Source organism: Caballeronia sp. LZ032 (assembly GCF_031451315.1).
Taxonomy (GTDB): domain Bacteria; phylum Pseudomonadota; class Gammaproteobacteria; order Burkholderiales; family Burkholderiaceae; genus Caballeronia.
The window spans coordinates 1208062-1265732 of the sequence record NZ_JARUXP010000001.1 but is presented as its reverse complement, the minus strand read 5'-3'; the positions used below and the strand labels follow the sequence as shown (position 1 = coordinate 1265732).

At 60.9% G+C, this 57671-nt stretch carries 53 protein-coding genes and 1 pseudogene (1 of these 54 running past the window's edge); 12 read left to right on the top strand and 42 right to left on the bottom strand.

Features of this window, described 5'->3' with window-relative positions; genetic code table 11:
- The 9 genes from QCE69_RS05880 to QCE69_RS05840 all read right to left on the bottom strand — a co-directional run.
- Positions 1-1558: the 5' portion of an AAA family ATPase gene (locus QCE69_RS05880; RefSeq protein ID WP_309929874.1), read on the bottom strand. The gene continues 1100 nt to the left of window position 1, outside the view; the window shows 1558 of its 2658 coding nt (coding positions 1-1558); it begins with the start codon at positions 1556-1558; the stop codon falls past the left edge of the window.
- A 201-nt stretch (positions 1559-1759) separates the two neighbouring features.
- Positions 1760-2674, bottom strand: coding sequence for a DUF4238 domain-containing protein (locus QCE69_RS05875; protein ID WP_309929872.1), 915 nt, complete (start codon positions 2672-2674; stop codon positions 1760-1762).
- A gap of 308 nt (positions 2675-2982) precedes the next feature.
- Complete coding sequence (locus QCE69_RS05870; RefSeq protein ID WP_309929870.1) at positions 2983-3822, bottom strand: hypothetical protein; 840 nt, start codon at positions 3820-3822, stop codon at positions 2983-2985.
- Entirely contained in the window at positions 3819-5321 is a 1503-nt protein-coding gene (locus tag QCE69_RS05865) for an AAA family ATPase (protein ID WP_201656066.1), read from the bottom strand. The genes QCE69_RS05870 and QCE69_RS05865 overlap by 4 nt, the downstream gene beginning before the upstream one ends.
- Before the next feature lie 368 nt (positions 5322-5689).
- The gene (locus tag QCE69_RS05860) at positions 5690-7696 is read right to left on the bottom strand and encodes a hypothetical protein (RefSeq protein ID WP_309931569.1); all 2007 of its coding nucleotides are present in this window, start codon (positions 7694-7696) and stop codon (positions 5690-5692) included.
- Between the two features lie 38 nt (positions 7697-7734).
- Complete coding sequence (locus QCE69_RS05855; RefSeq protein WP_309929866.1) at positions 7735-9690, bottom strand: large ATP-binding protein; 1956 nt, start codon at positions 9688-9690, stop codon at positions 7735-7737.
- An 11-nt stretch (positions 9691-9701) separates the two neighbouring features.
- Entirely contained in the window at positions 9702-10334 is a 633-nt protein-coding gene (locus tag QCE69_RS05850; protein WP_201661422.1) for a hypothetical protein, read from the bottom strand.
- 3 nt (positions 10335-10337) lie between these two features.
- Positions 10338-11243 carry an AbiJ-NTD4 domain-containing protein gene (locus QCE69_RS05845; protein WP_201661420.1) on the bottom strand — a complete coding sequence of 302 codons (906 nt, stop codon included), beginning with the start codon at positions 11241-11243 and terminating at the stop codon, positions 10338-10340.
- A gap of 278 nt (positions 11244-11521) precedes the next feature.
- Positions 11522-12499 (bottom strand): hypothetical protein, encoded by a 978-nt coding sequence (locus tag QCE69_RS05840; RefSeq protein WP_233472157.1) that lies wholly within the window; start codon positions 12497-12499, stop codon positions 11522-11524.
- A 1145-nt stretch (positions 12500-13644) separates the two neighbouring features.
- Here QCE69_RS05840 and QCE69_RS05835 point away from each other — a divergent pair.
- The 3 genes from QCE69_RS05835 to QCE69_RS05825 all read left to right on the top strand — a co-directional run bounded on the left by QCE69_RS05835 (position 13645) and on the right by QCE69_RS05825 (position 17223).
- On the top strand, positions 13645-14478 hold the full coding sequence (locus QCE69_RS05835) for a DUF932 domain-containing protein (protein ID WP_309929863.1): 834 nt from the start codon (positions 13645-13647) through the stop codon (positions 14476-14478).
- 131 nt (positions 14479-14609) lie between these two features.
- Entirely contained in the window at positions 14610-16892 is a 2283-nt protein-coding gene (locus QCE69_RS05830; protein ID WP_309929861.1) for a ParB N-terminal domain-containing protein, read from the top strand.
- 85 nt (positions 16893-16977) lie between these two features.
- A complete protein-coding gene (locus QCE69_RS05825; protein ID WP_201661410.1) occupies positions 16978-17223 on the top strand; it encodes a hypothetical protein in 246 nt (81 codons plus the stop codon).
- Here QCE69_RS05825 and QCE69_RS05820 read toward each other — a convergent pair.
- From QCE69_RS05820 to QCE69_RS05810, 3 genes are read right to left on the bottom strand one after another with little or no spacing between them, the layout of a single operon-like run.
- Positions 17124-17897, bottom strand: coding sequence for a hypothetical protein (locus tag QCE69_RS05820; protein ID WP_201661407.1), 774 nt, complete (start codon positions 17895-17897; stop codon positions 17124-17126). The genes QCE69_RS05825 and QCE69_RS05820 overlap by 100 nt on opposite strands.
- Positions 17890-18582 (bottom strand): P-loop NTPase, encoded by a 693-nt coding sequence (locus QCE69_RS05815; protein ID WP_201661404.1) that lies wholly within the window; start codon positions 18580-18582, stop codon positions 17890-17892. Before QCE69_RS05815 ends, QCE69_RS05820 begins: the two co-directional genes overlap by 8 nt.
- 9 nt (positions 18583-18591) lie before the next feature.
- Positions 18592-19053, bottom strand: coding sequence for a hypothetical protein (locus QCE69_RS05810; protein ID WP_201661402.1), 462 nt, complete (start codon positions 19051-19053; stop codon positions 18592-18594).
- Between the two features lie 11 nt (positions 19054-19064).
- On the opposite strand from QCE69_RS05810, the gene QCE69_RS05805 reads away from it, so the two are divergent.
- From QCE69_RS05805 to QCE69_RS05795, 3 genes are all read left to right on the top strand, one after another.
- The gene (locus QCE69_RS05805; protein WP_309929859.1) at positions 19065-19448 is read left to right on the top strand and encodes a hypothetical protein; all 384 of its coding nucleotides are present in this window, start codon (positions 19065-19067) and stop codon (positions 19446-19448) included.
- Between the two features lie 78 nt (positions 19449-19526).
- Entirely contained in the window at positions 19527-20222 is a 696-nt protein-coding gene (locus QCE69_RS39490; protein WP_377791973.1) for a hypothetical protein, read from the top strand.
- Between the two features lie 290 nt (positions 20223-20512).
- Positions 20513-21457, top strand: coding sequence for a cupin domain-containing protein (locus QCE69_RS05795; protein ID WP_309931567.1), 945 nt, complete (start codon positions 20513-20515; stop codon positions 21455-21457).
- Here QCE69_RS05795 and QCE69_RS05790 read toward each other — a convergent pair.
- Together QCE69_RS05790 and QCE69_RS05785 are read right to left on the bottom strand one after the other, a co-directional pair.
- Positions 21454-22413 (bottom strand): LysR family transcriptional regulator, encoded by a 960-nt coding sequence (locus QCE69_RS05790; RefSeq protein ID WP_201661396.1) that lies wholly within the window; start codon positions 22411-22413, stop codon positions 21454-21456. The two genes, QCE69_RS05795 and QCE69_RS05790, sit on opposite strands and share 4 nt — an antisense overlap.
- A 328-nt stretch (positions 22414-22741) precedes the next feature.
- Positions 22742-23065 (bottom strand): helix-turn-helix domain-containing protein, encoded by a 324-nt coding sequence (locus tag QCE69_RS05785; RefSeq protein WP_201661394.1) that lies wholly within the window; start codon positions 23063-23065, stop codon positions 22742-22744.
- 210 nt (positions 23066-23275) lie between these two features.
- Here QCE69_RS05785 and QCE69_RS05780 point away from each other — a divergent pair, with 210 nt between their 5' ends.
- Positions 23276-23767 carry a hypothetical protein gene (locus QCE69_RS05780; RefSeq protein WP_309929855.1) on the top strand — a complete coding sequence of 164 codons (492 nt, stop codon included), beginning with the start codon at positions 23276-23278 and terminating at the stop codon, positions 23765-23767.
- A gap of 145 nt (positions 23768-23912) precedes the next feature.
- On the top strand, positions 23913-24341 hold the full coding sequence (locus QCE69_RS05775; RefSeq protein WP_201661389.1) for a hypothetical protein: 429 nt from the start codon (positions 23913-23915) through the stop codon (positions 24339-24341).
- 215 nt (positions 24342-24556) lie between these two features.
- On the opposite strand, the gene QCE69_RS05770 is transcribed toward QCE69_RS05775, so the two are convergent.
- The 21 genes from QCE69_RS05770 to QCE69_RS05670 form a co-directional block, all read right to left on the bottom strand.
- Entirely contained in the window at positions 24557-25570 is a 1014-nt protein-coding gene (locus QCE69_RS05770; RefSeq protein WP_309929853.1) for a relaxase/mobilization nuclease domain-containing protein, read from the bottom strand.
- A 1-nt stretch (position 25571) separates the two neighbouring features.
- Entirely contained in the window at positions 25572-26108 is a 537-nt protein-coding gene (locus QCE69_RS05765; protein ID WP_309929851.1) for a plasmid stabilization protein, read from the bottom strand.
- 8 nt (positions 26109-26116) lie between these two features.
- Complete coding sequence (locus tag QCE69_RS05760) at positions 26117-27640, bottom strand: LPD7 domain-containing protein (protein ID WP_309929849.1); 1524 nt, start codon at positions 27638-27640, stop codon at positions 26117-26119.
- Between the two features lie 50 nt (positions 27641-27690).
- Entirely contained in the window at positions 27691-29556 is a 1866-nt protein-coding gene (locus QCE69_RS05755; protein WP_309929848.1) for a PriCT-2 domain-containing protein, read from the bottom strand.
- Entirely contained in the window at positions 29553-31289 is a 1737-nt protein-coding gene (locus QCE69_RS05750) for a type IV secretory system conjugative DNA transfer family protein (RefSeq protein WP_309929845.1), read from the bottom strand. Before QCE69_RS05750 ends, QCE69_RS05755 begins: the two co-directional genes overlap by 4 nt.
- Entirely contained in the window at positions 31286-31687 is a 402-nt protein-coding gene (locus QCE69_RS05745; RefSeq protein ID WP_201661380.1) for a hypothetical protein, read from the bottom strand. Before QCE69_RS05745 ends, QCE69_RS05750 begins: the two co-directional genes overlap by 4 nt.
- A gap of 7 nt (positions 31688-31694) precedes the next feature.
- Positions 31695-32813, bottom strand: a complete 1119-nt coding sequence (virB11, locus tag QCE69_RS05740) for a P-type DNA transfer ATPase VirB11 (RefSeq protein WP_309929843.1) — start codon at positions 32811-32813, stop codon at positions 31695-31697.
- On the bottom strand, positions 32810-34054 hold the full coding sequence (gene virB10, locus QCE69_RS05735) for a type IV secretion system protein VirB10 (RefSeq protein WP_309929842.1): 1245 nt from the start codon (positions 34052-34054) through the stop codon (positions 32810-32812). Before virB10 ends, virB11 begins: the two co-directional genes overlap by 4 nt.
- On the bottom strand, positions 34047-34877 hold the full coding sequence (locus tag QCE69_RS05730; RefSeq protein WP_201661371.1) for a TrbG/VirB9 family P-type conjugative transfer protein: 831 nt from the start codon (positions 34875-34877) through the stop codon (positions 34047-34049). The genes virB10 and QCE69_RS05730 overlap by 8 nt, the downstream gene beginning before the upstream one ends.
- Entirely contained in the window at positions 34874-35578 is a 705-nt protein-coding gene (locus QCE69_RS05725; RefSeq protein ID WP_309929841.1) for a type IV secretion system protein, read from the bottom strand. Before QCE69_RS05725 ends, QCE69_RS05730 begins: the two co-directional genes overlap by 4 nt.
- Before the next feature lie 183 nt (positions 35579-35761).
- A complete protein-coding gene (gene virB5 / locus QCE69_RS05720) occupies positions 35762-36457 on the bottom strand; it encodes a P-type DNA transfer protein VirB5 (protein ID WP_309929840.1) in 696 nt (231 codons plus the stop codon).
- A gap of 14 nt (positions 36458-36471) precedes the next feature.
- The gene (locus tag QCE69_RS05715) at positions 36472-37632 is read right to left on the bottom strand and encodes a type IV secretion system protein (protein WP_309929839.1); all 1161 of its coding nucleotides are present in this window, start codon (positions 37630-37632) and stop codon (positions 36472-36474) included.
- Positions 37629-40115 (bottom strand): VirB4 family type IV secretion/conjugal transfer ATPase, encoded by a 2487-nt coding sequence (locus tag QCE69_RS05710; protein ID WP_309929837.1) that lies wholly within the window; start codon positions 40113-40115, stop codon positions 37629-37631. Before QCE69_RS05710 ends, QCE69_RS05715 begins: the two co-directional genes overlap by 4 nt.
- Positions 40105-40461, bottom strand: a complete 357-nt coding sequence (locus QCE69_RS05705; protein WP_201661356.1) for a type IV secretion system protein VirB3 — start codon at positions 40459-40461, stop codon at positions 40105-40107. Before QCE69_RS05705 ends, QCE69_RS05710 begins: the two co-directional genes overlap by 11 nt.
- Positions 40462-40476: 15 nt before the next feature.
- Positions 40477-40746 (bottom strand): TrbC/VirB2 family protein, encoded by a 270-nt coding sequence (locus QCE69_RS05700; RefSeq protein WP_409021196.1) that lies wholly within the window; start codon positions 40744-40746, stop codon positions 40477-40479.
- 118 nt (positions 40747-40864) lie between these two features.
- Positions 40865-41542: a lytic transglycosylase domain-containing protein gene (locus tag QCE69_RS05695; protein WP_201661350.1), complete on the bottom strand. Its 678-nt coding sequence runs from the start codon at positions 41540-41542 to the stop codon at positions 40865-40867.
- On the bottom strand, positions 41542-42141 hold the full coding sequence (locus QCE69_RS05690; RefSeq protein ID WP_309929833.1) for a hypothetical protein: 600 nt from the start codon (positions 42139-42141) through the stop codon (positions 41542-41544). The genes QCE69_RS05695 and QCE69_RS05690 overlap by 1 nt, the downstream gene beginning before the upstream one ends.
- A 344-nt stretch (positions 42142-42485) precedes the next feature.
- Positions 42486-42770: a hypothetical protein gene (locus QCE69_RS05685; RefSeq protein ID WP_309929831.1), complete on the bottom strand. Its 285-nt coding sequence runs from the start codon at positions 42768-42770 to the stop codon at positions 42486-42488.
- Positions 42763-42996 (bottom strand): AlpA family transcriptional regulator, encoded by a 234-nt coding sequence (locus QCE69_RS05680; RefSeq protein WP_201661341.1) that lies wholly within the window; start codon positions 42994-42996, stop codon positions 42763-42765. The genes QCE69_RS05685 and QCE69_RS05680 overlap by 8 nt, the downstream gene beginning before the upstream one ends.
- 116 nt (positions 42997-43112) lie before the next feature.
- Positions 43113-43649, bottom strand: coding sequence for a hypothetical protein (locus tag QCE69_RS05675; RefSeq protein WP_309929829.1), 537 nt, complete (start codon positions 43647-43649; stop codon positions 43113-43115).
- A 241-nt stretch (positions 43650-43890) separates the two neighbouring features.
- Positions 43891-44289 (bottom strand): ACT domain-containing protein, encoded by a 399-nt coding sequence (locus tag QCE69_RS05670; protein WP_201661335.1) that lies wholly within the window; start codon positions 44287-44289, stop codon positions 43891-43893.
- 207 nt (positions 44290-44496) lie between these two features.
- Here QCE69_RS05670 and QCE69_RS05665 point away from each other — a divergent pair, with 207 nt between their 5' ends.
- Together QCE69_RS05665 and QCE69_RS05660 are read left to right on the top strand one after the other, a co-directional pair.
- Entirely contained in the window at positions 44497-45441 is a 945-nt protein-coding gene (locus QCE69_RS05665; RefSeq protein ID WP_309929825.1) for a fatty acid desaturase, read from the top strand.
- Positions 45434-46702: a hypothetical protein gene (locus QCE69_RS05660; protein WP_309929823.1), complete on the top strand. Its 1269-nt coding sequence runs from the start codon at positions 45434-45436 to the stop codon at positions 46700-46702. The genes QCE69_RS05665 and QCE69_RS05660 overlap by 8 nt, the downstream gene beginning before the upstream one ends.
- Positions 46703-46966: 264 nt before the next feature.
- On the opposite strand, the gene QCE69_RS05655 is transcribed toward QCE69_RS05660, so the two are convergent.
- The 6 genes from QCE69_RS05655 to QCE69_RS05630 all read right to left on the bottom strand — a co-directional run bounded on the left by QCE69_RS05655 (position 46967) and on the right by QCE69_RS05630 (position 54063).
- The gene (locus QCE69_RS05655) at positions 46967-47941 is read right to left on the bottom strand and encodes an HTH-type transcriptional regulator ArgP (protein ID WP_309929820.1); all 975 of its coding nucleotides are present in this window, start codon (positions 47939-47941) and stop codon (positions 46967-46969) included.
- Positions 47942-48836: 895 nt separating this feature from the next.
- Positions 48837-49787 (bottom strand): electron transfer flavoprotein subunit alpha/FixB family protein, encoded by a 951-nt coding sequence (locus QCE69_RS05650; RefSeq protein WP_309929818.1) that lies wholly within the window; start codon positions 49785-49787, stop codon positions 48837-48839.
- A 14-nt stretch (positions 49788-49801) separates the two neighbouring features.
- On the bottom strand, positions 49802-50551 hold the full coding sequence (locus tag QCE69_RS05645; RefSeq protein ID WP_201650253.1) for an electron transfer flavoprotein subunit beta/FixA family protein: 750 nt from the start codon (positions 50549-50551) through the stop codon (positions 49802-49804).
- 13 nt (positions 50552-50564) lie between these two features.
- The gene (locus QCE69_RS05640; protein ID WP_201650252.1) at positions 50565-51710 is read right to left on the bottom strand and encodes an acyl-CoA dehydrogenase family protein; all 1146 of its coding nucleotides are present in this window, start codon (positions 51708-51710) and stop codon (positions 50565-50567) included.
- A 21-nt stretch (positions 51711-51731) separates the two neighbouring features.
- A complete protein-coding gene (locus tag QCE69_RS05635; RefSeq protein WP_309929815.1) occupies positions 51732-53297 on the bottom strand; it encodes a CoA-transferase in 1566 nt (521 codons plus the stop codon).
- Positions 53290-54063: an enoyl-CoA hydratase/isomerase family protein gene (locus tag QCE69_RS05630; protein ID WP_309929814.1), complete on the bottom strand. Its 774-nt coding sequence runs from the start codon at positions 54061-54063 to the stop codon at positions 53290-53292. The genes QCE69_RS05635 and QCE69_RS05630 overlap by 8 nt, the downstream gene beginning before the upstream one ends.
- Before the next feature lie 184 nt (positions 54064-54247).
- Here QCE69_RS05630 and QCE69_RS05625 point away from each other — a divergent pair, with 184 nt between their 5' ends.
- Positions 54248-55618, top strand: a complete 1371-nt coding sequence (locus tag QCE69_RS05625; RefSeq protein ID WP_309929813.1) for an FAD-dependent oxidoreductase — start codon at positions 54248-54250, stop codon at positions 55616-55618.
- Here the strand turns inward: QCE69_RS05625 and QCE69_RS05620 are convergent.
- Positions 55615-56292 (bottom strand): GntR family transcriptional regulator, encoded by a 678-nt coding sequence (locus tag QCE69_RS05620; protein ID WP_201650248.1) that lies wholly within the window; start codon positions 56290-56292, stop codon positions 55615-55617. The genes QCE69_RS05625 and QCE69_RS05620 overlap by 4 nt on opposite strands.
- A gap of 237 nt (positions 56293-56529) precedes the next feature.
- Here QCE69_RS05620 and QCE69_RS05615 point away from each other — a divergent pair.
- Positions 56530-57576 (top strand): annotated as a pseudogene (locus QCE69_RS05615) (MFS transporter); the annotation flags it as partial.
- Positions 57577-57671: the final 95 nt, after the last annotated feature.

The window sequence follows — 57671 nt, the reverse complement described above, 5'->3', positions numbered from 1 at the left end:
CCGCCGCCGCAAGCTTGTCGAAACGCGCGGCCTCTTCCTCGATGGCGCGCGACAGTTCGCGGAGCGCCACGGCCTGAGAAACAATGGCCGGCGTCGCGACGTCAAAGCGCTTGGCCGCCCAGGCTTCGGCGAGTCCGGTCTGTCTGCGCGACAAGTCGTCGCCGGCTTGTCGCAGAGATTCGCGCAACCCAGGCTTGGCCTGCTCGATCTCGTTCAAAAGCACATGGTCGGCCAGCAGGGCGGCCGGATCAACCGAGGCAATGGCGGAAAAAGCGGCGCTGGCTTTGAGCCTAGCGGCTTCCGCGAGTTTTTGCGCCTCCTGCTCCACGAAAGTCTCGAAGTGCCGCATGCGCTCAGCCGCAGCGGCGGCAAGATCCTGCTGGCACAGCACACAGCGGCCGCCATCAACGTGCGGAAAATGATGTCCCGGGTAAGCCAATGTCGTTGAAAACTCCTTGGCCGCGCTCAACAACGCCCGCCAGGGATCCGAGCCAGTACCAGGCAACAGGCCACCCTCGGCAGCGAACGCCTCTGCGGCAAGTTGAACGGCCGTTTCGGCGGCGACAACCGCCGATCCAAGCTCAATCGCCGCCCCTACCTTTTCAACGGAAAGAGCGGCCTCGCATCGCTCCCATCGGATCACCAGCCCATCAATGCGCGCCTTCTTGCCGCGAAGATCGGCAGCGCGCGCGGCGGGATTGGTCTCGGCGAGCTCCGCCGTCAATCGCTGAATTTCTGCAAGAGCCTCATCGGACAGCGTGGCTAGCGTCGTCAGCTCCTTGCGATATGCCGGCAGGTGGGAGCGCTTGTCGAACGTCCCGAGCGCGCGGCCTGCCGCGTGCTCGCCGAGAAGGTCGGCGAACGAAGTGGCCGACGCTTGAATGCCATTGATTTCCAGTTCCAGTCGGGCACGAAGCGTCCCACACAGCGCCGCGAGCTTCGCGAGAACGTCGAGGCCGCGCGGCGTATATGCGACCTCTCCCTCCGCGTCTGTGAACGCGTGCGCGCAGTAGCTGTCGAACACCGCGATCGTTGCCAGCTCCGTGGGAGCCGGCGAGCCTTGTTGCCAGACCAGCGCGTCGGGAGCGGCGTCGCCCTCTTTCTGGACAAGAATCTCCGCGCTCGGACTCGCTCCCGCCTCGGCGGCAAAAACGTCGCCCAGGATGAGGCCACCCGTGGCTCGTGCGCGGCACGCTTTGCGCAATACGCGCGAGTATCCCGATTTCCCCGCCCCGTTGTTTCCGTAGATGACCGTCAACCCGGTCGGCGAAAACGGAATCGACTGGTCCGGGGCGATGGTATTGACGCCGCGCAGGTTGCGCAGCGCCAGGAGGGTGATCGATTTTGCAGCTTCGCCGCCGACCGGGAGCATGTCGCGAGTAAGGGGCTGCGCGACGTTCGCCGCTGCGCCTTCAACGCCGGCGTGCGCTTTTGCCAACGCAAGAATTGTGTCTATCTCGTCGTCCCCTATGCGTCCATTGACGACCAGGCGGCGGGCGGCATCGGAAAGCCAAGGCTGCTGTGTCTCAATCCAGTCGGCGATGCGTGTGAAAATCATGGACCGGCGCTCTCGCATTATTTATTGCGGCGAGTATAAGCTTTTTGCAGCCGACGCAATTCGCAAATTCGCGCGTCCCTTCAGAGGGTTCACGACGCGCGATCAAGCCTGTTAAGCGCCGGCCCGGCCGCTAGCAATCCGTCTTGCATAAATGGGTGGGTTCCGCCAAACGATTCTTGTGCTTCGTCGTCTTCGGGAGGGCTACTTTCTTAACGCCGGAATGCAATCAAGGTGCCTGGCACGTTGGCTTCTGCTACTGAAATACACCCACCGCTCCGCATTGCGGATCAGCCGACGGTTGAAGTTCTCGACCTCGATGCCGCTAATGTCGCCTCGACATTCCCACTTAAAACCCAATCCGATGCATTCGATCTCCATCAGCACGTGCGGGCTCAATGGCATCCAGCCTTCCATCTCTTCCAGCCGGCGCAGCACACCGCTCCTAAGGACGGCAGGAGCATCACTGTTGACGAACTTTCCCGCATGCCTTGCGTAACGCAACCGTATCCTGCAGCCCTTGCCCAGGATGTCCACGGCCATCGCCAACCCTGAGATGAAAAGGTGCATCTTGATATACTCGGCCTTCTGCTGCGCTTCCAGCTGCTCATTCGCATAATAGACCGAAACCATTTCATCAGAAAGCAGCCGGCGAATCTTTGGCGTACGGAACAACTGGAGACAGAAGAAAAATACAAGACTATCGAAAGCTTCCTGAGTCTCGTTTAGAATCAATTGTTTGCCATCTTCCACCAGCTTAAGAGCTTTACCGATTCTGGTTTCAAACTCCCCATAGAAGTCTTCCAGCAGATTGTCCGATTTGTGCTGGTAATCAAAATCCTTCATGAAATCGATGAATCCGAGCATCAATCGATAAACTCCGCCCGACTCATCACGATGCGCTCGCTCCGCGAACGTGTAGCGAAGCAGATCGATCACTGTCTGATCGAAACTGAAGACGTTGAACTTCCCCTCCCCGCCTACGTCACGTCCGGTCTTGTCAAATGACTTTCTCTCGCGAAGGTCATACACATAAATGGTGGTCGGCATCCGCCACGCCTTCAGATAGCCATCGTGTAGAAAATGATGGAACTTTTTCCGGTTCATCGTTTGAGCCAAGCCTGCTCCCTATGCAACGCCATCAAGATATCAATCGTCGGATAAAACAGACACGTTGGACGCCCCGTGCACTTTCATCCAGAATCGTTCAATCCCACAGTGTCATGCTCTCCATAACGTGGGCCGTTCCTTATCGGCTGGCACCCTATGTTCGCTTCGGCCGATGCAGAAGCGAACTGGTCACTATGAGGCATGGCCTCCGGCACGCCTCAGGCAAATCACCTCGCCTCACGGACCGGACTAGGGCTCACGGGGTTTCTCGATGTCAATTGACGCTTCACTGCGTAGCGCCGATTCCAATGCGACATTTATCTGAAGCCGCCATCGCAAAACCACCTGCTTTGTCCGAAAGCTTCGAAACTAACGGCGCGCCAACCGTTAAGACGGATCAAGCGTGAGCTCTCGGCACGCTCTCCCAGTTCGGCGCGCACCATAACCGCCCCGCCAGCAGCGTGGATAGTTTCAAGCTGATACCGGATGTTGAGTAGCTCGTCCGCCGCTTCTGCGGAATACAGTTTTGCAAGTCCCAACGTACGGAAATGCAGGTCAACCCGGGCAGCGAGCACTGCGCTCCAATGCGCGGGAGCGCTGACAAAGAAGCGCAAGGCAGCCGGGTCAACCTCTACCACTTCAGCGTACAGCCAACGGTCTCCCGTGATATCGTCAAAATAGGGATGCAGGGTCTCTTCGCTCGCGGTCGCAGGCAGGCTCGCCAGCTTCGCCTTATTACAGTCGCCGCACGCCGGTATCAGATTAAGAGGTGTGACCGCCAGGGCCGGATAATGCGCCTTGGGAAGATGATGATCGAGCGTGGAGACAGTTCGGTGTCCGCACAGAGGGCATTTTCCCTGTGGGGCTGATGTAAAAAGCGCGTCATATGCATCCCTGCCTGGTGCACCCTTCTTTGCCATTCTATTCGTATAGACCGCTTCCATTTCGGCTCGGGTAACCAGGCCACCAACCATGGCATCCCGGGCGATCTGGTGAAGGCGATTGTGCGTAGCAGCCTGATCAAACTCCTCGGACGCATCCACAATGTCATTGATGACATCCACCATGCGCTGCTTCAGACCTTCGTCTCGGATCCGGCTGATACATGCGGAAAATACTTCCTCGGCATCGAGAACCGGACGATTCAGCTTGATCATTCCTCTTCTCCTCGCCGGGTGCGGTTAGCGAGAATTGCCCTGACAAGAGCGCGGGCCTCGCCGCCCAGCTCACTGTCGAATTTGCTCAGTACCGTGCGGAAATCATCGTCATCTTCGACAGAGGCTCGAAGCAACTGATGAAATCCGGCATCCGTAACTTCCAGCCCAAAGACCTCCCGCGTAAGCACACCAACGTTCTCACCGAAGGTTTCGACCTCGGGCCGCTCTGCCTCTACACTGCGGCCGCTACGCTGTATTTTCCAGGCGCAACTCTTCGGCACCTCCTGAAGCACAACCGGCGAGTGGGTTGCGATAATAGCTACGCCATTGCGATTGACCAACAGATCCGACAACGCCCGAACAAATGCTGAGAGCAAGGGGGGATGAAGATGCGCCTCCGGCTCATCGAGCAGTACGAGAGTGCGCTCCTCCACGGTTTCAACAAGCTTCGTGATAGTCAGCAAAACAATCTTATGGCCAGAGCTTAGTCCGGCAAACAGTTTCTTCGATTTGGCTTTAAGCTCATCGTCTTCCAGTCCCTCATCTGCCAGGCCCGCAACGTCCGCAGAACGAAATATCGGGTCGGCTTCGAGTGTCTCTAACGCCCGACGCCAACGCACCAGACGCGCCCCCCGACTGCAAATCAGAACACTGCTACCAAACTCGGCCGACAGTCGCTCCGGTGATTTTGGAGCGAGAGGTTTACCGTCCTGGGTCGTTCCCGTTCGCTTGAGTCCGATATATGCGCATGGCAATCCCTCCGACTTGTCGCGGCGATTTGGCAATGGCTCAAAAGGATCAAATGCACTGAACGTGACAGAAACCAGATTGGCGAACAGCTCTTCCTCACTCCCCCACTCATCATCCTCTTCACCAGCAGCATTGAAAGACCCAACCTCTGATTTGTCAGCTCGCTTGTCTACCAAAGAGCGCGACATGTGGTTCAGTAAATGCGTCTTGCCCACACCATTTCGACCGATTAAAACGTGGATGTTTGTCGGCGGCATGGACTCAGGCTCTACCACGAAGGACAATGTTACCGGCTCGGCCTTGGACCTTGCCGCTTTTGGTGCTGTATAGGAAAACTCATAACGGGAGAGACGCGCACCACCTCGCGCGAGTCGTGAATATTGCGTCTCGACCGTCCGTCTGGGAACTGACCTGAGCAACGAGATTCCGGTAACTTTCTCCTCCAGCGCTCGTCCAAAGCGCTCTGGATCAATCGCCACATCGCACAAAGCGCGCAAAATCTGATCGCGAAGTTCTGCCCCCAACTCGTTGAGCTTTTCGTAATAGCTATCATCCTGTCCCAGTGAAAAGAACTCCTCGCCCAGCTCATCGAACTCATCAGGGATGCTTGGGCGACGCTGGCCCTCGCTCATCTGAAACTGACCAATCTTCACGCTGCCAGCGTGGAATTCCTTTCCGTCAGCATCGTAGACGATGAGCGAGTACATCGTGTTGTACGTGAACCAGTCATCCCAGTTGTCGACCGCCAAGAATGCTCTGGAACGTTCCCCAGCAGGCACCCGTCTACCATTCTGTATAACAGTAAAAAACATCGGCATCCTTCTTCCTCGTTCCCATCAAGTTCTCGCTCGCGCCTATGCCTTTCAATTCATCATCGCGTCGGAACCTGGCCGGCAGACTCGAGCGCACCAATGCGCGCGGGTGTACATGAAAGTCTCTTCTTTCACGCCAATAACTTCACGATGACCTTGGAATCAGCGCGAGCGGAAAGCACAAGGGGGCAAGATCGCGATTCACCGTAAAATTTAAGCGGAGCACAATCTCTGCGCCATGCTTCTGCTCGCCCTGAGGTTCTCCATTGTTTCCCCGATACCGCAGAGATAAAAAACTGTAACGGTCAAGTGACTTGAGAGCGTCGTCCAGGTATCCCGACGAGCGCGGTATTGCCGCCTTGCGGTAGGCTCATTGCGTCCGCGCGAACGGCATGGGGCGTGTACCTGCGCCCAGGCACCTTGACAATGACGACATACCGTGGCGCGTCCTCTCCCGCTCGCAACACAGAGCGACACTCGACAAGAGAGCGCATATGCGGTGTGCCCGCCCGCTTCGCTTCGGTCAGGTCAAGGACCAGTAGAAATCCGAGCCGGATACTGACGTTCTGATAGTCACTGGTTTGGCCCGCATAGCTCTTCGTCAAAGCATCGAACGAGGCATCCTGCAATTCGCGCTTGACCTCGATGACAATCCGTTCGCCAGTCGTCTTAAGCGCGACATCGGCTCGACCGCTCCCCAGATTCGTGGCCTCGATTTCACCAGCCGCCGTCTGCGTGGCGAGCCAGCGAAAATAGTCATCCTGCAGGGCGCTTTCGAGCGGCAGCGTCCCGTCCGCACTCTCGAAAAGATAGGCAACGGTGGCATCGTCCTTTTTGGTCATCTCAAGCCGGTTTTTCAAAAACCGGACTGTCCAGAGCAGGACGGTATCGAATAGCTTCGCACCACGCACGTTGTTGCGATGGTCTGGATGTTTCTCAACCGCAGATCGACAGTGATCAAAAATATCGATCTCGGTGCCACTCAGGTTTTCCAGGCTGGACGTAAATGCATTGGCGATCAACTCCTTGACCCTGTGCTCCGTTTCCAGACTACAACGGGCTTGCGAAAGTACGGCAGCAACCGGCGCCCAAACGGTTCCTGCCTCAAAAGGGTGACGCGGTACCTCGACAGCAGGGGACATCGCGCGTTCGATGCCCGTCAATAAGGCATGCGCCTCTGGTATCAATGCATGTTGCTGATTTTGCAGAGCCCAGCGCCTCACCAGATAGGCGTGTCCTTCACGGCCCCCAATCGATGCCTCAATCCTCGGGCGCAGCAACGTCTCGAGATATCCCTCACGATTTCGCTTCAGGACCGTGCGCCCAGCACTATATGCAGCCAGCACCTGGCTTTCGATGACCACCGCCGGTTCCCACCAGCTGACCTCATCAAGACTGTCCACCAGAGAAATCAACACGCTGGCTAGGCTGTTCCAGCACGACGCCTGAAGGTGACGGGCGCCCAGCCATGCGGGTGAGGAATCGTCCGTATGCCAAGCCAGCAGCTCGAAGGCCGCTTGATGAATCGACCGGCTTCTCGCCGCCAACTCCGGCTTCGTCCCGTGCCCTTCGAAGTCAGTGAGAAGCGTGAGACTCTCGACGTAAAGTAACGCTTCAGGTGCGTGCTCTCGCAATACCTGAGCCTTCCTGAACCAGCGTAAGGCTTCGCCGAACAAGCGAGCAGCGGTCTCCCTGCGCGGCTCATCAAGCGCAGAGGTCAACGCTGCCATTCCGAGTTCAAACGTCGCTTCGTAGGCAGCCTCCTCGCAATCGACGAGGCCTGTCAACACGTTGACCAACTCGTCCTCGCGCCAATAGGAATGCGCGACACCGAGAATCTTTGCCGCATACGGGAGATACTCAGGCCCATCGGCCAGTGTTATGCTCAACAGCGCGTCGAGCAAGCGGAATTGTCTGCGCCTGTTTGATAGCGCAAACCGGAACGCTCCCTCCAGCGCAACCGCGCGCGCATAACCAGATATCTCCCCTGACATGCTTGTGGCCTTCTGCAGCAAGGCCATGAATATCTCCTCGGCCACGATCTCCGGAAGGCTTTCGCAAGCGTGCGCCGCATCGATCATCTCGACCAGAACGATATCGGTCACCGCACCCCGGACAAGATTACCTACGGCAGTTCTCCATTGCAGCGCGTCATCCCCACTCGCATGACCGGGCTCACGTAGCACTGCCGCCAGAACTTCGCCCGCCAGCGGTGACGTCGCGACGGTCGAAGACCCCTCAACGATCGCGCCCAAGCCGCCGAGATCAGCGACGCCTACCACCCTTCCTTCGCCCAACAGCCCATACAACACTCGCTCCAACGGGTGGCTCGGGGGGGCTGTGGCATCCGTTACCACAGGTACCCTCCGTTTATCGCTTCCTTACGACGGTTTCCTGGAATGAATTCGTGCATCGCAGGTGAGGTGATACCCGCAACAAATATTTGAAGATGAGGGAGCTCTTCTCGCACACCCTCCAGGCCTGAAAGCAGTCCTTTTAGATCTTCTGGTGCGACTTCTTGCGCGGCCGGTGAATCAATCATGATCAGCCCCGGATGTCTCCCTATGCCGCGCCGTTCGCCAACCTGAATCATCGCGAGCACCGTGGCAACCTTCAGACGGAGACGCTCCCCCTTCGTCACCTTGCTGAAGGAGGTATCCGCGCCGCCTTTGACAAGGAACAGGTTTGCATTGCCTCGAAGTTCAGCCTTCGACAGGCTGTGCATCCCGAAGCTCTGCGCGTATCGCAGCAAACTCGTCGAGACCTCTTCGAGAAACTCGTCGCGCACCGCCTTCAGGCGCGACTCGGTTTCAACGACGATTGCTTTAAGGACCGCCGGTTCATCATCCACAACATCACTGACACCGGGGTCGAATCGCGCCTCTTCGAGACGCCCTTCGAGAATCGCAATCTCGTTTGCCAGCAACCTTCGAGCTTCAAATGTGCCGAGCTGACTGGTTAGCTCATCGCGTCTGGCTTCGATACGATCCACGTCTTCATGTAACGCAACCAGGTCATCGGCAGCCTGCTTTTTGGCCTTCTGAACCTTGTCGAACGCCGCCTTCGAGGCTTTGACACTGGCCTCCAGTTCCTCTCGGATCACGTCGGCATCTTCAGAGCCAGAGATGCCTTCACCACACACCGCACATGCATGGCTGATGGCCTCCTTTTTTTTCTTTTCCTTGTCGATCTCATGATCACACCGGGGGCAGCAGGTCGGATCAAGCAAACGAAAGATCGCCCCAGCCGCGGTGGAGTCCTTGTGGGCCTGCAAGTCTCTGCGATCCTGCAGATAAGCCGCACTTGCCTGGTCCTCGGCAACGGTCTCGCGATCCAGGCGCTCCTGCATCGCCTTCTCTCGTCGCCTGGACTCGGCATACCTTCTGCTTAGCTGTGACAATTCGGCCTGAATCGACTCGTCGGACGGCAGCGCACTGAGGCTCGCGCGCTTCTCCTCAAGCTGCACTTCGATTTCTGCCACCCGTGCCTGTCGAGACCGAGCTGCCTGACTCCGGCGCCGGTTATCCAGCTCATTGCCGGAGTCGACCAGCTTCCGGGCAGCAGTTGCAGACGCCAGCGTCGACACCCAGGGGACCCCCAGATACATCTGCATCAGCCGCGCTTGCGTTCCGGTGGTTGCGGGCAGGTCTCCCAGAACAACGTCGTAATTGGTGCCGATGAACATGGCGCCGGACAATGCGGGCCAACCATGTACCACCGTTTGCCCACTCTTGTCCTCTGATTCACTGTCTCGCCAGGTCGCCAGGCTTTCCATCGAGAACGCACGCAGAAAGAAGTCCGACATGACCGCCTCAAACTGCTTGTCACTGCTGAATGACGCGACTACCGTTGCAGCGCCCGCCGTCGATGTTCGCCGGCTCATTGATCCGCGCGCCCCTTCCCGACAGTCAACCTGAATCTCATGCTCGACACCGTCAAGTTCGAATCGCACCGACGCGTTTTGTATCCACGCCCTCACGTCATCCTGAAGATTTGTCGACGGCTTGCCACGCAGCATCCAGCGAACGACTTCAATGATTGACGATTTACCGCGAAGGTTGCGGTCCGTCATCATGCCCCACAGTCCTTCACCGAGGTCGGGCCATTCAAAGGTATACGCGCCCTTGTCCTCGACCTCCAGCTTCACTCCTCCGAAGGTGATGCTCAATAGCTTCATCCTCCGCGGAGCCGGCAATACAGGCGTCGGTACGATATGCCGCGCCGTAAGTACCTCCTCCACACGGGTCAGGGACACGTTGGCCCTGTGCGCAATGGCGTCCAGCCATTCCATGTTTGCCTTTGCCATGGTCTCCTTCCTCAGGCGGCTCGTTTCAGGCTGGCAAGCCTCTGACGCACATCAACGCCGATCGGCGGGATGACTCCGCCCAGTTGCGTCTCTGCGTAGGTGGCCTGCTCGTATTGTTTTTCTTTCAGCGCCCCGCCTCCGCGGCTGCCAGCGACGTCTGCGATCAAGGCGGCGCGATCTGCGTACCATTCCAGAATGGGCTCTTTGATGATCGCATTCTCGCAGACCACCACTGCCTTGCTCGTCAGGACGAAATCCGTCTCGTGAACCTTCGTCTTGGTTTTGACACCCGTGATCCGCACCAGGTCGCGCGACCGAAGCAAAGACAAGGCATCGTCAAGCCGCTCGAATGCACCGAACAAATAGCGGATCATCGGAATCCGCCTCAAATCCGGCTCGTCACTGTCGAAAATTGCTTCAGCCGCCGTGAGGTGTCGCACATTACCGGTTGCTTCAAAGGAGTCAAGAAGCTCGCTTGCCAGATAGTCGGGATTGCGCATCCAGAAATCGAATGCGTGCAAGCGTGCTTCACCCTTGAAGATTCTTGCGACGGCCGCGTCGCTCTGATCCACCCATTGCACGCTTCCCGCGTTCAGGAGAAACAGTATTCGGATTGCATCCCGATGAGGCGTACGAGCGTTCACGCGTTATCCTTTTTTCTTCAGCATCAACTGGATCATTGCGAACAAGCGGTGAAAGAGATAGTCAACGTGATCTACGTCTATGACTGGCCGCTGGCCGATCTCCGAGTGCCGGATCAGATGACTATTTCCAATGCTGTTCAACTCCAACGCCTCAGCCTCAAGTCGGGCTCGAAGCGATGGCTCCGTGGCAACTGCATCCAGAATGATCTTCACAGACCGCTTCTTGTCAGGGTCCGCAAGCGACTTCAGCCTCTCCCAGGCATCCCATAGTCGCTCCAGCGCCTCACGGCGCACCAGCGGATTCGGGTCAGAAAACTTCGCCCGACATTCATCCAGCATATTGTCCAGCGTGCGATCACCGGTATTGAAGCTCGTGCGCCTCAGCTCTTCGCCCAACACTGGGGGAAGCACGCGTGCCATGCGCCCCGTTGGCGACATTTCGTATGCCACACCGTTGCGGGCAAGCAGACTGTTGACGTTCGATCTAAACTCATCCCGCCCGTCCTGCTGGTCAAATCTCAGATGATGGTGCTTGAAATAGCTGTGGTACTCGCCGAGAACCGGTTTTGCGATCGAATCGTGGACAAACTCGACGAAGTCCAGAATCACCAGCGTGTCCGGCGCGAACGGCTCGCGTTCAGAATAATAGTTGTCGTCTTTAGCGCGTGCGGTTTCGAGCGGCCACAACAGCCCCGGCATCTCGGCCCGCACTGCCGCCGCCAGAGAATCGGAATCACAACCGCAAATCACCTGCCCGTCAGAACACCGCTCCGGAAAACGGAATCCAAACGAGCCGCTATTGAGCAGTCCTTGAACCACCGCAACGATCCCGGCCCACACGGTTGGTGAAATCGTCTGTATGGTCCGCGCCCGCGGACCGTTCTCACGATCACTGAAATAGTCGCCCATCGAATTGCCCAATCTTCCAAAGTAGTTGCCCGACCATGTCACCGGCATCTCGCTGTCGCACCGCCTTCGCCTCGCGCAGCTCGGGCGCCTCGCTTTCGCAAACCTCGAACCTGGCGATCGATACGAGGCCGTCCTTACAGCACCCCGCTGATACAAACTGAACCTGCATCCGTGAAGGTGGCGCGGCGCAGTTGCGCGGCGCCACCTCATGCGCCCGAATGGCCGCCTCATCCGATCCAGGGACTCAGACTCGTCAGCAACACGATGGCATTCGTCAGTTACACGTCCGTTCGGACCACCTGGCGCCGGAATTTCGGCGCAAGCATCAACTTGTGCGTCACGTACGTGACGACCTTGGACGGATTGCGCGGGTCCTTGCCCTGCTTCTCCACCCTGTCCTGCACCCGCCAGAGACCAAACATGACAATATCGGCACCCACTGGAAAGCTCAAAAGCCAGTTCGCGTCCTCATGGGCAATGCTGACTTCGAACGTCTCGACACGGTCTGGAGCAGCGGTTTTCCGGTAGAGCGCGTCACAGTTCAGAAAAGCATTCTTGAACTTCTCTCCCGGTGATGGGACGTAGTGCGAGCGCACGGTCGCCGCCAGCGCGATCGGGAAGGCGTTCGTCCCGCCCTGCCTCACCAGCTCCCACGCTTCGTCGTACCGCTCACGCTCGAAAAAGAAGTCCTTCCATGCGATGCGTCGCGTACCGAAACGCAGAATCAGTTCCGACGCCAAGAACGCATCCGATTCGCATAACGCGCGAAGGGCGACGAGGTCGGCCGTCGTTCGCACGTAACCCGAGAGCTTCTTCTCTGACTGGACAACATCGATGGTCGCATTCCCGCCCGGCGTCCCGGTACCCGTGCCGGGAGGGACGGGCGTCGTGCCGGAAAGCCCCTTGCCGCGCAGCCCATTGTGAAGCACGAGCAGTCGCAGTTCGCGTTTGCCGGTGTCGAGTGCCTTCACGAAATCCGGATCGGACTGCGCGACAATCGCCGTCAACCGTCCCGGCGCGTCATAGCGGCATCCGGCGACATGCTCGGAATCACTGGTCAGGCCGATGTAGGCGGGCACATCGATTGGCTCGATCCGGTTGGAGCGGTTCTGCTGGTAACGATGTACGAAACGCACCGCACATCCGCACGGCGGATGATCGCAGACGAGATCCGGTATCTCCCGCTGCCCGTCATGAAGCGCCTGCAACGCCTCGACGGTCCACGCCTTTCCCCGTCGGTCCAGTGCGGACCGCATCCTGATTCCTTTTCCCATCGTTCTAAATCTTTTACTGTCAGGAATGGGTATGTTATCCCATCAAGACGCCGATGTGCGCGTAACAGCAACGTTGAAATAACGACCTGTGGCGAAGGTACCGCGCGGACCCGTGAGCCTGGCCAGCGACAGCGCCGGTGGTAAATCGCGCCGGGCGCGACCCACGCAAACGTCCCTGAAAGACGGATGCGACATCCATCGGCATGACCGGCTTGCGCGCCGGATTTGTGCAATGACACCGACTGTTTGCGGAAAAGCGGATCCGCGAGCCGGACAGCCTCCGCGCCGCTGGAGCAGGGCTCGCCTTAGACCGTCTCCGCGCTTGTTCATCCTGCACGCGAAGGCACCGCGGCGGATGCCGCACGGGCGCAATCTGGCTGCAACAGCTATCCGCGATCCGCCTCCGGTTCGTTGCGCACCAAGACGTGACAGCCGGACCGTCCATACCGATGAATGGCCCCCGGATAAGCCCGGATGACCACCTCCCGGACCCATTGCACCCGCATTGGCTGCGCGCCGCGATCTCGTCGCGTACGCATGCGGCCAGATACCCGCACCGTACCGCGCGACAGACACGGAAACCGGGCGTTGACCCCCGCCTTGCTTCAGACCTGCGGCGCGGTCCGCTGGCAATAGATCGTAATTGGCGCCTGTGCTCGCCACGCCACCCGTGTCAACGTCGGGCGCCCCCCGCCGCTTACGCGTCGTGACCGGGCTTTCGCGCTGCGCGTCGAGCCCCGTTCCGCGTCTCGCCCCTGACGGGCATCAATCCCTGGCGCAGCAGTGAGCCCCGTCGCCTTCGAGGAAGATGCCGCATCCGCGGCATCGCCGCCCGGTCCACCCGGGACGCGGCATGCATCCGGCTCCCTGGTTACCGCCCTTGACCCGCGACCGTAGCCGATAGCGGGCAGGCATCAAGGGGCGAGGGACCGTGTTGCCCGCACCCCTCCCTCGCCTTTTTCCTTGACGCCTGCCCGCTATCGGCTCCTTCAGTCGCACGGGCGGAAACCCGGGAGCCTGGCGGCAGCAAGGCCAACCCCGAGTTCCACCGGAAGGTGTCCAGCCGCAACGGCACGGCGCATTCCTCCGCCCGGTTTCAGACCTCAACCTTGACTGTGGAGACTGCCATGCAACTCGCATCCTCTTTCCGTTCCGGCTCCCCGATGCTGCGCGCCGATTCCCCGCTCTCGGACGACCAGATGCGCCGCGTCGCGCCATCGATTTTCGCGGACGGCAAGCACGAAAGCCGCTCCGAGCGATACACCTACATCCCCACCATCGATGTGCTGCGTGGCCTGCGTAACGAGGGCTTCCAGCCCTTCATGGTGTGCCAGACCCGCGTGCGCGCTCAGGACAAGCGCGAATTCACCAAGCATCTGATCCGCATGCGCCCTGCGAGCGAGATTACCGGCGAGGACGTCAACGAAATCATCCTCCTCAACTCGCACGATGGAAGCAGCGGGTTCCAGTTACTCGGTGGCGTCTATCGCTTCGTCTGCCAGAACGGTATGGTTGCGGGCGAAACCGTGGGCGAGGTCCGCGTCCCCCACAGGGGCAACATCGTGCAGAACGTCGTCAACGGCGCGTTCGACGTGCTCGACGGCTTTGACCTGATCCGCGAACAGAAGGACGGCATGCGCGCCGTGACACTCACCCGTGACGAACAGCACGCGTTCGCCCGCTCGGCCCTCGCCCTGCGCTACGACCCGACCGACACGGAAGCGCCCGCCCCGATCACAGAAAGCCAGCTGCTCAACGTGCGCCGCTTCGAGGACCGCCGCGACGATCTCTGGACGGTTTTTAACCGCATTCAAGAATCTTTAACAAAAGGCGGATTGCACGGGCGCTCGCGCAGCGGACGCTCCATGTCCACCCGCCCCGTCACCGGCATCGACCAGAACGTGAAACTGAACCGCGCGCTGTGGATGCTCGCGGACGCGATGCGTCAGATGAAGGCGTAAGCACGGCACGGGCAGCGGCCCATCGCTGCCCGACTCCGGCCCATACCATCAGGATTCCTATTCGGGTCATTCCTGATGGCAAGCCGCAGCACCGTGACCCGAAACCTTCCTTTCTCTATCTGGAGCAAATCATGCAAGCCGAAGTCAACACGCAAATGAACGACACCGCAAACGCCGCCACAGCCGACACCGTCACAGACTCGACGGCCAATGCTGCGCCGCTGCTCGAAACCAGTTTCGGCAACGAGCAGCCAGTCGTGTCCGTACCGTATTCCGCCCTGCGGCGCTCGCCGCTCAATGCCCGTACAAAACCGCTGTCGGGCATTGACTCGCTCGCCACGAACATCAGGGCAAAAGGGCTGTTGCAGAACTTGATTGTTCACGAAGTGAAGGGCTCGCGCGGCAAACATCGCAAGCTTGGCGTCTGTGCCGGTCAACGCCGACAGGCCGCGCTCGATCTGCTGTTCGAGCAGGGCCACATTACCGCCGAATATCCGGTACCGGTGCGCATCGTCAGCGAGGGCGAAGCCCTTGCCATTTCGCTGATCGAGAACAGCGAACGCGAAGGACTCGACCCGTTCGACGTGCTGCGCGCCTACCGGATGCTGGCCGAGGAAGGTCGCAGCGTCGATTACGTGGCCGCGCTTTTCTCCGCCGCGCCAATCACGATTAAACGGCGCATGAAGCTCGCCAGCGCCTCCCCAAGGCTGCTTGCCCTGCTGCGCGAGGACGCCATCACGCTCGACCAGCTTTCGGCGCTCGCTCTCACCGAAGATCACGAGACGCAAGAGGGTATCTGGTTCGAAGCAAACGAGTGGCAACGTCAGCCCGACTATCTGCGGCAGGCGATCACACGCACCGAGATCGACGCGAGCCGCAGCCGTCTGGTGCGCTTCGTGGGGCTGGACGCCTATGAAGCAGCGGGAGGTTACGTGAGACGTGATCTCTTCAGTGACGACGAAAACGCGGGTTACATTGCCGACCCCGAACTGTTGCAACGCCTCGCCGCCGCGAAGCTCGACGCCGCCGCCGAAGAAGTCCGCATCGAAGGGTGGGGCTGGACCGAACAGCGTATCGAGCGCGACGTGTTCGAACTGAACCGCTACGGCAGATTGCAACCTGTGCAGCGCCCCTTCACCGACGACGAACGGCGAGACATGGACACGCTCACCGCGCAGCAGGATGAACTGGCCGAAAAGTTCGAAGCACTGTCGGAGGACAACGAGAACGCCTACGAGGAAGGCGAACGCCTCGAAGCCGAAATCGACAGGGTGAACGCGGCTATTTTCGCGCTCGAAAGCCGCGCGGAAACATGGGACGCGCAGCAGATGGCCGAAGCGGGTGCATTCGTGATGGTCGGCCCGCAGGGCGAACTGATCATCGCGCGGGGTCTGGTGCGCCGTGAAAACAGCGCTGCACTGGAGGCGGTGGGCGCGACCGTGACAGGCACGCCGGAAACTGAACGCGCATCCGGCGAGAAAGAGAAACCCGAAGCGACCGAGAAGCCTGTTCACAGCGCGAAGCTGTGCCAGCGCCTCACTGCGCATCGCACCGCCGCTGTTCACGCGGAACTGATCGCTCGGCCAACCGTCGCCCTCGCCGCCGTCCTGCAACGCCTGATTCCGGAAGTCTTTCCGGAGGGATATGGGACGCGTTTCGCACCGCAGGCGCTGAAACTGTCCTGCACGAGCAACCGCGACGGTCTACTCGGCGCGGCGGACGATCTGCCCACGAGCACTGCGTGGAGTCTCATTGAGGCACAGCGCGGGCGGTGGGGACGTGAACTCCCTGCGCGGCGAGCGGACCTGCTGCCTTGGCTGATTGAACAGGATCCCGGCACGACCCTGCTCGACCTGCTCGCCTTCTGCACCGGCGCGCTGCTTGACGGTATCGCGAGTGACGAGAAGCCTCATGCCATCAATGCGCTCGCGAGTGCCCTGGACCTCGACATGACGCGGTACTGGACGCCCACGCGCGCCTCGTATTTCGATCACGTCAGCAAGGCGCGCATCGCGGAGGTCGTCGCGAGCGCCGTGTCCCCGAAGGTGGCCGCCGACCTCGGCAAGATGAAGAAGGCCGACGCGGCAGCCGCCGCTGAACTGCGGCTTGTGAAAGCCGCATGGGTCCCGGAAATCCTCACCGATCGCGAAGTCCCGGCCACGCCTTCGTGGGAAAGCCACGACGACGAGGATGAGGACGACAGCGACGATACCGATACCGGGAACGGAGGGAACGAAACGCCGGAAGGTGAGGACGGCCACCCGAAACCGGATGCCGGGACCGGCACGGAACACATCAACAACACACCTGCCGACGCAGAAGCCGCTCCCGTCGCGAGCAGACCGCTGACGCCGTGGCCCTTCCCCACTGCGGATGGCATGAACGGCACGCAATCCGGCCCGCGCGCGGCCTGACCCCTACCCCTCGCCCCGGCAACGGGGCGAGGGGTAGGGGTCAGGTCCGTACCCGCTGCCTGCTTGTCTGGCGTAGAAAACCATCATGACCACCCGCATCCGAATGACCGTGCTCGCCACCAATGCGGAGGGCTCACCCGACCTCTATCTGACGTCCGTCGAGGCGACCGACCTGCAATACAGTGAAGGGCAGCACTTCGACATGGCGCTCGCCCGCGCCGAAGATGAAGGCTACCGGGCACCGATGATTGCCTTCGACCAGAACGACGCGGCAGCAGACGTGCTCTGCCATGCCGCCGCGTTCATGGAAGGCGAGACCGATGAGGTGTAGGCTGTGCGGGCGGACGGAGAACCGCCTGCCTGCACAGAATGGCTGCTCGCCCACCAACCTGCCAGCCCGCCAACGCCCGCCGCCAGCATCATCACAACCAGGCCGCCGATTGCCAGCCCGTAACACACTCTCGCGAACCGCCGTGCAGTAACCCGTTCATACGATTCCACTGCTGCATCGAGCCGTTGCCGCTGATCGCGTGCCGCGATAGCTATCGCACCCACAAGCCGGTTCCCTGCTGCATGAGCAATCCGGTTCGCGGCCCGTCCCGACAGCAACGTCAATGCCTCGCTGTTCAATTCCGCGAGCGCGGCCCGATAGCGCGTTTCGTGCTCGCGGATCATCTGTTCGGCCAGTTCGATCGTCGCCTTGCAGCGCGCGAGCGCATCGCGATGCTGCCCCATCAGCGCATCCACCGCCATGCCCGTCTCGGCCCGTACCGCATCGAGACTGCGTGCGCTCGCCTGCCGGATGCGTTCCGGCATCGCCTCATAGAGCCGCCCATAGTATTCGAGCATGACCAGCACAGACCACAGCGCATCGTTATCGCGCAGGTTCAGCGCCCCCGACACCCGCCGCATCCGCAACATACTGGCGTCGTCGGGTAATTCGCCCGTGACGTCGAGAAACAGGCGGGCAAGTTCATCCGGCGGCCTGCCTCGCCTGTTACCCATCGACCGTCACCCTGTCAAACATCGTTCCGCACAGCGCGCGCCATCGCAGCAACTCCGCCCGTTCGCCGATATGCATCGTCTCGACAGCCTTGCGTATCGACAGACGCTGACCACGCAGTTCGTCGGCAACCCGATCCGCGAGTTCGGGAAAATCAAGCGACTTGCCCTTCTTCTCAATGGTTTTGCGAAGCTCCGAGGTCTGATACAGCGTGAACTTGTCCGGCGTGCCGAAGTACCCGTTGCGTACAACGTGTGATAGCGCATCGGGGAAGGTCCGGCTGAAACCATGCAGCAGTTCGAGACTGTCGCGCTGCCGGTTAATCACCCACAGGACGACTAGTCGGCGCTGAAGCTCGCCCAACGTACCGGCCAGCATCGCACCAAATCGCGCAACACCTGCCTGATTACGCGCCGCCGTATTGACGATTACTGCCGCGTCCCGGTGTCCGTCGCAGAAATTGACGAGGCCAATCCAGCCGTCTGCATCATCCAGACTATAGGCAACGCAATGCATCTCGTCCTGAACCGCCTTCATGACGTCCGGATTTGAGGTGTCGGTTTCAACCAGCGCGGCATGGATATCCTGACACTGGAGATAATCGGCCAGCGCAAGCGATACAAAGCTCTTGCCCACACCGCCCTTGCTGCCGCCAACCAGATAAATGGGGGAAATCGTCGTGTCCATTTGAGCCCTCTACAAGTTTTCAACATCGGGGGTGATCTCGAACGAGAACGCGTCCCGAATCACCATTGATCCCTGCTGACTGACTGCCCTTCCCCCATCCTGCGTTTTCCCGGCAGGCTTGCTGCCGGCATCTGATAACCGTTCCCGACCACCCTTCTTCGCGCGTGTTGGCGTCGTCGCCCTCTGCACTGCGGCCGCTTCCGCCTGCACAGGTCGACTCTCTTTCGCCGCGCGCTGCATCGCGTATCTCAACGTGCTTGCGCTGATTTCGACGCCATCTTGCGCAAGCTGCTGCACGATTTCCTCCAGCGTGTACCCCTTCTTCTGGGCGCTGCTGATCTGGGCCTGCATAGACCTGATTGCATCCCGGACATTGACGCGATGCTCATGCGCAGGCTTTGCTTGCAGCGTATCGAGACGGCGCGAGGCGGCATCCCATTGCGCCTGGGTAAAGCTCTTCACCATCGGCATGACTCGCTCCGGTGTACGGCCTGAATGCCATCTTGCAAACGGTTGCCGGTGATCGTCAATACCCTAAATCCAGGCTGAATCAGGGCACGGGAACACAATGGAATGAAGAGGAACTGGCTGGAACAGTAATTTTTTTTCGCGATTGTGCGGGGACAAACACAAAGGATTCGCACGAGAAATGGCACGACCACACGGGCTACCAGTGGAGCCATCAACGATTTCGTTTCGGCAGCGGTTCCGATGGTAGAAACATTGCGCGCTGTGGGAAACCTCAGTCCTGCATGTTGCGCCGGGCAATCGCGGGATTCGAATTGATCGCCCTGCTGAACAGCGTTTTTCCTGCGCTGCTCGGCAATACCTCACACGCTCAAGCTGCGGAAGCGACAGGCGACTAGTGTCGAAAGCCAACACTTCGTTTAAATTTGTCTGCGCGACGCACGTAGTCCCGCTTTCTACATATTGCGCCAGCACTCATGGCTTCACGTTTTCAATTGATTGGCCGATTTGCGCGCGCAGAGAGATCTACCCGCACGGTGTTGCCCATATCCCCCAACGAGCGGTTCATTTTCCTGCGTCGATGGATCGTCTTTCTTGCGCCGTGCAATCGCTTTTTTGCGCAGCAGCAGGCTACCCTGCACATGGGATTTTGCGGACGACAAACTGAACAACACAAAAACAAGGGATGGCAGGATTGGCTTGCGCCGGTTTTGGTCGCCGTGTGCGGACTACCAAAGGGGTGGGCTACGGTTCGTGCGACACGGAATTCAAAAGGTGTGAGGGGCATGCGATGTCGCCTCGACTGGATGCCCGGTGGAACGACCATCCGTCGATGTACTGTAGAGCATGTCTTCGGCACGTTCAAGCACTGGATGGAGCCAGCACACTTCCTAACCCGGACGCGTGGGCAGGTGAGTACGCAGATGAGCCTTCAGGTGATGGCCTACAACATCAAGCGAGTCATGAACAAACTTGCTACTGCGTGGATGACGAAGGCCATGAAGGTGACTGGAAGCTGGAGCCTTGAGGGGCTTTCTTATGCGGCGATGTTCGATTCGCACAGCCTCGATATGTCAAACCTGACCGAGCGGACCGGCAATCTCGCCCTCAGTAGCGAAATCGGCGTTTCCACACGACCTCGCCCCCGAGCGATCGATCAGCGTCCGAATTGAAGGTCCGCTAGCGATGACGATGAAATTTTGCCGTTTAACACTATGCCGCTGAACGTTACCTTTTGGTCGATCCCCGGACGATGCATGAACTGCATACCGGCCCAGTCCGAAACAAGCTGCCGTGCCTCGAAACGGACGCATGATGTACCTTTCGCGCAAAGGTGATTTCGATGTCCGGCACTTCTGGCGCCACGGTGCCTCGTCTAGAGTCAGGTCAGCCTTTGGATGCGGATACTCACTCCACGAACGGACCCGCACCAAGCTCTCTGAAAACCCAAAAGGAGCAAACTATGCTGACCATGATGTCGCCCACGCTTGCCGGCGAATCCGATATCGCGACCGAGGACGCGCAATACTTCGAATACACCTCGTCGGCCAATCCGATTGGTGCGAAGCTCATCTCGCGCGTTCCATTCCGGAGCTTCCCGCCTTCGTTATATGCAGACGGCGCGACCCGAGTCGTGCCGCTCGATCTGTCCGCGGAGCTAGGCTGCGCGGGTCCCGCGACCGGTCCCGGCTTGAGCGCCAGCTTCCTGCGCATCAATGCGGGCGAAGCGTTGACAGTCGAGCCGAATGCGACCTCGCAGGTCTGCTACGTTATCAGCGGTGCGGGTACTGTGGAACAGGGCAGAACGAGTTTCCCGTTTGCGATGGGCGATTTCTTCACGCTCCCGGGCGGCGCTGCCGCTGTGCTGTCCGCCGAAGTGACGGCCACGCTCTATTACGTCAACGACGCTCCTCTGCTCGCTTATCTTGGCACGACCGGGGTCCACCCACGATTTGCGCCAACACGCTATCCGGCCGCCAAGGCGCAGACAGCATTGCGCGATGTCGCGGAACAACCCAACGCGGATCGTCGCAACCGCATCAGCGTGCTGATGGGCAACGCCAACTTTCCGCAGACGCGCACGGTCACGCATGTGTTGTGGGCGATGTTCGGCATCGTTCCGCCCAACTCCGTGCAGAAGCCGCATCGGCACCAGTCGATCGCGCTCGACTTCATCGCTGGCGGCAACCCGGGTGTCTATACGCTGGTTGGAAACGAACTGGACAGCGACGGCAATATCGTGAATCCGACCCGCGTCGATTGGGAAACGGGAATGGCGTTCGTTACTCCGCCGGGATACTGGCATGCGCATTTCAATGAAACGAACGAAAACGCCTACGTGATTCCAATCCAGGACGCCGGCTTGCAGACTTATCTGCGCACGCTAGACATCCGCTTTGCCGTTTAAGGTCGACGCGCCAGTGTGAGACCATCGTCCCAGTACGGTGGCTCGCCAAACGCTTCGGCATAGAAGTCCACGAAGGCGCGCACCTTCGACGAGACGATCTTCTTCGGTGGGTAGGCCGCCCAGACCGCAGGTTCGGCTCGTCCGGTGCGCGCTTCCCATTCCGGCAATACGTGCTGCAAGCGTCCTTCGCGCAGGGCCGTGAACGCGAGCCATGTTGGCAGGAGCGCCACGCCGCAGCCGGCCACGGCGAGCGCGAGCACGGCTTCCGAATCGTCGGCACGCAAACGCCCCTGCAACTCCACCACCTGTTCCTGTTCTTGCGACGCTTGCGCACCGGCGGCGGCTCGCGTGAAAGACCATTTGTCGTCCGGCACCAGGGGCAGGCGAAGTGCATCGTGTGCGGCCAGATCGACAGGGACACGGGGCGTGCCGCGACGCTCGAAATACGCCGGACTGCCACAGACGATACGACGATGCGGCGCAAGGCGCCTCGCCATCAATGAAGAATCGAGCAACACGCCAGTACGGATCGCCACGTCAATGCCCGCGTCGATCATGTTGAGCGTTTGCTCCGTCGAGACGATGTCCAGGTCGATGTCAGGGTAGCGCGCCATGAAAGCCGGCAGATGAGGCACGATGTGCAGGCGCCCAAACGCTGGCGGCATCGTCACGCGCAGCGCGCCTTGCGGCGTGCGATTCAGCGACGACGTCACTTCGCGCGCGTCATCGAGTGCCTGCAACGCTATCAACGCGTGTTCACGAAACAGCCGGCCGCCCTCTGTCAGGACGAGACCGCGCGTCGACCGGTTGAATAGAGCGATGCCCAGATCATGTTCCAGTTCGCTCACGTAGCGCGATACGGTCGATGTTTTGACGGCCAGTTCATTGGCCGTCTTGCTGAAGCTCTTCAGCTCCGCTGCGCGAACGAAGGCCCGTACTGCGGCGAAGTAGTCCATTGAATGTTTGACGCGGATCGGGTGATCGGGCTTTGGCTTAGGCTGGTAGTGTACTGCCACGGCGCAGCCGTAGTGTAGAGGCGCGAGTGGCGGGGTCAAGATTCTCGCGTTTGAATGCAATGTCCGCTTTGGGAGAACGCAATCGTTTCGTTGCAGATGTGCGAGTGTCGCTTGCTGGCCAAACCTCGTCTAGTGGCCAAGCGACGTATGCCTCGCTCGCGGTCGTCCGATACAAAATAGCGAATAGGCCGACCAGACGCATACCAATAACGACGCACAAAACTGCTTTCGTTAACTATACGTCTTTGGATGCGGGGGCAATCGCACGTTACGACCCGGCCTCGAAGGTCTTTGCATGCGACAAAAGCTCGGCTCGCTTTCGTTTCGGAAGCCTGCCAAAAACCAAGATAAGTTGGGCAAGTTCAGCGTCTTCAGCATACAGAAAGGCCACCGGCACCTTGAGCACGGCGGCGAGACGAATTGCGAATGTGTAGTCGACCTTATGGACACCCAGTTCATAACGGTTAACTCGGGTGCTCGCGACGAATGGATCCAGGCCAGCCTCGATTCCGAGTTGCTTCTGCGATAGCCCGGCCTCCAGGCGAGCCTCCTTCAGTCGCGTTCCAAAAATCGAAGATGACGCCGCAGACATTCACTGGTAGCTCGTAATATACGAAGCTACGAATATCGTTGCAAAGCGCCCACTTAGATACTACGATTATCGTAGCATCCGAACGCAGCTTGAAGATGCTTGAGGCTGCCCGGCCGTGACAGCCTTCGATCATGCCGCTCAGGAGGGTTGCTGCACGACCACGGCGCGGCTCGCTACGCGCTCGACGCCCGGAAACGCAGGAAGTGAAAAATGCAGGACAAGAGACTGCCGACCGACCTCGGCATTGACCTCCACGAACAGGATTGCAGCCGCCTGCGCCTGCTCAACGACGAGTTGGCGCGCGCAGAACAGTGGATCAGTCGCCGCAGTAGCGAAATGGTCGCGGCGTACGGCCTGGCTACCGCGCAAAGTCGTCACACTGACCAGTTGGACGAAGACGTAGAGCTGATCGCTACTGTCCTCTTCCTGCTTCCGAAGGATCATCCCGATTTCGACCTCGGGCGCCACGGCCTCGTGGCGCGACTCGATATTCCGATCCTGCCTGCAACCCCTCGTGAAGATAATGTCCGCTGCAACAACGCGCGACCGGCATGGCCGTTCCGGGATCGTCGCGAAAACTGGTGTCCATTGTTTCTGGATCTCTACGAACGCGCACTGCAAAAGGACACCGCGAAAATGCTGAGCATTGGCACGCTGTCCATCGACATCGCACTGATACAACAACAACTGCGCTCGTGGTAGACGATCGACACGCTAACCACCGGTCAGCATTTCTAACCCTTCACGGCGTCTGCCAGGGCAGCGTCTATAGTTGCACAAATGGGAGGATTGGGGCTGTGTGTATCACTCGAATCCTGCGCAGCCACGTTCCGTGGGAGGACGTCGTATGGATTTTCTGAAACTTGCCATCGTAGTCGGCCTTCTTCTTGGCACTGCGCGGGCAATCCAGCTATGTGGTCGCCACTGCCGGAATCGTTTCGGCCACAGCTTTTTCGCTGCGCGCGGATTCTTGCTCGCCGCCATCGCGATCAATTTCATCTGGTGGGGATTCTATGCGTGGGCGACGGCCGCACTGCATCACGCGCAGCCGTCAGGAGGACTTGCCCTCATGGCTCTCGGTATTGCTGCAGCAGGCTGGCTGACCTACGAAAACGTCCACGCGACAAACGCCCTCTACGGCGTCGTCGGCTCGTCTCTCCAGTTCGTGCTGTTTTTTCCGGTGGCACTCTACGGCCTGCCGCTCGTCGCGGTCGCCCTGATTTTCCTGCTCTTCGCGACGTACAAGGGCGCACCCGCGTGGCTCATCGGTCTATGAGCCGCCTGCAGTCGATAACAGCAGCGCCTACGTGCTCCGTGTGGACGCGGTGCGTCTCACACCAGCCCCCCTCATACCGAGCGCAATTTCAACGTCGTCTTCGCAGACTCACGATGACGGACAAGCAATAAAGGCCGACGCGGTGCGCGGATGAGGACACCAGACCGCGCGTCGCTTACTTCGCCCATCGGAACGGGAGCACCCTCTCGGCCGCGCTAGAGTTCGATGTGCGGATCGGGGACGTCAGGCCGACCATCGCGCTCTGGTGCCGTCCGATGCTTGCGCATTGGCGCCGGATCCCGTCTCATGTCTGGGACAACGGCGTTCCGCTGGACCGGCATCGCGCGCACGAACTCCACAATGCCCACAGCCATCGCGCGGTCCGCACCGGCTGGGGACGCGGCCATTGTCCGCGCCACCTCCCGCCACACTGCAAATGCCTTGTCGTGAGCCTGCCACCCGGCGCGTCGCTGCGTTTCGTTCGCAACGGCACGCCAGTACTTCGGTTTCTCACCACGCTCCACCATATGCCTGACGCCCTGTGCCGGATATCGTCGGGTCTCGCCACGCACCCGTCGGGGCGTTGCGTTGGCATCCACACCGTTCGCGCGTAGCTGCTCTGCGAACCGCTCGCGCCAACGCCGCAGATCCTGCTTTCGCGGATTCAGACGCCGGCCATCCGGTCCACGGACCTGCACGCTGAGGTGAACATGCGGGTGTGCCTCGTCGTCATGCGCAGCAAACACATAGGCACGCCCATCTCCAAATTCAACGGCCGCAAAATCCCGGGCGGCGTCCCGCACGGCCTGACGGTTCGTACCCGGCGGCATCGACAGCAGGATGTTGAACACCTCGCGACGAACACTCGCTTCCGGTATACCCCATCCGCCAAATTGCCAGGTCTGCACGAGATCTCGTACCGCCTCGGGTCCGGCGATGCGATCGCCATTCTGGTCTTCCAGTTCCACCCGCCCGTTCCGGGAGATATATCGAAGGTGCCGGCGCACCGCGCCGATGCCCTGCGCGCCCGATGCCTTGTTCGTGATCTTGATCATCACTTCCGGCGTGCGCCTGAGCGTACGCGCGAGCTGCTCGCGCATTCTCGCGGCCTCGTCTCGCAGGCTCGCCTGCGAGAGTCGCCGTGCCCTCGCGTGCCTGAACGGATCCTGAAACAGCCGGTCACCCCAGTTCAGAAGCATCGCATCAATGTAGACCTTCGGATAAGGCATCTCACCGGCTCCATCGATCGAGGTTTGCCCGCATCACATCTGCCACGACGCGCAGGTGCGCATCGATCGCCCCACGAATGGCCTCGACGGCGCCGTTCCCATCCTGTCCGCCATGTCGTATGTGGCCGCCGCGGGCAAGTTGTGCAAGCCATCTCCCGATCGAAGCAAGCTGCAGATTCGAATCCGACAGCAGCCGCATCTCGCGCGCGCCAAGCTGGGGTTCGTGCGTCAACTGCGCACGGATCAGCGCAACGATCCAGCGGTTAGCTGTCAGGCCCGCCCCCTCCGCGCGCAACTCAACAGCCTCGAGTTCGGCAGCCGTCAACCTGAGTTCGATCCGGATGCGAGGATCGCCGACAACGCTCCAACGAACCTCCGCGTCGATTTCCGGATCATCATTGCCACCGTCCGCACGCAACGCGGCGGCCACCAGTTGCCGCGCGCCCTCACCAACGGTCAGGCCCCGGCGCACGCACCAGCGATCCCAATCCCGTCTCATGCCACCAAGCTCGATACATAAGCGATCACGTACACGCATAACAGCTCCTAGCGCCCAGGCGAGGGTTCGACGGGCGTGTGCACCAGTTCAAGCTCGATATCCCGCCCAGGCGCACGTCCGACCGCTGTGCGTGTCCGACGATCCCGTTCCGACGGCGCTTTCGGATCAAAGACCTTCGGCCGCGGCACGGGAATGCCCTCGCGACCAAACGCATCGAGCAGCGCTTCCGCGCGCCTTTGCACACGCCCGATCGAGCGCGCACTGAATCCCTGCTCCCGCATCGCGCCGGTGAGCACGGCCAGGTGCAGCACCTTGTCCTCATCGGAGACGCCCGGGCGCCGCAGCCCCTGGCCGCTTTCGCGCGCATTCGTGCCTGTAGGTGTCGCGTCTGCTCCCGCTACGCGTTGGGCTTCTGACACAGATTGCGCCGCCGTACGCTCCCGTCCCATCACATCTACCTGCCAGGTGTTCCGGTGCACATCGCGCTCATCCTCACCAATCACCACACCGTGCTCATCCAGGATCGGTACCTTGACCGTGACGAGCCGTCGCCCCAGGTTTTCAAGTGCGACCTGCTGCCCGGGCTGCGCGCCCGATTCGCGCACCGCGCGTTCGAGATCTACACCCCCGACGACGTGATCCGCGCCTGTCGCATCGCGGAACACGACGTAGTACGACTCGCTGCGCGCAGGATTATTCTGGTACGGCGCACCACCGTGCTCGCGCAGCTCGCCGGTATATCGCCTCGGGGTGTCGACATCGTCGCCTGCTGCCGGCGGTCGCTTCGCGTCAAGCGGCTCACCCCGCTGAGCGTCACGTCGAAGGGCCGCAGATGCGGCGCCATCCGCCACATCCCGCGGCCCGGCGGCTGGGGCGGGGGTAGACGTTGCACGACTGGGCTCTGCTACGTCTATCGTCGAACCGGCTGAACGCAACGACGCATCCGCTTCGATGCGGTTGTTCAGACGCGCCTGCCGCGCATCGGCCAGGCGCGCCAGATCGGCGGCTTTTGGCTCATACCCGCTGACCTCGATGCCCAGCAACGACCCCTGCAACCACACTTCGCCGCGGAACGCCTCGTGACCGGACGCGCGAATACGACGCCACGATTTCGCCGCCGCCATGTCGACCATCGATTCCACCACGTCCGGCCGGTTGTGTTCTGTGACGAGGTACGGTCCGATATCCTCGAACGCGAGCTGATACGGCGCGTCCTTCAGGAAATACTGATTCCCGGCCCGCAGGTAGCGTTTGCGTACGCGCTCCGGCGGCTGGTCAAGCGGCGCGCGAACAGCAGCGTGATCTTCCCGTTCGATTGGCGCGTCGCCGGTTGGGCGGTGAGCAGACTGAGGTGCCACACGAGCATCGTCCCGGATGGCCTGATCGCGCAGACGCGCCCGTGCCGCGTCAAACTCACGCCGGCGCCGGGCCGACACAGCATCAAGGGCCGCCGCATCGAGGCGACTGGTATCTCCATCACCTTTGGTGTGTTCAATCGATGCCGAATGTCCGGGAACATCCGGCTCGATCACATTGATGAGTGGCTCGGCAGGCGGCAAGGTTTCAGACATGGTGGGCTCCTTTCTGATCGGTCATGCTTCCAGGCGATACATCCTTTGGTCTAGCGATCCGGCCCAGGCGGATCCTGCGGTGCGGACCGCTCCTTCGACTGCTCGAGCGCCGCTGTACGTGCTTCGCGTATCCGGGCCCATGAACGCGCCTGCAACTGGTCGAGCATGCCCTCGAGGTTCGGACTGAAATTCAGTTCACGGGCGGACTTCTTGAGCGAGCCGACCGTGCGGTCGAGCAGGTCACGCGCGCGATCCCACGGATAGACCCTGGGCCGATCACCTTCGTAGCCGACCTGCAGTTCCGATCCGTTCAGCCGTGCGTTCTCATCCATCCATCGCAGCCGCTCCGAGACGAATTCCATCTGCGTCTTCGGATGGAAAACGACGCTGCGCGTCGCCACCTCCTGAATCAGATAGTGCTCCGTATTAAACACCTCGCCGCGGTAGGGTCCGCCGTTCTCGCGCGGCGTCCCCATGCGTAGTGGCGAACCGAACCGATGTTCGGCCAGTGCCCTGACTTCACTGGGCACATCCGCTACAGCGAACAATGATTCACCAACCGGCGGACGCGTCGGCGCGAAGCGCCTCGGCTCAGCAGCCGGGGTATCACCCACAGGGACAGCCGTAGACCGGTCCCCCGTCGGTTGTGCCTCCGCCGATGTCATCACCGGTTCAGGAGCTACCGACGGAGTGGTCGGTTTCGGTGCGCCGCGCTTCGACGTGCGACGACGCAGTGTGTCGTCCCCGGCATTGACGAGTTTTTCCTTCACGTTGCCCATCATGTCCTCCATCGGTTCGTCCGGCTCCCTGCCGTTTGACCTGCCGTTTGCCATGCCCGCTGGCAATCCGGCACGCTCAACGACCGGCATGACATCGCGGCCCACGATTTCGCTTAGGTGCTCGCCCACCCGGGCAGATCCGGACAGAACCGCCATGTCGTTGAAATCGGTTGGCGCCTTGTCGTCAATTCGCGCGTCGACGGCGAATACGGGTAAGACCATGCGCGCACGGGATGCGTCCGCAGCCTGTCTGGCCTTGGCCTCACCCGGCCCCAGCTCGCCCAGCACGACGATGTCCGCGTCCGGGAATTGCTCGCGCATGGATTCCGCGACGGGCGGCAGATTCCCACTGGCGAGTGACGCGAGTGCCACCCATCCCGTTGCGCGGTGCGCCGAGAGCATCGTGGCCATGCCCTCGCCGATCAGGATCGGCGTCGTCTGGCCGCCGGCAACGGGCGCAGGTCCGGCCATCCAGTACCCGCCTTTCTTGACGCCCCCGGCCAGCGACGACTTGTTGCCCGCTTCGTCGATCAGCTCGAGCGTCGAGATGGCACGACCGATCCAGACCGGCACGACCAGCACGCGCCCGGAAAGCGGTCGCTCTTCGCTCGCCGGGGTATAGCCAAGCAACGCACGCAGTTCAGGCGCTTCCAGTTCGCGCAGCGCCGGCACTGAATCGAGACCCTTGCACACGAGATAAGGATGTTCAGGCCCAACAGGCCGCGCCCATTGCCAGATTTCCTGCGCCTCGCGGGCAGCAGCGGCATGTCGCGCCTGCTGGCGTGCCGCTTCCCGATTGCGACGTTCGAGCACGTCGGGAGCCGGCACGAACTCGGTTGCCAACCGGTCCGGGTAGTGACCACGCCTCAGGTCAAAGCCATTCTGTCGCGCGAGCCAGAAGAGCGAGGCGAGTGTCTTGCCGCCCGACTCCTTCACCGAGCGCCAGGTCGTGCGGGCCGCCCGCTCGTCATAGTTGCCGGCAGTGCGACTCCATTCGTCCCAGATCTCGAAGCCCGCGTCACCCAGACCGTGCTTCAGTGCAAACGCCATGTCGACCCACGTGCCGTAGTCCTCCGCCGGAATTACAGCAAGGGCGGCCCGTACACGGGCGGTTTCGTCCGTCTGCGGCATACTCATCGCCATGCTCCCTCAATCGATGCCGTGTTCGTTCCGGCACGTGTCACCGGACCGCGCCTCTCACGTGCTGACGTTGGCGGCACCAGCTCCGCGACGTCGAGGTCTGCGATGGACAGCCGACGTGTCGCCTGTCCGATATGCCTGGCCGGAACGCCCAGCAGCATGAAGTGCCGTTCAACGTAGGCCGTGACCTCGTCCTCACTGAGGTCGGCAAGGCGCGGTGGAAGATCGCGCGGGTCCCAAGCCTGCAGCACCTCCAGATACTCGGGCGACAGATGAAGGAGACCCGCGCCTTCCGGATCGATCTCGTCGGACTCGACCGCGCGCACACGACGTTCGATCTGTGCCGTGAAGCGGGCCAGATCCATGGCCGGCACCGACGGTGCAATCAAGACCCGCGAAGCAAACACCGGATCGCGCCAGTAGCAGATCCGGTCAGCGAGAATCGGCTTCGTGTTCTCCAGCACGATGATTTCCTTGTCACGCCCCAGTTCCTTGAGTTCCTGCGGCAGCAGCAGCGGGCGACGTTGCTCGGACATGCTCTCGCTCGATCCGCCCCGGCCGCCGAACATCGTGTTCGGGCGGCTGACACTGCGCGACTGGTCGGTGAAGGTGCCGAGCATCTCCGAGTAGTCGTTCGCATCCTTCTGCTCACGCGGCGCATACAGGATCTGCATCGCGTGGTTCGTGAGGAAGGTACGTGCGTCGGCGCGGCCGTAGACCGACTCGAGCTGCGCAATCGACTGCACGACGGAGAGCAGACGCAGGTTGTAGCCCGCCATGTAGGCCACGGCGCGCGCGATGATATGGATCTTGCCGATTGCCGTCATCTCGTCGAGTAGCAGCAGGCACTGGAACCGCAGGGTTGGATCCGTCTCCGGCAACTGTTTCGTGTTCAGATTGACGAGCTGCGAGAACACAAGATTCACGAGTAGTGCCGCTTCGGACAGGTGATCGGGCGTGATTCCGATATAGATCGACATGCGACGGCGACGCACGTCGCGCAGATCAAAATCGTTAGCGCTCGTTGCCGCATCGACGATGGGGTTCGCCCAGATCGTAAGCGGCGCGTGGAATGTCGCAAGAATGCTCGCCAGGACCTTGTCGTCGTTGGAAAGGAAACGGTTCAGCGCATCGACGCATGCGCCGCTAAGCAGAGCGCGATGCTGGACGAGTGCGCGCTGCAGGTACGCCTTGACCGGCATGCCGTGGCCCGACGACTGCCGCAACACCTCGCCCATCGTGACGGGGTAGTCAGGGATGGATTCGCCCCTCCCCGTGCGCCGCGCGTCACGCCACTCACTGAGCAGCAGGACGATACCGAGAAACAGGTTACGTGCCTGGTCCTTCCAGAAGTCATCGTGGCCACCTGGCGGATAGAGGGCGTAGCCGATCGCCAGAATGTCGCCGACGCGGAACAGGCCATCGGAAATCGCCGACAGCGGGTTGAACCGGTGCGTGCGTCCATCTTCCGCAAACGGGTCGAAGAGATAGACCTCCTGCCCGTGTGCACGCCGGAAGCCTGCCGTGATCGCGTAGTTCTCGCGCTTGATGTCGAGGACCACGACCGAATCCGGGTAACTCAACAGGTTCGGGATCACGATGCTGACGCCCTTGCCCGAGCGCGCGGGTGCGGCGAGCAGCACGAACTGCTGCCCGGAAAAGCGCAGATAGCGCCCCCGCCATATCCCGACGACGATGGGCGACGCATCAATCAGTGTGCGCGCATTCATAGCAACCCCGCCGCGCGGATTTCCGCTTCGCTGGCGAACCGGGCACTGCCGTAGAGACGCCGCCGCCCGGATCGATCCCACAGCGAATACAGTCCCATCGCGGGGCAACCTACCGCGACGAGAACACCCAGCAGCGCCGCGCCGGCGAGATGCCGGCCCCCGTGCGGCATCAGGCCGTCATGCCAGGCCAGCAGCGCATCGGGCCAGCCCCATACTCCCGCATGGAACGGGTTCAGCCGCAGGCACGCGTAAAGGAAAAACGATGCAACCCACAGCGAGGCCAGCAGAGCCCCCGTGACTGTCGCCAGAACTGCGACCGTGACCAGGGCGACACGCACATGATGGGCTACCGGATTAGCGGTGTCGGAAGGAGTTGAGGCTCGGAGGTTCGTATCCATGCAGGCCTCACGGAAACGTCGTGCGCGCTTTGCGCATCGGATCGAACCAGACTTCCGTCATGCCCCAGCGCTTGCCGACCCGATCGCCCGCCCCGTCGTAAAGCGGATATGCCTCCATGTGGGCGACCACGTCGATCGTCAGGGCGAGCAGGCGTTTCAGTGCGGCATCGTCGTAGGCGGCAGCTTCGGGATGCTCTTTCGCCATCAGCGCAAAGCGCTCGATTGCAACGGTCGCGCTTGATGCGTGATAGCTTGTGATCGAGCCCGCGTGGCCGGTCGTCAGCAGTTTCAGGAAGTCATAGGCTTCGGCGCCGCGCAGTTCGGCAAGCAGCACGCGGTCGGGCCGCATGCGCATCGTGCTTGCGATCAGATCGGCCGGCGTCACACGCGCCTGTCCGTGACCACCCTTGCTGTACAGCAGGTGCACACAGTTTTCGATATGCCGGATGAAGAGTTCGCGGACATCCTCGATCGTCACGATTCGCTCGGTCGGCGGAATCGAGCGGCAGAGGGTCTTCATGAAACTCGTCTTGCCCGACCCGGTATTGCCGACGATCACGATGTTCAGGCGGCCGGTCACGGCCCGCTCGAAGAAGGCGCACCAGTCCCGCTCTTCGAGGCACCGCAGGAGTTTCCGGTCTGTCGGGCGCAGCGCCGGCAACGCGGCGTCGAGTCCATCGGGGCGGTGCCACACGGTGTCATCGAACAGCCCTTCTTCGCGATACGCCTCGAGAGTCTTTTCGCGGGCAGAAGGCCGGCGTATCGTCACGGAAACCGTACGCGGCGGCACGACCGGGGGCACCACGATCTGGATGCGCGCGTCTCCGGGCAGCAAGGCGGAGAGCACTGGATGCTGCGCTGATACCTCCTGGTTCGTCAACGTCGCAACCGCCACAGCGAAGGACATCAGGCGCTCAAAATCGAGATCAGCGTAGTCGTGCCCGTGCCAGCCAAGATGTGTCTCGGTCAGCACGCGCTGCGGCCGGTTGATGACGAGTTCAGTCACATCGCCATCGTCAAGCAGCGGCGCGAACGGCCGCATCAACTCGCGAACCGACGCGTCGTCGGGAAGCCGCGCAAGCACGGTGTCGACAGATCGATCCTGCATGTCGGGGCGGACAATCATGGCGCGCCCTCCGGCTGCAGTGCATAGACCGTTCCGAAATCCAGGTCGCGCGCGACGACGATCGTGAATTCGGCGCCCTGGTTCTGGGTCAGCGTCGGCGGAATATTGATCGTGCTGTCGAGCACCCGCGTCGCCATGTCGTTGCCCTGCTGCTGCGTGTTCTCGTAGACGACGGACCCGTTGCTGTTACCGCCTCGCGTAGCCAGATACCCGATCGCGTCCTGGGTGATGCCGAGCAGCATCGCGGCGCCAATTCGCTGCCGCCAGTGGTTGTCGACATAGCCGTCAATGCCCATGCGGCCGAGCGCGTCCGCTGCCGGCGAATCGATCTCGACGGTCACGCCGTGGGGCGTCTCGATGCGGGCCGCGAGGATGAACGTCCGCTTCTGTCCGGGGGACAGGTTTGAACGATACTGGCTGTTGATCTGCGATCCACGCTCGATCAGCACGACCCGCCCGTCATCGGAATAGACGTTCTTCGTCACCGTGCAGGTCGACATCCCCGCTTCCGTCGAATCGAACGCGGTGTCTCCTGCGCAATCGATCTTGGCACCCTGCGCGAGAACCAGGCTGCGATCGCCAAGTACACCCGCATGCGCCCGCGGCGTGGCGGTCGGGGTCAACGCCTGGTCAAATGCCCCGATCCCGCCCTGGCCCGGTGTCGCCAACGGTCGGCCGGATACCGATGCCGCGACCGAAGAAGCTGCGGCGACGACGTTGCCTTGTACGCCCCCGGCAGCAAGCCCGTCCGCCAGGCCTTCTCTCTGGCCACTGGCGCCAGGCGTGCTACCGACCGCAAGTAACGGCGCATCGTAGTAACTCCGGGCCAACGCCGGGTGCTGGACTGCGACAGGCGGACGGGCGACAACCGGGCCCGAGACAGCGGCAGGCGCAATTGCCGCGACTGGCGCGGACGCCGCGCTCGCGGCCACCGGCGCGTCCCTGAAAACGCGTCCCTGCGTCGCGGTATCCTGCACCGTGTCCCGGTGCGCTTTCGCCTCCGCGTCGTGACGTGCGAGGAACGTGTGAATCGTCCATACCGCACCAGCGCCGGCCACGAGAACAACCACCAGCGGTGTCAGCCACCAGGCGCGCGGGCGCGTGCCCCGGTACTGCCCGAGTGCAGGCATGCCGCGATCAAGCGGCTCCGCGGACCCGTTGATGCCATTCGGGCTAGCGCCATCCGGACGACGGTCGGACGGATCATCCGGTTCGATCGTGTTGCGGATGTCGTCACTCATGATCCTGACTCCGCAAAACACGCCTCACACCATCGACCGTCGTGCCGTCACTGGGCGGCACGCCGTCCATGTCGTATGCGTCATTCCAGATGCCGACAACTTCATCGCCGAGCCGCAATACGAAGCGCTTCGCCACTTCATGTACGACGATCGTGTCGTTCTCCATATGTTTATCGACCACGCTTTCCATGCCGTCATCCGCCACCCGGAAGATCGCCGGAAGGCGCCGGTTGGCCGGAATGCGGATCCAGGTGAACCGCCCGTCATCCCACGCCGCGACCGGCGCGATATCGTCCGAATGCGGCATGACCTGCATCGAATACCGGGTGTTGCGCACCACGGACGGCTGGGCAAGACGGTGCGCCACCAGCGCCGCATCGGCCTTAGCGTGCGCCTGGGTGTCGAGCTCATCCGGGTAGATGAACGTCACCCGGTACATCTCTTCGTCGTTGCCGAACTTCGCCTTCAGGGGCAACACCACCAGGTCGAAGCTGTAGCTGCGTTTATCCGTACGGATCTCCAGATTCGAGTCGTGCGCGGCCAGTTGCGGTTTGAGATACACGTCGTGGTCGCCTCTGTTCGCCACCACCTGCCAGCCATCGCGATCGCCGGGTGCGACTACCTGGATCTGCTCGTGCGGGTCGAGGGCGATATGGGTGGCGAACCCTCGCTGCGCATCGATGCGTACGACGGCGTCAGACGCATAAACGATCTGCCGCACCCGTGGGTCATCGGACCAGCCTGGCACCGTCCAGGCGCGTGCGACCGGACTCAGCACCAGCAGGCTCACAAGGCAGAGCACCGGAACACAAAGCGTTCTCATGGCGCACCTCCGGCGCTCGACGATGATGCCGGCGGCGTATATTCAGGATCGCGGCTGTAAGCCGTCACCTTGAAGCCGAACGGATTTGCAACGGCCACGCTTTCGCGTGTGAAAACCGGCGGCCGGTAGGCATAAGCCAGCGTGATCACGAATCGCTGCGTCGGCTCGGCGTTCGCCTGACCGTTTTTGAACGTCGTGCGCTCGATATGCACTACCGCGTGCCCGGGTTCATCGGGAGGCAGCGTCGTCGAGAGAATCCGCACGCGCCGCTCCGTGTTCGGGCCGAGCTGCCGATCCAGCGCATCGGGGCCGCTGTAAATGCCCCGGTAGTCGCGCGCGACGACGTCATCGCTCATGGCGAGCACACTGTCGTAGTCCATCTGCAGCAGCCCCCAGTCATAGCGTTCTCGCTCGCGCACGTATGCTTCAACCCAGTGCTTGTCCTGGATCTCCCTCGTATGCACGTGACGCGCATCGAGCACATCGATCACCTGCGATTCGCCCGTCAGGCGATCGACCTCGATCGGCAACGGCACCACCCGGTAGAAAGGCACCATGACGGCAAGCGCCATCACACTGAGCACGGCCACACCAACCGCCCCGTATGCCACGTGCCACGCGCGTCGCTCGGATTGCTCCCGCAGGTGTGTCAGTGAAGCCTCAATGTCGAGCACGCGTCCATAGTCGTCGTCCGTGCTCATGATCCGGCTCCCACTGCCGACGCGGCGGACGGCACCGGCGGAACGGGAAGCTCGCGGTTGACCGGCACGCGATGCAAACCATCCGGCAAGACAGGTTCTGGTCCATCCGAAGAGCATCCACTGATAAGGATGACGAAATTCATGAGAAGCGATGCAACCACAAAGCCTTTCATGATCGCCCCCTCAGTTACCGAACGATGCCGGCACCATCTGGTCCTGCAGCCGGATGGTATTACCCGCACGGCTCAGCACCAGTTCGCTTTGCTGCTCGGCGACGAGCCGGTCTTCGGTATCCGCAAGCATCCGGAAGAGCTGCAGCTTGGTCATCTCGTCGCCGACCGCCGTGGTCTCGGTCTGGATGCGCGCCTGCAGTTCCGCAATACCTTTCGGATCCTGCGTGGCATCGATCTGCTGCATCAGGCTCTGGATCTGGTTCAGTTCCTGCAGTTCGGTCTGGTAGGCCTGCTGGCCGAACGCCTTGTCCTGGAACGGCTTGTTCAGCGCCCGCTGGCAAACCTGCTGGTCGATGCCGGCCTGATCTTCGCAGTTATAGATCTCGCTGGCCGAACGCAGCGCCTGAGCGCTGCCAGACAGACCCGCGTAGCCGCCGTTCTGGACCGCCGTATAGACACCCTGCCAGTTCGACGGCAGCGAATTTGCCACCACCGGATTGGTCAGCAACGCACCGAAGCCCCGTGTGCCAACCGTCGACTGGTAGATCTGGATCTCCTGCTGTACCTCCTGCTCAAGCTGCGCGACCGTCGCAATGGCCTGGGCCACGTTCTGCGCGTCGAATACCGGAATGCCCTGGGCGTAGCCCGCCGGAGAAAATGCCACCGAGACGAGCGCGGCAGTGGCTACCTTGAATCGTGCTTTCATGATGTCCACCTCTCTCAACTGCCCTGTCCAAGGTTGGCGTGCGCGGCGCGCTGGTAAGCCGGCGCAACACCGCCCGATGAATTTCCCGATCCGCCTCCAGAGCCTGTCCGGTCACGGATCGTGCCGCCAGGACGCGGACCATTGCCGCTGCGGGTGAGCATCTGACCGATCACGGTGGCGAGGCGCCGTGATGCCACGCCAGCTATGAACGCACCAAAGCCAGACACGGTCGCGCCCCCTGACAGGCCGGACGCCACAGACGGCAATTGCCAGCCAACCATCGCCAGAAAAATCGCCGTCGCAAACATGCCGAGCGCCGCACCCCACGCCGACGCAGCTTCGAGCGCAGCCTGACTGGCCGCCACAAGCGCCGCCGCGTTGGTACCTGGCGCTGACGTCGTCACCTGGAAAGGCGCGAGCTCGGTCGAGAAGGCCGTCAGTGCCATCCCCAGGAAAGCGGCCACCAGTACCTGCAGCAACGCGTAGTTCGCGACTTTCGCCGTCCACGCTTCGAAGAAACGGGCCGTCGGCGCAAAGGCTGCACAGGCGATGAAAATTGGACCGATCCCGAGCACCAGGTCGAGCAGCATGCGCCCCATCACGACCTCGAACGCCAGCACGATCAGGAAGATCGAGCCGCCGACCGCCGCGATGAATCCGCACACGATGTCACCGATGGCAGCAGCGAGGCCGCTTGGGCTGAGTCCTTCATGGGTCGCCTTCTCGGAATAGGCATCGAGAACCAGATCGATCTGCTGGTCATAGCAGTCGAGCGTCTGGTAGATGCCGGTTGCGCCCGTTGATGTCACGCTGCTGCCGCTCACCGATCCACAACCCGGATTGCCGCCGCCCGTGGTGTTGGCGGCGTTCTGGATCGTCTGGGCCAGACCCGAGGTGGCACCGCTGACGGCCATCACGACCTGCTGCTGGTAGATCCCGCTGCCGAGCGCAAAGGCGAGGATGGCGGCCACCTTCAATCCCCGCCACGCGAACGCGGGCACGGCTTCGTGTGCCTCACCGCGCACGATTGCAAGACCATAGGCGATGACCCAGATCGTCACAGCCGTCGTCACGACGGGAACAAGCGCGGCCGACAGTGCCGACGAGACGTTCGTGACATAGGTTGACATGCCGTTCTCGAGCGTGCCGCCGATCGCGGTGAAGAGGCCGCTCATTGCGCACCTCCTGCACGGGGTGCCTGGGTCGCCCGGGTTGCCAGGGTAGCCACGGTCGCCCGACGCTTCGCCAGTTGCGCGTGGAAACGCGGCAACCAAACGTCGGGGTCGTCCCCCACCTCGGCGCGGATCGTGTCGAGGAGTTCGACGTTGTCGGTTGTGCCCGAGAGGACATCAAGCACGTCGCCGAGCCCCGCGAGATCGAGCTTTCCGATCGCCGACCGATGCCCCTGCTTGACCAGAAACATGCGGCTGTTCTCGCCGAGATTGCGCACGACGTTGAATTCGGCGTCCGTCAGCTTGAAGCCATGCACGTAGTCGTCGTAGTCGGCCCGCGGATTCGGCAGGAAGAAGAATGTCGCGCTCTGCTCGATCAGCGCCCGGGCAATGTCACTGCGCAGTACATCCGCCGGAGACTGGGTATCGAAAATGCCCAGCCCGTTCTGCTTGCGGATCGTCTTCTGCTTGTTCTTCGCAAAGTCCGTGAAGACGGGGTCCCCCAGCCGCTTCCAGAATTCCGTCATTACATAGATGAAGCGCCGGCCATCGATCAGGCTTTCCGTCAGGTGCAGCAGGTACATCGTGACGGGCGTCGAAACTTCCGCGTCATCGAGCAGTTCGGTATCGTCGAAGCCGAAGAGTTTCGCGCGTGCGAGGTCCACGGTGTCCGTCGGGTTGTCGAGGACCCAGCCCAGTCGGCCGCCTGCACACCATTTCGCGATACGGGCGTGCAGACTGTTCTCGCCTACATTCGGCAGCAGTTGCCGAACTATCGACAGGCGCCGCAGCGGCTTTTCCATGCGGGCGACTTGACGCACCGCACGTGAGATGTCGAATTCGTCTTTGGCGGACAACGGCAAACCCGTATCGACGAGCTTGCGCACCAGCCGCTCCCAGAAGTCGAGTACGGACTCGTCCGGCGTCATCTGGAACGGATTGAGCCCCGTCGGCTCGCCTCGGCGGAACACCGTATAGATGCCGCCCATCGCACGGATCGCGATCTCGGTGCCGCGATCCTTGTCGTACAGCACCGCGGTCAGCCCGAACTTCGTCGCCATCGCCAGCAGAAACAGTTCGAGGACCGTCTTGCCCGCACCGGCCTGACCGATGATCTGTGTATTGGCAAGCGCCTTCTCGTCGGCCGAATCCTGCTTCTCCGGCGTGACATGGAAATTCAGGTATAGCGGCTGGCCGCTCGGCGTCTTGACAATCGTGATCGCCTCACCCCACGGATTGCCATCGCGTTTGCCGGTTGCGAAGTTGTGCAGACTCGCAAGACCACAGAAATTGCGGGACGTCAGCTTCGCTTCGCGTGGGCGGTAGCGCCAGTTGCCCGGCAACTGCGCGAACCATGCAGCGTCCGCCACGAGATCGATAAGGGCGGTCTGGAAACCGGCATCGGCAAGCTGCGTGCGGGCCCTCGCAACGTGCTTCGAGACTGCAGCGGGCGTATCGGCCAGCACCGCGAGCGAATAGTGATATTCGCCCAGTACGAAATCACCGTTGATCAGGTCGTTGAGCGCACGATCCATCGCCTCGACCTGGGAGACGGCCACGTCCTCGCCGGCGATCAGCTGGTTACGCTGGCGCTCAAGCGCTTCCTTCGCACCGGGTTTGTCGAGGATCGTGAAGCTCTGTGTCTCGATATACTCGAAGTCGCCATACAGCAGGCCATTGAGCATGCCCGGCTCGGTTTCCTCGGGATAGTCCTTCAGGTCGAGCAGCGCGGCGTAACGGGTCGCGGATGGCATGCGGATCTCGACCTTCTCCACGCCCACGAACAGGCGCGAGGTCGGCAGTGCCTCACGGATCGTCCCGGAAGGAACCGGCTCCGGCTCCCAGACTGCGTTGACGAGATAGCCGAGCAGTTCCAGCGCAGACGAATACCGGCGCGGCCGCTTCGTGAAGGGACTCGGCCTGTGATAGACCCCAAGCGCCACCGGATCGTAGGGCTTCAGCCCCGACTCGACCTGGGCGCCGAGTTCGTCCATCACTTTCAGCGCTTCCTGTTCGTCGTGCCTGATGTCCTCGCGTGTGCGGCGCGCCGCGCGGCTAAAGGCACGCCCGAGCTTCGTGCGGTTGGGACGATAGACGAGTGTCAGATACAGTTCGTTCGCCATCATCCGGTAGCCCGCGAAACTCGCGTAGTAGCGCGTGGCCAGTTCCTGGCAGAAGCGGTTGCCATAAGGCGAGTCAAAGTGGTCTGACACACGCCGGCGCAGACGGTGTGACCAGAGTGCGGCGTGCCCACCGGGCAGCGCACGCACGAGCTGGTTGAACCCATCGTGACGAACGAGGACGTCCACCGGATCGGCAGCCTCGAATGCGATACCAGCAACCTTCCAGATCCGCAGGTAATCGCCCTCGCGCGTCCTGATCACCTGATCGGTAACATGCGCCGAGTAGGGGATGTAGTCGGCAAGCGCCACTTCGCGACTGGCAACGGCGCCGAAGTTTGCACCCTGTCTTGGATCAGCCAGCATGTCGGCCCCTCCTCTTCAGGCGAATCGGCGTGTAGGCGCGCGCGCTCCAGAAGCGGCGATTGCCCTGCCGAAGCACCATGCGCAGGCGCAGCGCGTACTGGGCGAGACGCTGGTCGTCGCGGCGTGTGACCACGCGCATGGCGACGAACACGGGGATCATCAGGAACAGAAGCCCCACACCGAGCGGTGGGCTCGCAAGCAACGCCCAGATGGCGGGGATCAGCATGCCGCCACCGATCATGAGGAATGGCACGAGCGGCACACCCCAGAGCATCGCGGGCCGCGTGCATCCCTTGAAAACCGGGTCGCTGAGCCGTTTGATTGACGAAGTCGTGATCGGGTTCATGGTGCTCGCCCAAGATCAGGTCGTCGGGATCAGCATGCCGGCGATCACCGTCGCGCAGCCGACGAAAAGGCCGCCGATAAACACGTTCGCGATGTCGCCGAATCGCGCATGCTGGAACATCATCCGGAAGCCCGCCCAGATGATCGAAATCGAGCAGATCACACCGCCGACACCCAGCAGGGTCGTCTGGATCGTGCTCAGCAACGTATTGACCTGCGACAGCTGCGCCCACGCGGGCGACGCCGCGAGCAGCGCTGTTGTGATGGCAGCAACCCACCGCGCCATCCGACGGTCAGAAAGCGTGATGGGCACGCGTCCCGTTTTCCTCTTTCCGATTCGGATTCCTAACTTCATGACAAGCTCCTTTCCACGTGAACTGGATTTGCTATCGAAGGGAGACGGGCTAGAACACCACCGCACTACCGCGCGGGTCATCGGCATTCGTGCCCGATGCGGTATCCAGCGGATCCGGATCCGGCAGCCGGTGCATCGCTGGTTGTGAGGAGGTCCGGGTAGCGGGCATGGCCCGCTCATCAAGACCAGCCGGTCCAGTCGGAACAACCGGAATGGCTTCAATCGCCGGCACGACGGTATGTGAGGGAATCGACGCCGGCAGGCGGGCGTTATTGACCACGCGCTGCACATACCCGGTGCGATAGCCCGCCGAGAAATTGCCGCTCGCGTAACACGACAGGCCTGCGCGCAGCGCGGCCTGTGGATCGCGCCGACCATCGGTCCGCGCAGCCCGCGCTGCGGTAAAGCAGCCCTCGAGGATCGCTGCTCCCGCAGCCAGGTTGCGGCACGGATCGAAGGCGCGCTGCTCGTTCAGGCCATACGCCGCCCAGTTCGTGCGGTTGACCTGCGCGAGACCGACGCTGAAGTTCCATCCGCCAGTTGCAAGCGCGCGAGCGGTGGCCTCGGCTTCAGTCTGGTTCGCCGGCTGACGCACCAGTCGACCGTGCACGACACCGATCGCATACGGATTGAATCCGGACTCCGTCCGCACGATCGCGGCCATCGTGACCGGCGAGACCTGGGGGGCGCACTGCTGCACGAGCGTGGCAAAATCGAGCGGCAGCATCAGTGCCCCCTGCCGGCAGCGCTGTTCTGCTGTTCATTCTGCTGCAGGAAGAGCGCAGCAGACCGCGATGGGTCGTATGGCACCGCGGAGGGCAACTGAGACGGCACCTGTGCACGGCCTGTGCCGTAGTACTCGGTGACGGTCGACCCCGCACCCGCGACATCCCACCAGACGCGGGTATAGAGCTGGTTGTCGATCTCGACATTGATCGCGCCCGTGGCACGGCACATCAGTTCGCTCTGTTCCGGGCCGCCCCAGTAGAGGAGGTCTTCCCGGCAATAGCCCCCGCTCGCGAACGTATTGGTAGCGAACGTTCGCTGCGACCCACCCGCGCCGATGTCACAGGCCGGGAACGGATCGCCATGCAGCAGCGCACTCCATAGTCGCTCGATCGGTGGCACGCACGCACCGTACTGCTCCGGGCCGCCCGGGTTGGACAGGCAAAGCAGCACCTGACAGCCCCAGTCATCCGCGTGCGCCACGCCTGGCGCGATAACGCACGTGCCAGCGAACACTGTCAGGGCAAGCGCGCACCGATGCACGATGCGGCGAATCCCGTTCAGCCGCCATCCGTCAGTTTTCAACCGAGGCATATTCATGATCCGCTTCCTTCCCATCGATGCAACGCCGACGTGTCAAACCGGATGGGGAAAAAGGAACCCGCGGCGCCGGGGAGGCAAACCGCGGGCTCAAGGGGGATCAGTCGTTACGATCAGGCAAGTAACAGAAGGACCTGCGAACGCAGATCCCGGATCGGAAAACGACCACCATGCTCACACGCATCCGTTGATACATCGGGGCCGCTAATGCGTACTCGGCCGTGCATGTCGCACATAGGCCGGAACAGGTTGTCGAATTACTTCCAGAGCATTACTGACGAAGCGCGAAATCGTTTCGCAACGATCAACCGCACTTTTTTCAACATCGAGCCCGACACTTCAGGTCACGACTTCTTTGCAAGCAGGCTCGCCAGTGCCCGCTTTGCGGACGACAGCTCACGCTCGTACCCGTGCCAGGGATGTCGCGGAATTCCCAACCGCCGACATATCACCTCGCGACCGGCACGCCACAGATACGCCATGCACAGCAGTTCACGTTGACGTACGGCGAGACGCTGCCACGCATGCTCGACGCACTGGGCATCGATCGGATCATACGAGCCGCGACTGGCGCTCGCCCAGTTATCCAGACGCGCATCGATAGAGCGCTGCTTGTCGCTTTCAGGCATCGCGGCGCTCATCAGCAGGCGGCGGAACGCGATATCCCGCCGGGTCCTCAAGGAAGCGCTCGATGTCCGATGCGCGCCACCCAACCGCGCGCTCGCCAAGACGGATCGGCCGCGGGAATGTCCCTTCCTGCATCCGCTGATAGATCGTCGAACGCTTCAGGCCAACTTCCCGTTCAACCTGCCCGCGCCGTAGTATTGCGCCTGTTCCCCTTAACTGGACCGACATGGCCAACCTCCCGCTGTCCTGTTCGAAAGAGTTGCTGCATGGGTCTCATTCAATCAGGTGAGAGGCCTGACGGGCAATTCCGTCATATCGGCGGACCTACCCGTCGGAAGGCCGATTCAACGATGACGTCCATCTGACTCATTGACAGAGTCCGGCCTAAGTGCGGCGGCAAAGGTTTGAGCACTACGCGACGCCTCGCCGTTGGCCTGCCCTTTGAGCCCGAGTCGTTCATCGATTGCGCGCGCAACGGTTGACGATTTCGGCGGGCGATCCGGCTCCCACTCCGACCAGTACTCCTGCATGACCTCAAAGAGCACCTCGAGCGTTCGCGTCAGATGAGGAAGGTGTACTGTCACGCCGCGCTCTTGCGCGGCTTTCACGGACGGTGTCTCGTCCCCGACAGTGGTAAGCGCGAAAGGCAGGCGCTCGAGCCGGCGTTCAAGATGTGACGCCCAGACGTGATGCATCACGACGGTCCGGGAGATAGCAAGCTCCAGACGGGCAATACGGCGCTCGCGCCCCCTCAGACGCGCTGTCAGGCGCGCAATTAGCGCCTGCGCTTCTTCACTACGCTGCTGCCAGTATTCAAGCTCGGGCGTCGAGCCCTGATCCTTTGGTCCTCGCGCCACACGGTCATTATCCGATTCGAACATCCTCCCTCCTCTCCAGCGCGGCACGGGAACGCTCGATATCCACATCGATGCCCCAATCACGGCTTGATCAGGCCTCATGTCCCCCGTTGCAGGGGCCGCACCCTTCCCCTGATCTCCCATTAATCTATTGATTGCGTAGCCGCGCAGCAAGCCAGAGCCTGCTCGGGAAACGAAAATTGCCCGTTGTACAGAAAAAATAACGAGCCGGATCTCAGAGCCTTTACATCCGGCCAGGTGCGCGTCAACCAGACGAAGCGGCGATTTCGAGCAGGAGCGTCATCGCTTCTTCAGCTTTCTCGGTGGGCACCAGGATGTGATCATGGTAGTAGCCCGCAATCACATTACATGAGATGCCCGCCCCGGCGAGCTTGCGGCTAATCACGGCGATAAGTCCCACCGCCTCCAGACTGGAGTGGACTGACAGGGTGATGAGACGGGCGTCGTAGGTATAGGCGAGTCCGCGCCGGAGCGCTTCATCACGCTCGATGATCGCTGTCAGGCCTTCGCGCTCGCGGACGATGCAGAAGGCCAGTAACCCGGCCGGCAAGTTGAAGTCCGGAAACGAACAATAGACATAGGTCGCCTCCGCCATGGCAGGACTGAGCGTCGCACACAGCTTTGCAAGGTCCTTTTCGCTCAACTTTCCACCCTTTCCTGATAGTGACGTCATGCCGCCGTGAGTGGCACACGCGTCATAAGTTTAAAAATGCTGCACACCGGGCAGCATTTTTAACTACCGCCACCCAGACAGGATCGACCGCCTAAGATCAGATCAATGCCTTTACTAAACAGATACGCGTTCAACGATCAGAAAACGCCGGGGAATTCACATAACAAGGAGCCTGCCATGAGATCGCCTGCATCATCATCCGTTATTGCCGATCAGGCGACCATGCACGCCGCACTAGACTCAACAGGAATGGACTGGAAAACTCCGCGCGCCAGAACTTGGCGATCCCTCTCGGACATCGCCACGGACTGGGTAATCATATGCCTTACCGTGTGGATTGCCTATCGCATTGGGGTCTGGGCAAGTATCGCTGCGATCTTCGTCATCGGCAACCGCCAGCGGGCGTTGGGTAATCTCCTGCACGAGGGTGGACACCAGAACCTGAGTAACAACCGCGATGCGAATGACCGGATCGCCTGTGTCCTGCTTGCGTCGCCGCTGTTCAACGACCTAAGCCTCTACCGGCTCCAGCATGCCTGGCATCACGGTTCACTCGGCGACCCGGCTCGCGATCCGGACTATCTCATCAGCGTCACACACGCGGGTGACCACTGGTTCAGCGTCTATCTTCGCGTGCTGATCACGCCGTCCATGTGGGCTGGCTCGGTCCTCGGACATTTCATCGACAGTCGTCTCACTCGGCGTCAGATGCTTGCTATCGTCCTCTGGTGGACCGTATGCGAAGCACTTCTAAAGGTCACCATCGGAACGCATTTCGCGGTGCTGTTTTTTGTTCTATGGATGGCCGCGCGCGCGACGGCATTCCATGCCATCACAACGTTTCGCGAAATGACCGATCACTACGGACTCGAACCGGGCGGCATATTCTCCTACACCCGCGATATACCGGATCATGGCCTCAGCTCGGTCTTCCTGCATCCGCATCACAACGGCTATCACCTGACCCACCATCTGTTTCCACATGTCCCCTACTTCGACCTGCCCGAGTTTCACAGTCGCCTGAAGATGATTTCTGCATTCAATGAACGCGCGATCATTTGCGATTCCTACGTGAAAGGCGGTCGAATCAGCGCAACAAATTGGGGGGCGGCTCATGTCTGAACGGAAGCTCAATACGGTTCAAATTGCAAGCCTGCTGGTTTCCACAAGCTGCGGTACTGGCTTTCTCCTTGGCACAGGCGAACTCGCGATCCGCGGGGGAATGGCAGGCTGTCTCTATGCGATCGCCAGTGCGTTAGGCCTGGTTGCACTCGCCGGTTGCGCACGTGGCCTTTCGATAACGGGGCAGTCCCTCTGGATCAGGTTTGACCGAATCTATGGCGCCTCAGTGGGTCGCGCAGTGGCCTTGCTGTCCGTTGTATGGATGACCGGCGTGCTTGCCGCCCAGATTCGGGGAGGAATAGCGATACTGACACTGGCAGGTATCGACCAGACTTCCGCTCTTCTGATTGTTGATGGGCTGTTAGTCTGCCTTTCGACCTTGCGACTGTCGTGGCTTGCTGCTGGGTTCGCGATCTGCATGCTCGCATGCAACGTCGTGCACGTGCGTGCGCTGTTCCTAACCAACGGACTCGACGTGTGGCTGCATGCGCCCCTCCAGTTTATTGACGGACTTCGGGGATCGACGCTTGACCATACAGGGTCCACAGTCGCGTCGGTCGTGCTCATGGTAGTCTTTGGTGCAGACTATCAGCAGTTCTTGCTCGCGGCCCGCACGCCGACGATGGCGCGAAACGGAAGTCTCCTCGCAGCAGTATCCGTTTTCCTGATTGGCTTTCTGCCAGCTTCTGCGGTCATCGCAGCCTCGCCGGTCTGGCATCTTCAACACCTCGTCGACGCCGTTCAGGTCATTCCGGCCGTGCTTATTCACACCCTCTCCGGACATTCGGGGACCATGGCGCGGACTCTCGTCATCGTCATGTTGCTCACAACTGCTCTCGGGGCAGGCTGCTCGGTTCTGAGAGCAATGGCCGACGCCACCGCGGCTGTAGGCCCGCGTTCTGTGGGCCGGCCTATCTGGTCGCGTGTCCTGCCGATCGCGGTTGGCACGATAGTCGCCATTCATGGCCAGAGTCTGGTCGACATGATGGTCGATCTGAACATGGTCTACATTACTGCCGTTGGTCCGCTGTTGGGACTTACTTTGCTAAATCGTCGAATTTCCGACAGGCGTGCCAACGCAACACTGGCGATCGGCGGCTCCATAGCTATCGCGCTTTACTTCGTGAGGTGGACAGGACTGAAGGCCACCGCGGAGACCTATCCGTTGGCTGCATCCTTTCTTCCCGTGCTCCTGATTGCCGCACTGCTATGGCGTCGTTCAACAACGTGTCAAGAAAACGAGCCACTCGGAAAGTTTTAGCAAACCATCACAGCAAACCTCGCCGGTAGGCTGCGCGTCCCTCCGAAAACTACCACACCGAACTGGCCCATGCGCACGCGGACCCGCTCGGTCTTAAGCACCCCGCTGCTTGCCACACGCACTAAAGGACGCGACTGCTACGTACGTCAAATTCGATCGCAAACCTCCCGAATGACGGCTAACATCGAACTCTTAACGACCGGAGAGCTCGACCGACGCTCGTCAAGATGAGCGGCCGAGGTCGCCTCCGTTAATTGCGTGAAACTAACTGTTCCCTGAATCGTTCTGTCCGTCGACAGAGCCGGTTGCCGCCCATCGACCTCCCTTTACAGAATAGTGCGGTGATTCAGCCGTCAGTTGAGTCAGTACCTCGCGGGCGTGATGCATTATCAGTTCACTGATCTGGCGCGCGTTGGGCGGCGCCGCCTTCCAGTGATGCCAATACAAGCTCACCGCGATCTTACGCTGTGGCGCAATCGAGATCACATCACCCGAGTCAATTAAGGACTGAATCTGCAGGGATGGCACAAGTCCATATCCGACGCCCGCCCTGATTGCTGACAGTAACGCTATTGGAGACGGGAAAAAGTGCGTCGCGTATCCGTTTACGGGAAACCCAATAAGGCGCTCCAGGAAGATGGAATGCAACCCGTCTTTGCGATTAAAAAGCACTGCGGGTGCGGCAAGAATATTGTGCAAGGTGACACCATCAGCGAAGTGTGTCTTAGCAAATTCGGGAGTCGCTACACACTCATACTCCATCTCGCCAATCGGTTCCGCCACGAAACCTGTTGGCGCGCTGCTCGCAGTCGACACACATCCCATCGCCTCGCCACGCGTCAGCACCGACAGGGTATAGTCTTGGTCATCTACGATCAATTCGAGCGAAAGATTCTCCTTGGCTATAGCACACGCGACCGCCTCAAACCAGGTAGCGAGCGAATCAGCATTTACCGCGATTGCAATCTTTGTCCTCCCCTTTTCCGCCGGCTTGATCCGCTGCAGAGTATCCGCTTCAAGAAGCTGCAGCGCCTGGACATGGAGCAACATGATTTCCCCCGCAGGGGTCAGCATCATCCCGTCGCGTACCAGCAGAGGAGTGCCAACAGCCTCTTCTAATGCAATCATTCGCTGCGAAACAGCACCTCGGGTCACATTCAACGCGTGCGCTGCTCGACCAAAGTGTCGCGTTTCCACGACTACGGCGAACGTCTCGAGTTGTTGCCTGTCAAAATTCATCTTACTCGGCGATGTTGGGCAAGCCGCTAGACTAAAGTTCGCTGCGCTCCCCATCTCGAAAACAAAAGTCTATCAACGCAAGAGCATTCTGCTGCTTGGAAGCGCCATCCGAACACATCATTCCGGGTGACGTTCTCTCGGCCCTAAGGGAGAGAACGTCAAGCTCCCTCGAACGAACTGATCTCCGCAGGTGTTACCGATCTCAGCAGTGGTCGCACGCGCCGGAAGCCAATGCCGTCGAGGGACCGGCGTTGCGCAAACACAAGTCACTTCGTGACGATTTAGCATTGGCGCGCGGAGCACGGCCGAATCCCTGCACGCATGAATGTCTTTGGCTGATTCGGCTGCTCGCACTTCGGCTGCCGTAGCCTCAACTCAGCGACAGACCACTACCTCTTCCGATAGAGTTGAAGCTAATCGCCTGATTGCCCATCACTTTCCGGCTCGACTTGCAATCCAGGCAGCTTTCGCCGCCCGGATCGCGCATTCGAAATCGTGTCTGGTTGACAAGCGCCGACGCGAAACGATCACGAGCCAGCCGCCATCGACCCGGTGCCAACGTATGAGCGAATCGTCGATGAGCATAGTTAGCCATCGCCACAGTGACGCATCCTCCGTGTCTGATCGTGCGCCAGCTTCCACGAGTTTCAGGTCCATGTTCTCGCATGAAGCTTTCGCGGCACGCATTGAACCATCAAAATCATATCCTCTAGACACGCACGTGTAGTCGACCGCAACGAGCCAGCAATTCCCCGTATCTCTCCATCGAATCCTCGAATTTTCCATGAGCGATGCGAACCATCTCCATAGCGACGCATCGTCCGCGTCGGCGCGGAGTCTGCCAGCTCGCCGGAGTGCTCCCCGCGTACCCGAGAGGCTCCCGCTGTAAAGATTGTCAGGCATCGAGCGCGCTAACAAGCTCTGGCACGATCGTGAACAGATCGCCCACGAGGCCGTAATCGGCGACGCTGAAAATTGGCGCTTCTTCGTCCTTGTTGATCGCGACGATCACCTTCGAGTCCTTCATGCCGGCCAAGTGCTGGATCGCACCCGAGATGCCCACCGCGATGTACAGTTGCGGCGCGACGATCTTGCCGGTCTGGCCAACCTGGTAGTCGTTCGGCACGTAGCCCGCATCAACGGCCGCGCGCGAGGCGCCGAGCGCCGCGTTGAGCTTGTCGGCGAGCGGCTCGAGCAGTCTCGTGTAATTCTCACCGCTGCCGAGGCCGCGGCCACCGGAGACGATAATCGGTGCGCTCGTCAGTTCTGGGCGATTAAGCTTCGTCACTTCCCGGCTCACGAACTGCGACAGTCCACTGTCCGCTGCTGCGTCGATTTTCTCGATCGATGCGCTGCCACCTTCGGCTGCCACGGCATCGAACGCGGTCGTGCGGACCGTGACGACCTTGATGCGATCGGACGATTGAACCGTCGCGATTGCGTTGCCTGCGTAGATTGGGCGCTCGAACGTGTCTGCGCTGTCGACGGAGGTGATGTCGCTGATCTGCGCGACGTCGAGCCTCGCGGCGATGCGCGGCGCGACGTTCTTGCCCGCGGCCGTGGTGGGTACAAGGATGTGCGAGTAATTCTTCGCAATCGCGAGAACCGTCGCCTCGACATTCTCAGCTAGACCGAATTCAAGTTGCGGCGCATCGGCAAGCAGCACCTTCGATACGCCGGCAATTTGCGCCGCTGCATCGGCAGCATTCTGTGCCTCGTGGCCGGCGACCAGGACGTGAATTTCGTCGTTGAGAACCGTGGCAACCACCGCCGCGGCGGCCACCGTATTCAACGTTGCGGCCTTTATGGATACATTGTCGTGTTCTGCAATAACCAGAATCGTCATTTTCTCGGCTTCCTTTACAGCACCTTGGCTTCGGTCTTCAACTTATCGACAAGCGTCTTCACGTCTGGCACCTTCACGCCCGCGTTACGCTTCGGCGGTTCGGCCACCTTCAGCGTCTTCAGACGCGGTGTGACGTCCACACCAAGACTCTCGGGTTTCACCGTCTCCAGCGGCTTTTTCTTCGCTTTCATGATGTTCGGCAGCGTCACGTAGCGCGGCTCGTTTAGGCGCAGGTCAGTTGTCACCACGGCGGGAAGCTTCAGCGAGAGCGTTTCCGTACCGCCGTCGATTTCACGCGACACCGTGGCCTTGCCGTCGGCCACGACGACACTCGACGCGAAGGTAGCCTGCGGCAGGGCTGCCAGCGCAGCAAGCATCTGGCCAGTCTGGTTCGAGTCATCGTCGATCGCCTGCTTTCCGAGAATCACAAGTTGCGGCTGCTCCTTGTCCACAAGCGCCTTCAGCAGCTTGGCGATCGCCAGTGGCTGCAAATCTTCGTTGGATTCGACAAGAATCGCGCGATCCGCGCCGATCGCGAGCGCCGTGCGCAGCGTTTCCTGCGACTGCGCCGCTCCCGCTGACACTGCGATTACTTCCGTCGCGACACCCGCCTCTTTCAGGCGCACCGCTTCTTCCACGGCGATCTCATCGAAGGGGTTCATCGACATCTTCACATTGGCGATATCGACGCCCGTACCATCCGACTTCACACGAACCTTCACGTTGTAGTCCACCACCCGCTTGACTGCGACAAGTACTTTCATGCGTAATCTCCGCTTAGGAAGTGGCCAGCTCACGGGCGATGATGAGTCGCTGCACCTCGCTCGTTCCCTCAACGATCTGGAGGACCTTTGCCTCGCCGAGCAACCCCGAGACCTCGTAGTCCTCGAACACGCCGTATCCGCCATGCACCTGCAGTGCGATGTCTGCCGCCTCCGATGCGAGCTCCGTTGCAAACAGTTTCGCCATCGACGTCTCAGTGCGAAAGCTCCGGCCCGCGTCCGTAAGTGTCGCGGCATTGCGGATCATCAGTTCCGCTGCGTGCGCCTTGGTCATGACTGTCGCAAGCGGAAACGTCAGACCTTGATGCTCGAAGATCTGTACGCCGCCGACGCGACGACCGTTTCCGTATGAACGAGCCAGGTCGAGACATTTTTTCGTAAGGCCGAGGCCCGCAGCGCCAACCAGGATTCGCCCGACGCTCAGGGTCGTGAGGATCTGCTTGAGGCCGTCCCCGCGATTGCCGACCATATACTCCTTCGGGATACGGCAATTGTCGAAATACAGTTCGACTGACTGCGCGATTCGCCAGCCGACCTTGTGAGCGGCCTTGCCGACCGAGAAGCCGGGCGTGCCGACTGGGACAACGAACGTCGATAGGCCCTTGGGCCCTTTCTCGGGATCCGTTACTGCGATGACCGTCGACAGACCATGCAGTGGCGTACCAGCGTTCGTCGAAAAAATCTTGGCGCCGTTGATGACAAAATGATCGCCATCTTCCTCAGCTCTCGTTTTGATACTGGCCACGTCGGAACCGCCCGCCGGTTCGGTCACGCCAAACGATGCAAGTGTCCGGCCTTCGCAAAGCGGTTTGAGCCAACGCTCCTTGAGCGCCGGTGAGCCATAGCGGGAAATGACAGTCATCGGTGCACTGTTGCACAGATAGATCGCCGCAAAGCCCGGCTCGACACGGGCCAGAGTTTCGGTTACGAGCGCCGAGCCACGCACACCAAGACCACCACCACCGTATTCCGGATCGTATGCAGTGCCCATAAAGCCGAGTTCGGCAAACTGGCGCACCAGTTCGGTCGGAAATTCGTGACGCTCGACGAATGGCCGCACGGCCGGGCGTAGCGCACGCTCCGCGAAATCGGTCACACCGTCCAGCAACAGCTTCTCGTCTGAATCCAGGTCCATCAACATGTTCTTACCTCTGTCTATGTGTTAATCGCGGAACAGCCCGTCATCCATCGTCTTCAGATCATGGACGATGGCCTTCGGAGCGAATTCCATCTGCCCTAGAATGTCCCGCTGGACGTCGATGCCTGGCGCCACTTCCTGAAGCACAAGGCCATCGCGCTCCACACTGAAAACCGCCCGCTCAGTAATGAGAAGCGCGGACTGGCCGCGATCCCGCACACCTTGAATGAGCGGATATGTGATCTGCTCGACCCTGCGGACAAATTTACGCGACTTGCCCTCACGCTCGATAGCGAGCTTGCCGCCTTCGGTTGCGACCTTCAGGCCGCCGGTGGTGAACGTCCCAGTGAAGACAAGGCGTCGCGTGTTCGTGGCGATGTCAATAAAGCCACCCGCGCCGGGATTGAACGACGCAAACTTGCTGACGTTGACGTGACCTGCCTCGTCGAACTGCGCAAAGGCGAGCGCGGCGAAATCGCAGTTGCCGCCATCGATGAAATCGAACTGGTACGCGCCGTCGAGCAACGCCTGCGGAAACATGTTCGCGGAAAACTGCCAGCCGCTCATCACCACGCCACCGAAGACGCCGTGTTCAGTGATATGCGGATATCGCCAGATGCCCTCGTCGTCGAACAGCCCAGCTTCGGCCATCACAAGCGGAATGTCGGAGGAAGCCCCAAAGCCGAAGATCGTGACCTCCCCCTCACGCACTTCGCGCGCCGCGCGCCGCGCGATGATGCGGTCAGCGCCACTGGGACTGGGCGGCAGCGCGTCGGCTGCGAACTTCCCCCCGAGATAACGCTCATCGAAGCAAACGTCGGTCGTCATCATCGCTTCGGCGTCGACGGTGACACGATCGACGAGCGCGCCGGGAATCCGCATCTGATGTGCAGACAGTTCGCCGCGCGGGACGATCTTCCTCACCTGTGCGATTACCGTACCGCCGCATGCCTTCGTCGCCAGGGCTAGCGCAATCGCAGATGACTGCAGCGGTTCGTCATCGAAAGACAGATTGCCGTACTCGTCTGCGGCGCTGGCCCTGATCAGGGCGACATTGATGTCCCACGTGGGATAGAAGAGATACTCCTGCCCGTCGAACTCCCGCACCTGCACGAGCTGCTCGCGGGTTGCGCCATTAAGCCGGCCACCCTCCTGTCTCGGATCGATATAGGTGCCCAGGCCGACCTTGGTCAGATAACCGGGACTGCGACGTGCCACCTCGCGCAACCAGTGCATCGACGCGCCGATCGGCCATGCGTATGCCTCAACCTCGTTGCTCTGAATGAGCCGCATCAGGGCGGGGCGTTGTCCTGTCACCGGATTGACGGGGTTGATGTAATTGCCACATACGATGCGCTTCATCAACCCCGGTCTTGCGACGTGGTCCATGCCCGGGATGGCTAGCGCGTCGCCGGTTCCGACGGGAAAATAGAATGTGAGATCGCTGGCTCCCGCACCAACTGTGAAAGCATGCGCAATCTCTCTGAGCAGCGCGTCCGGCGTGAGCCACCCGATCACACCCGTGCTGGCAACGACGTCTCCGTCGCGAATACAGCGGACTGCTTCAGCAGCGGTGCAGACCTTACTCATGGGCCACCCCCTTGCGCTTGCGCTCCAGCGTCTGTCTCGCGGCGGGTTCCCGGCAGTTTTCCACGAACAGCCGGTTCGCTTCGAAGTCGATCGCCTCGGCATCCTTAAGCATCAAGCCCGCGAAAAGTCGCTTTGTCGCAGCGACGGCGGGCGCCGGCAGCGCCGCAAGCTTCGCGGCAACCTGCAGTGCGAACGCCTCTACCTCGTCGTCGTTCACTGCGTAGTCCACAAGGCCGATCGCCTGCGCCTGCTTGCCATCAAGCTGCTCAAGGCAGTAGCAGAGTCGACGGGCCTGCGCTGTGCCAACCCTTTCAATCAGGGGTTTCAATCCCCACGGCGTAAGCCAGCCCAGCGGCACCTCGGGCATGCTCCAGCGGGATTCGCGACCGGCTACGACGATGTCGCAACAGGCAGCAAGGGTAAATCCCCCTCCAATGGCAAAGCCGGCCACTGCAGCAACAACAGGCTTGGACACAAAACCGATCAGCCGCCCGATGTCGCCGCACTCCTGCTCGAACCGTCCCATGTCCTCCAGGGACAGCGTCGAGATGAAGCCAAGATCGCTTCCCGCGCAAAAACCACCGGACTTGCCTTGGAGCACGATCGCCTTCACTTCGGAATCCCGATCAGCGCGCCACAACATCTCCCGCAGTGCGTTCACGAGTGTCTGGTCCATCGAATTGCGCCGCGCGAACCGGTCAATGGCGAGCACGAGCACGCCGTTTTCAATGTGTGCATCCAGCACACGAGCCTCGTCTGTTGACATGACTGTCTACTTCTCCTGTTTGAACTGCCCGAAGTCCAGGCTGCCTGACCTGTAATATATTACTAGTATCCGTTATGAGCATCGGTGTTTACCCGTTTCGGTGTAATGGCGCGCGCAAAATAGGACGGGCTTCGCTACAGCGCAAAGTCGTGTAATATATTTCAAATATCCAATGGAGACAGCCATGACATCTGACCGTTACTTTCGCGGATGGGAAACCATCCACAACTCGCCGGCCTTTACGGACGTACCTCTGCTCGCAGAGGTCGACGTTTGTGTCGTAGGTGGAGGCGCGGCCGGTGTGGCCGCTGCGACGATAGCCGCCGAAGCGGGTCGGAGCGTGATACTCGTGGAGCGTTATGGTTTCTGCGGGGGGGCCGCAGTGGCTGGTATGTCCGGCACGATCTGTGGCATGTTTCTGGCAAGCGACAGGACGCGAACACCTGAACAGGTTGTGTTCGGATTCACGGAGCGATTCAGGAAACGGCTGAGTGAGCGGGGAGGCCTGACCGCACCCCAGATCTACGGCAAGACTTGGACGGTGACTCACGATCCACTGGTCTGGAGCGAGACGGCAGACCAGTTTCTCAATGACGCGGGTGTGCGGCTTCTCTACCACACCGTGGTAACAGGAGTGCTGATCGAAGACAGCACCTACCGGGGACTACTGCTCGAATCCTCAGCCGGCCGCAGCACGGTCAGGGCGAAGGTCATCATCGATGCGTCCGGCGACGCATCCGTCGTGGCTCGCGCGGGGGGACGCTATACCTTCGGAGATAACGGAAAAATCCAGAACCCAACAATGTTCTTCCGACTAGGCAACGTCGACTGCGACCGCTTCCTCGATGCGTGGGGCTCCGATACGATCTGCCCGCCCTGGGTCACTGAACGCATCCGGCTGGCGAACGCCGAACATCGGTACACCCTGCCGCGCGAGAAGATCTGGGTGTTTCCGACACCACGCGACCATGAATTGCTGGTCAATGCCACGCGCCTCCAGGCGAAGGATGGCCGCATGCTCAACGTCATTGATCCCGAGGACTTCACACAGGCAGAAGTGTTGGGTCGCGAGCAGGTTCGCGAGTACGCGCGTTTCTTCGCGGAAAACGTCGCCGGTTGCGAACGAAGCTTCGTCATCGATACGGGCGTTGAAGCCGGTATCCGACAGACCCGTTCGATCGTCGGCGTCGACACCCTCCGGAACCAGGACGTGCTCGAGTGCCGCAAGCGTCCGGACGGAATCTGTCGTGTACCATGGCCCATCGAACTCCATGCCGGCGAACGACCGAAACTGCACTGGCTACTGGACGATTACTACGAGGTACCCTACAACGCCATGATCCCGGAGAACGGCGAAAATATCATCGTGGCCGGCCGCTGCCTCAGCGCGGAGCATGAAGCGCTCGCATCCGCGCGCGTAACGGCCCAGTGCTTCGAATACGGTCACGCCGCCGGCCTTGCCGCGTCATATGCGCTCGCTAACAATGTGACCGTCCGCGCCCTACAGGGTGAAACGATTCGCGCCCTGATGAAAGCACACGGCAGCGCGCTTTAGGGTGAGCTGCGCCCCGCCTCGCGCATGAATATCTTGCGGGTGAAATCCTCGATTCGCTTCATCAGCTCGACCGCAGCCTGTTCTGCGATGGCGGCGTCACCCATGGCGACCGCCCGCCCCCGCTCGGAGTGCAGCCGCGATACCTCCGAGAGATTTGCCAGTTCTTCGTGGTAGACGTAGTAGAAGCGTCTCGATAATCCGAAGAGCGGTGCGATGGCAGCCGACGCGAAGGGATTGCGCGCACATTGGGCAATGTACTGGTTGGCAACGAAGACCGCCCTAAGGTAGGCGTGAATATCGTCACGCTTTGCCGCCTCCTCAAATTCCGTTGCCATCTCCAGCAATTGCTTGCGCTCGGCAGGCATCGCCCTTATCGCAGCCCATGAAGAGATCAGGCGCTCCAGGTCTGCACGCAACTCAATGACCTGGAGCTGCTCATAGAGATCGATTCGCGAGACGCGCACCCCATGCCGCGGCACTGTCTCAAGAAGTCGACCGGCCTCGAGACGTTTGACGGCTTCTCGAACAGGCGTCCGACCGATCCCCACGAGATCGCTCAGCGCGAACTCGCTATAGGTCGAACCCGGCGGTAGCTCGAGCGTGACGATCAATTCTTCCAGTTTGCGATGCGCCTGGTCAGCGAGCGACGGATTTGATTTCGGTACCTGTAGCATGTTGCTCCCCCGATAGCCTAGTGCCTGTTTCACATACTACAAATATATCACACGTCCTGGTACTTCCCGATGTTAGTGCTCATCACTGTGATACGGGTAATCCATCATGCGCACGAATTTCAGCCTGTAATATATTACTGATGTTCCATGAAAATTCGCATTTGCCGGCGCCATGCCGACCGCGACCGATAGCCAGCGGCGCTCATGGCCGGGCCATAACCAAGGAGACACATCCAGATGAAAGCTGAAAATCTCGCCGGCGCCGTGAACGCTGCCGGTCGACTGGAACGGCTACCGTTGACCAGATACCAGCGCGGCATCTTTCTGATCATCGCCACCGCGTGGCTGTTTGATTCCATGGACCTCGCCGCGATGACGTTTGTCTTAGGTTCGATCAAGACCGAATTTGGATTGAGCACCGCAGCCGCAGGCTTTGTCGCCAGTTCCAGCTTTTTCGGTATGTTTATCGGCGCGGCGCTGGCAGGTATCCTGTCGGACCGTTTCGGCCGTAAACCCGTTTTCCAGTTCAGCATGGTTATCTGGGGCGTGGGAAGTCTGCTCTGCGGGCTGTGTGCAAACGCATCCCAACTCGTCGGCGCTCGAGTGCTGCTTGGTGTGGGTATGGGCATGGAATTGCCCATCGCGCTCACCCTGGTCTCAGAGTTTCTTCCGACCCGAGTTCGAGGCAAGTACAGCGCCATTCTCGAAGGGTTTCTTCCGGTGGGCTTTGTGGCAGCAGGCATACTGATTTATTTCCTGATGCCTGTGACCGGCTGGCGTGGCGTGTTCATCGCACTCGCCGCGCCTTCCCTCCTTCTGCTGGTGATCCGCCGCGCCGTCCCGGAGTCTCCCCGATGGCTTGAAACCGTGGGGCGCAACGCGGATGCTGAGCGCACTGTCTCCGCGATCGAGGAGAAGGTCCGCCGCCGTTCGGGAATGATGACGCTGCCACCGATCGCAAAAATTCCGGAGGCGCTCGGGGTCGGCAGACACAGCACGCTCGAAATCCTCGCGGAACTGTGGCGTGCGCCTTACGCCAAGCGCACGCTGATGCTCTGGGTGGTGTGGTTCTTCACGCTACTCGGATACTATGGCCTGACATCATGGCTCGGTGCGCTGCTGCAGGCGGCGGGCTACCAGGCGACGAAATCCGTTTTTTACACAATCATCATTTCAACCGCCGGCATCCCGGGCTTCTTCTTCGCTGCATGGCTGCTTGAGGCGTGGGGGCGCAAGAAGGCAGCGATCTCGATGCTCCTCGGCAGCGCGCTAACGGCCTATATCTAGTCGGTCTTGCAGAATCGCGCGAAGCCAAGCGCAGCGTGCGGATAGGTGCAGATAAGCAGTTGCGAAACTCCCAGTTTCAATATGAAATGGGC

What these genes read in the sequence shown, in the direction of transcription:
- QCE69_RS05870 (WP_309929870.1), bottom strand. Translation starts at nt 3,822, where the DNA reads ATGATCAAGCTGAATCGTCCGGTTCTCGATGCCGAGGAAGTATTTTCC.
- QCE69_RS05855 (WP_309929866.1), bottom strand. Translation starts at nt 9,690, where the DNA reads ATGGCAAAGGCAAACATGGAATGGCTGGACGCCATTGCGCACAGGGCC.
- QCE69_RS05845 (WP_201661420.1), bottom strand. Translation starts at nt 11,243, where the DNA reads ATGGGCGACTATTTCAGTGATCGTGAGAACGGTCCGCGGGCGCGGACC.
- QCE69_RS05840 (WP_233472157.1), bottom strand. Translation starts at nt 12,499, where the DNA reads ATGCGGTCCGCACTGGACCGACGGGGAAAGGCGTGGACCGTCGAGGCG.
- QCE69_RS05835 (WP_309929863.1), top strand. Translation starts at nt 13,645, where the DNA reads ATGCAACTCGCATCCTCTTTCCGTTCCGGCTCCCCGATGCTGCGCGCC.
- QCE69_RS05830 (WP_309929861.1), top strand. Translation starts at nt 14,610, where the DNA reads ATGCAAGCCGAAGTCAACACGCAAATGAACGACACCGCAAACGCCGCC.
- QCE69_RS05825 (WP_201661410.1), top strand. Translation starts at nt 16,978, where the DNA reads ATGACCACCCGCATCCGAATGACCGTGCTCGCCACCAATGCGGAGGGC.
- QCE69_RS05820 (WP_201661407.1), bottom strand. Translation starts at nt 17,897, where the DNA reads ATGGGTAACAGGCGAGGCAGGCCGCCGGATGAACTTGCCCGCCTGTTT.
- QCE69_RS05815 (WP_201661404.1), bottom strand. Translation starts at nt 18,582, where the DNA reads ATGGACACGACGATTTCCCCCATTTATCTGGTTGGCGGCAGCAAGGGC.
- QCE69_RS05810 (WP_201661402.1), bottom strand. Translation starts at nt 19,053, where the DNA reads ATGCCGATGGTGAAGAGCTTTACCCAGGCGCAATGGGATGCCGCCTCG.
- QCE69_RS39490 (WP_377791973.1), top strand. Translation starts at nt 19,527, where the DNA reads ATGGCTTCACGTTTTCAATTGATTGGCCGATTTGCGCGCGCAGAGAGA.
- QCE69_RS05795 (WP_309931567.1), top strand. Translation starts at nt 20,513, where the DNA reads ATGCTGACCATGATGTCGCCCACGCTTGCCGGCGAATCCGATATCGCG.
- QCE69_RS05790 (WP_201661396.1), bottom strand. Translation starts at nt 22,413, where the DNA reads ATGGACTACTTCGCCGCAGTACGGGCCTTCGTTCGCGCAGCGGAGCTG.
- QCE69_RS05785 (WP_201661394.1), bottom strand. Translation starts at nt 23,065, where the DNA reads ATGTCTGCGGCGTCATCTTCGATTTTTGGAACGCGACTGAAGGAGGCT.
- QCE69_RS05780 (WP_309929855.1), top strand. Translation starts at nt 23,276, where the DNA reads ATGCAGGACAAGAGACTGCCGACCGACCTCGGCATTGACCTCCACGAA.
- QCE69_RS05775 (WP_201661389.1), top strand. Translation starts at nt 23,913, where the DNA reads ATGGATTTTCTGAAACTTGCCATCGTAGTCGGCCTTCTTCTTGGCACT.
- QCE69_RS05770 (WP_309929853.1), bottom strand. Translation starts at nt 25,570, where the DNA reads ATGCCTTATCCGAAGGTCTACATTGATGCGATGCTTCTGAACTGGGGT.
- QCE69_RS05765 (WP_309929851.1), bottom strand. Translation starts at nt 26,108, where the DNA reads ATGCGTGTACGTGATCGCTTATGTATCGAGCTTGGTGGCATGAGACGG.
- QCE69_RS05760 (WP_309929849.1), bottom strand. Translation starts at nt 27,640, where the DNA reads ATGTCTGAAACCTTGCCGCCTGCCGAGCCACTCATCAATGTGATCGAG.
- QCE69_RS05755 (WP_309929848.1), bottom strand. Translation starts at nt 29,556, where the DNA reads ATGAGTATGCCGCAGACGGACGAAACCGCCCGTGTACGGGCCGCCCTT.
- QCE69_RS05750 (WP_309929845.1), bottom strand. Translation starts at nt 31,289, where the DNA reads ATGAATGCGCGCACACTGATTGATGCGTCGCCCATCGTCGTCGGGATA.
- QCE69_RS05745 (WP_201661380.1), bottom strand. Translation starts at nt 31,687, where the DNA reads ATGGATACGAACCTCCGAGCCTCAACTCCTTCCGACACCGCTAATCCG.
- virB11 (WP_309929843.1), bottom strand. Translation starts at nt 32,813, where the DNA reads ATGATTGTCCGCCCCGACATGCAGGATCGATCTGTCGACACCGTGCTT.
- virB10 (WP_309929842.1), bottom strand. Translation starts at nt 34,054, where the DNA reads ATGAGTGACGACATCCGCAACACGATCGAACCGGATGATCCGTCCGAC.
- QCE69_RS05730 (WP_201661371.1), bottom strand. Translation starts at nt 34,877, where the DNA reads ATGAGAACGCTTTGTGTTCCGGTGCTCTGCCTTGTGAGCCTGCTGGTG.
- QCE69_RS05725 (WP_309929841.1), bottom strand. Translation starts at nt 35,578, where the DNA reads ATGAGCACGGACGACGACTATGGACGCGTGCTCGACATTGAGGCTTCA.
- virB5 (WP_309929840.1), bottom strand. Translation starts at nt 36,457, where the DNA reads ATGAAAGCACGATTCAAGGTAGCCACTGCCGCGCTCGTCTCGGTGGCA.
- QCE69_RS05715 (WP_309929839.1), bottom strand. Translation starts at nt 37,632, where the DNA reads ATGAGCGGCCTCTTCACCGCGATCGGCGGCACGCTCGAGAACGGCATG.
- QCE69_RS05710 (WP_309929837.1), bottom strand. Translation starts at nt 40,115, where the DNA reads ATGCTGGCTGATCCAAGACAGGGTGCAAACTTCGGCGCCGTTGCCAGT.
- QCE69_RS05705 (WP_201661356.1), bottom strand. Translation starts at nt 40,461, where the DNA reads ATGAACCCGATCACGACTTCGTCAATCAAACGGCTCAGCGACCCGGTT.
- QCE69_RS05700 (WP_409021196.1), bottom strand. Translation starts at nt 40,746, where the DNA reads ATGGCGCGGTGGGTTGCTGCCATCACAACAGCGCTGCTCGCGGCGTCG.
- QCE69_RS05695 (WP_201661350.1), bottom strand. Translation starts at nt 41,542, where the DNA reads ATGCTGCCGCTCGATTTTGCCACGCTCGTGCAGCAGTGCGCCCCCCAG.
- QCE69_RS05690 (WP_309929833.1), bottom strand. Translation starts at nt 42,141, where the DNA reads ATGAATATGCCTCGGTTGAAAACTGACGGATGGCGGCTGAACGGGATT.
- QCE69_RS05685 (WP_309929831.1), bottom strand. Translation starts at nt 42,770, where the DNA reads ATGCCTGAAAGCGACAAGCAGCGCTCTATCGATGCGCGTCTGGATAAC.
- QCE69_RS05680 (WP_201661341.1), bottom strand. Translation starts at nt 42,996, where the DNA reads ATGTCGGTCCAGTTAAGGGGAACAGGCGCAATACTACGGCGCGGGCAG.
- QCE69_RS05675 (WP_309929829.1), bottom strand. Translation starts at nt 43,649, where the DNA reads ATGTTCGAATCGGATAATGACCGTGTGGCGCGAGGACCAAAGGATCAG.
- QCE69_RS05665 (WP_309929825.1), top strand. Translation starts at nt 44,497, where the DNA reads ATGAGATCGCCTGCATCATCATCCGTTATTGCCGATCAGGCGACCATG.
- QCE69_RS05660 (WP_309929823.1), top strand. Translation starts at nt 45,434, where the DNA reads ATGTCTGAACGGAAGCTCAATACGGTTCAAATTGCAAGCCTGCTGGTT.
- QCE69_RS05655 (WP_309929820.1), bottom strand. Translation starts at nt 47,941, where the DNA reads ATGAATTTTGACAGGCAACAACTCGAGACGTTCGCCGTAGTCGTGGAA.
- QCE69_RS05650 (WP_309929818.1), bottom strand. Translation starts at nt 49,787, where the DNA reads ATGACGATTCTGGTTATTGCAGAACACGACAATGTATCCATAAAGGCC.
- QCE69_RS05645 (WP_201650253.1), bottom strand. Translation starts at nt 50,551, where the DNA reads ATGAAAGTACTTGTCGCAGTCAAGCGGGTGGTGGACTACAACGTGAAG.
- QCE69_RS05640 (WP_201650252.1), bottom strand. Translation starts at nt 51,710, where the DNA reads ATGTTGATGGACCTGGATTCAGACGAGAAGCTGTTGCTGGACGGTGTG.
- QCE69_RS05635 (WP_309929815.1), bottom strand. Translation starts at nt 53,297, where the DNA reads ATGAGTAAGGTCTGCACCGCTGCTGAAGCAGTCCGCTGTATTCGCGAC.
- QCE69_RS05630 (WP_309929814.1), bottom strand. Translation starts at nt 54,063, where the DNA reads ATGTCAACAGACGAGGCTCGTGTGCTGGATGCACACATTGAAAACGGC.
- QCE69_RS05625 (WP_309929813.1), top strand. Translation starts at nt 54,248, where the DNA reads ATGACATCTGACCGTTACTTTCGCGGATGGGAAACCATCCACAACTCG.
- QCE69_RS05620 (WP_201650248.1), bottom strand. Translation starts at nt 56,292, where the DNA reads ATGCTACAGGTACCGAAATCAAATCCGTCGCTCGCTGACCAGGCGCAT.